The following is a 54,928-nucleotide window of genomic DNA, read 5'->3' as shown; positions in this document are numbered from 1 at the left end:
GCTCCTTGGCCAGCTCCATCAGGCGGCCGATGTTGAAGTCCAGCAGGCGCACGGCGTTGTACTGCTCGACGCTGCGCGAGCCGGCCTGTTGCACTTGCTCCAGCGGCAGGTCGAGCGCCTCGAAACCGTCGTTATCCTTGGGAATGGTGAAGGGACGGTGGTTGCCGGAGGTCTGCAGGTAGGCGAAGAACGGTTTGTCCTTGGGCAGGGCGCCGAGGATGCGAGTGCTTTCCTTGAAGAAATCCAGGTCGGAGATGCCCCACACGTCCACCTGCGGCGACTGCCAGTGACGCTCTTCATAGAGCTGCACGTCGTCGATACTTTGGCGGATCAGCGCGTTGATGTTGGCCCAGCCGGCGTTGCCGCCGATCATGTAGAACTTCTCATAGCCGTCGAGCGCGTTGATCAGCGTGCGTTGGCGGGCGATCAGCGGGTTGCGCGTGGCGGTCTCCTGGCGCGACACGTCGGGGATGCCGGTGATGCTCGCCCACACCGTCTTGGCGGTGCCGGTGACCGGTACGTAGAAGTGACGGAAGAACCAGCTCTCTTCGGCCAGACGATCCAGATTCGGCGTCGGGTTCAGCGGGTTGCCGTAGGCGCCCACGGCGCTGGTGCCGAGGGATTCGAGCATGACGAAAACCACGTTGGGCTGGCGCCCGGCCTGGATGCGATGCGCTTGCACCGGCTGATGACGGAAGAAGTTCAGCCCCTGCGCATCGCGTTCGCTGACACCCAGGTAATCGGCCACCACCTCGTAGTGCTCGCGCGTGGCGGCCTCGTCGAAGGCGGCGGGTTCGAGCTTGAGGGTGTCGAAGAGAAACAGCGCCGGGTTGAGACCGAGTGCACCGATCTGGCTGTTGCCGCTGTAGAAGGCATCGCTCCAGCGCAGCGGTACCGGGTTTTCCAGATTCAGCGCGCTGGCGCGGCCGAGCAGGCCGAAGAACACCAGCACGCTTATCGCCGCCGCGCCGCCAAGGGCTGGCAGCATACCGACCTTGCCGCTGACGGGGCGATCCAGAGTGGCGCGCTCCAGCCGCAGCAGCGCCCAGGCCCACAGCGCCACGCCCAGCAGCCAGGCTAGGGTTATCCACAGCACCGGGTAGGTCTGCCAGAGCATGCCGGCCGAGATCTGCGCATCGCCGGCAAAGCGCAGCACCGTGGCGTTGAGGCGCACGCCCAGGTAGGCGTAGTGGCCGAAGTCGACTATGTACAGCAGGCCCAGCGCCGCCACGGCCAGCAGTAGATAGCCGCGCAGCAACCAGCGTATGGCGCGAAAGCGCGCCAGACGCAGCTTCGGCAGCGCCAGCAGGATGCCGCCGGGCAGCATCAGCAGCAGGGCCAGGCGCAGGTCGAAGCGCAGGCCGATGCCGAGGGTGGGCAGTACGTCCGGCTCGCTGAGGCTGTCGACAGCGGAAAAGCCCAGCAGAAACAGCATGCGCAAGGCGGCGAAGAGCATGAACAGCAGCGCCGTCAGGCCTGCCAGGTAATGCAGGCGGCGAGATTTCAACCAACTCATGCGAGGTTCCTTGTTCGAGTCGAGAGTCGAATCAGCAGCCAGCGTCCGCCTGTCAGAAGCAGTGCACCGAGGCTGTAGAGGGCCAGGTAGGGGTCGATCAGGTAGTCCCAGTAGTTTTCCGATGCGCCCAGGCGCAGGGTGAAGGCCAGGGTCGCCAGTACCAGCGCGAGGGCGCCGAGCCAGCTACGCTGGACGATCAGCACCACGCACAGCAGGCCCAGCACCAGTAGCATCGGCCGCGGTTCGAAGCCGAGCTGGTAGGGGTCGGCATAACTCAGGCCCAGCGCCGCCGGGTAGAGCAGCGCGGCCAGGCCGGCGAACAGCGCCAGGCTGGCCAGGCGATCACCGGCGCTGGCAGGTGGCACGCCGAAGCGACTCAGGGTCGCCCAGCCGAGCAGCGCCAGGCTGGCTACCGACAGGTCGCCGATATAGGTGCGCAACTGCAGCGCCAGGCTAATGCCCTGCACCGGTACCAGGCTGAGCAGCAGGCAACCCGCCAGCAGGATGCCGCGTTGTGTCTTATTGCGCGTCAGTCGCGTGAGGATCAGGAAAACCACCAGGGCGAAGGCCAGGTGCGGCAGCCAGAAGTCAGTCATGCGGGCGGCGCTCCGACAGCCAGGCCTCGTTGAAGGCCAGGTGCTTGATGAACATGTCGTTCCACGAATAGACGAGGTGGTAGGTGCCCTCGCGGTCGCGGGTGAAGTAGGGGTACTCGTAGTCGAAGGTGCAGCCTTCGGCGCTGCACATGCGTGCGCTTACCTGTTCGAGAAAGCGCGCCTGCAGCTCGGGCTTGCCGCCGCTGGCGCGGTATTTCTCGCTGACCACGGCGGGGAATTCATCGCGCGGAATCGGTTCGCCCCAGGGGTTGGGCGTCTCGTCCAGCTCGCCCAGGGTGCGCCAGTTGCCCAGCTTGGCGTCGGTGGCGTAGAGGGTCAGGCGGAAACGGCCGTCCTCCAGATCGTTCATCGCCACCAGCAGGCTGCCGTCGGGGCGACCGACCGCCGCCAGGGACGAGTTGGGGTTGCTCGGTTCTACTGGTTCCGGTCTGCTCCAGCTACGCCCGGCGTCTTCGCTGTAGCTGGCCAGCACGCGGTGATGCTCCTCACCGGCATAGCGCAGCAGGGCCACAGCGCGGCGTTCGTCCAGCGCCACGACGGTCGGTTGCAGGGAGTAGCGGCCCTTGCCGATGCGGTACTTGCCCAGCACTTCGCCGCTCGCGCTCAGGTGCAGGTATTCGGGAAACTTGCCGAGAAACTCGTGGTACACCGGCAGGCCGATGCTGCCGTCGGCGTGGAACACCGGCGCGGTGCGCACCAGGGTGCTGATGTTGAGAAAGGGGCTGGTGACCAGCTGGCGGGGCGCCGACCAGGTTTCACCGAGGTCGTCGGAGACCATGGCGTTGACCGCGCTACCAGCCCAGCCGCCGAGCGACACCGAGACGTAGAACAGCCAGAGACGGTTGTCCGGCGCCAGGCTGATCACCGGGTTGCCCAGCTTGCGGATGTGCTTGCCGACCGCGCGCTGGGTCGATTCGCGCGTGGCCAGCACGCGCTCGCCGCTCCACCGACCGCTGGCGGCATCGAAGCGTGCGGCGCGGATCTGCACATCGGCAGCGCCTTCGCGGCTGCCGGCAAACCAGGCCGCCATCAGGTCGCCGCCGGGCAGGCCGGTGATGGAGGCGGAATGCACGAAGTCTTCCAGATCGGAGGAGGCGAAGTGCGCGGCCAGGGTCGATGTCGCGTCGGCTGCGGGTGGCGCCGGCTGGCTGGCGAAAGGGGCCAGTGCATGGGGCGCGGCGCCGAACCAGGCGCAGGCGAACACCGTGGCTGCGCCCAGCAGCAGGGCGCAGGTCTTGAAGGTCGAGGTCATGGTTGCGGGTTCAGGGATATCGTGGCGACGCCAGGTGCGAGCTGGCGACTTCTTCTACCGGGCGGGCGTCGACCGGGTCGTAGTAGATCTCCAGCTTGCGACCGGCAGCATCGAAGCCGTAGATCTCGTAGCAGTGGCCGGGAGTGATGCGGAACTTGGTGATCTGTACGCCCTGGCGCTTCATCTGCTCGCGGAACTGCGACTCCGGCATCCAGGCGCTGCGGTCGGGGCGGGCACAATCGGTGTCGGCCAGCAGCGGCGTGGCGCCGAGCAGCAGCAGACCGCCCAGGGCGGTGCGGGCTAAAAGGGGCATGGCAGGGCTCTCATCACGAGGCGCTGGCCGCCAGGGCCGGCGCCGGGGGCTGCGATCAGTCTTCGATCTCGGTCTTCACGGCCTTGCCGCTGACCGGGTCGTGGTAGATCTCGACCTTGCGGCCTTCTTTGTCGAAGCCGTAGATCTCGTAGCAGTTGCCTTCGGTGACCTTGAACTTGTTGATCTTGTAGCCATCGGCCACCAGCTTGGCCTGGAACTGGTCGGGGTCTTGCCAGGTGGAGCGTTCGGCCGTGGTGCATTCGGTCTTGGCGAAGGCCGGCGCGGCACAGGCCAGCAGGGCGGAAACGAGCAGTAGACGACGCATGGTAAGGCTCCTGATGGGGTTCGGAGCCGTTACCTTCGGCGCCCTGGCTTAACGAAAACTTAAGGCTCACACCTCGTTACATCTTCCCGGTGAGCATCCGGGTGGCAGCGCAATTTGGCCATTTCGATCCCCTTTTGGCCGTTGCCAGCGTTCTCGACGCTGGCCGCGCAGGCGAACAATGCAGGCACAACAACGAGCCTGGAGCGCTTTGCATGCTCACCTACTACAGCGACGACCACCACCTGCATCACGGCAAATGCGAGCTGATCGACGGGCAACTGATGCCCTGCTTCGAGAAGCCGCAGCGCGCCGACCATATCCTCGCCCGTGTGAACAATCGCCAGCTCGGCGAGGTTCGCGCACCCAAGGACTTTGGCCTGGCGCCCATCGAGCGCATCCACAGCAAGGCCTACCTGGAGTTCTTCAAGAGTGCCTGGGCGCGCTGGCAGGAGCAGGGCGGCAAGGGCGACCTGCTGCCGTTCACCTGGCCGGCGCGCACGCTGCGGCGGATGATCCCCAATGACCTGCATGGTCAGCTCGGCTACTACAGCTTCGACGGCGGTGCGCCGATTACCGCCGGCACCTGGCAGGCCGCCTACAGCGCGGCGCAGGTGGCGCTTAGCGCCCAGCAGGAAATCGCCAACGGTGCCAACAGCGCCTTCGCCCTGTGCCGTCCGCCAGGCCATCATGCCGCTGGCGACGTAATGGGCGGCTACTGCTACCTGAACAATGCCGCCATCGCCGCCCAGGCCTTCCTCGACCAGGGCCGCAAGAAAGTCGCCATCCTCGATGTCGACTACCACCACGGTAACGGCACCCAGGACATCTTCTACCAGCGCAGCGACGTGCTGTTCGCCTCGATCCACGGCGACCCGGCCGAGGAGTTCCCGTTCTTCCTCGGTTATGCCGACGAACTGGGCGAGGGCGCCGGCGAGGGCTACAACTTCAATTACCCGTTGCCCATGGGCAGCTCCTGGGAGGCCTGGAGCGCCGCACTGGAGCAGGCCTGCCAGCGCATCGCCGAGTACGGCGCGGAGGTGGTGGTGGTGTCGCTGGGTGTGGACACCTACATGGAAGACCCGATCTCGCAGTTCAAGCTCGACAGCCCGGACTATCTGGCCATGGGCCGGCGCATCGCCGCGCTGGGCCTGCCGACGCTGTTCATCATGGAAGGCGGCTACGCGGTGGAGGCCATCGGCGTCAACGCGGTCAACGTGCTTGAAGGCTTCGAGGGCGCCTGATCGGCGCCTCATCAGCAATTAGAAATCTGCCAAACAAGAGCAATATTTCAGGGGTGAGAAACGATGAAAGCCATCAAACAGATGCTCGGCGTCGCCCTGTGCGGCGCCACCCTGCTCAGCGGCGCGGTGCAGGCCAAGGAGCTGCGCGTATACAACTGGGCCGACTACATCCTTCCGGAGGTGCCCAAGGACTTCCAGAAGGAGTCCGGCATCCAGATCACCTGGGACACCTTCGAGACCAACGAGGCGCTGGAGGCCAAGCTGCTCACCGGCAACTCCGGCTATGACCTGGTGATCCCCTCCAACCAGTTCCTCGAAACCCAGATCAAGGCCGGCGTGTTCGCCCCGCTGGACAAGTCGAAGATCCCCAACTGGAAGAACCTCGATCCAGTGCTGCTTGGCCTGCTGGAGAAGAATGATCCCGGCAACCAATACGGCGTGCCCTACATGTACGGCACCGTGCTGATCGGCTACAACCCGGACAAGGTCAAGGCCGCGCTCGGTGAGGACGCGCCGGTCAACAGCTGGGACCTGGTGTTCAAGCCCGAGTACATGGAGAAGCTGAAATCCTGCGGCGTGGCTATGCTCGACTCGCCCACCGAGATCATCCCCATCGCCCTGCACTACATGGGCCTGGACCCCAACAGCACCAACCCGGCCGACTATGACAAGGTCACCGAACTGCTCCTCAAGGTGCGCCCGTACGTGGCCTACTTCCACTCCGCCAAGTACATGACCGACATCGCCAACGGTGATATCTGCGTGGCCATCGGCTATTCGGGCAGCTTCTACCAGTTCGCCAACCGCGCCAAGGAAGCCGGCAACGGCGTGACGATCAACTGGCGTCTGCCGAAAGAAGGCGCGCCGATCTGGTTCGACACCTGGGCCATCCCCAAGAGCGCCAAGAATTCGGACGAAGCCCACGCCTTCATCAACCACCTGCTCGAACCCAAGGTGATCGCCCCGATCAGCGATTTTCTCGGCTACCCCAACCCCAACGTACCGGGCATGGAACTGGTGGGCGCTGAAATCGCCGACGACCACGATCTGACGCCGACGCCGGAGCTGCAGAAGTCGCTTTACGTGGTGCAACCGCTGCCGCAGAAGATCGAGCGCGTGCGTACGCGGGCGTGGACCTCGATCAAGTCGGGCAAGTGAGCCTCAGCGGTTTGGCTCGAGCATAAAATCTCGCGGCTGAAGCCGCTCCTACGGGGTATGTGATGCTCTGTAGGAGCGGCTTCAGCCGCGATTGCTTTACCCGTAGGGTGCGCCATGCGCACAGCGCACCCTAGCTACCCACCGCCCCCGTCTCCAACTTGCGCCACAGCAGGCGCACGGCCGCCTTGCGCGACATGCCCCAGCGATACAGGCGAATCTCCAGCGGGATGTGCCAGTGTTCCTTGCCGCACACCACCAGTTCGCCACGGGCCAGCTCGGGGCTCATCGACAGGCGCGGTACCCAGGCCACGCCCAGGCCTTGCATGGCCATGGCCTTGAGGCTGTCAGCCATGGCGGTTTCATGCACGGTGGTCGAACGCAGGGCGCGCTGGCGCAGCAGCAGGTTCACCGAGCGGCCGAGGAAGGTGCCGGCGCTGTAGGCCAGCAACGGCACGCTCTGTCCGGTGTCCAGGTCGAACAGGGGCGCGCCTGTTTCATCCGCGGCGCATACCGGCAGCATTTCGCTGTAGCCCAGGTGCAAGGACGGGAACATGTCCGGTGCCAGTTGCACGGCGGCGTCCTGGTCGTGGTAAGCGAGGATCAGGTCGCAGGTGCCCTCACGCAGTGAGTGCACCGCTTCGCCGACGTTGGTCGCCACCAGGCGGGTGCTCAGCGGCAGGCCATCGCGGCGCAGGCGGGCGATCCATTCGGGAAAGAAGCCGAATACCAGCGAGTGCGCCGCTGCTATCTGTAGCGCTTCGCCCTGTTGCCCTTCGAGGTGATGCAGGTGACGCACCACCTCACCCAGCTGCTCGACCATGCTGCGTGCGGTGAGCAGGAACAGCTGGCCGGACTCGGTCAGCTCCACCGGCGTGCGGGAACGGTTGACCAGCGTCAGCCCCAATGCGGCCTCGAGGCTGCGGATGCGCCGGCTGAACGCCGGCTGGGTGACGAAGCGCTTTTGCGCCGACTGGGAGAAACTGCGGGTTGCGGCGAGGGTGACGAAGTCTTCCAGCCATTTAGTTTCCAGGTTCACAGGCGCGTCCTCCGCTCATGTCAGGGCAGTGCACACGGTTGGTGCGTTGTTGCGGTCACATCCACATTATGCCGATAATGCATAGGGCAGCAAGTAACGGCATTGGTAGCGAGACGGTCAAGGCCCCTATTCTATGGGCATCGCGGCACTCGCCGTATTTCCCAAGAGTCATCTCTATCATGTCCTCTGCTGCATCTGTTCGCGTCGAAAAAGACCTGCTCGGTACCCTCGAAGTCTCCGCTGATGCCTACTACGGCATTCAGACTCTGCGCGCCGTGCAGAACTTCCGCCTGTCTGGCGTGCCGCTGTCGCACTACCCGAAGCTGGTGATCGGCCTGGCCATGGTCAAGCAGGCTTCGGCTGACGCCAACCGCGAACTGGGCCACCTGTCCGCTGCCAAGCACACGGCGATCAGCACTGCCTGTGCACGCATCATCCAGGGCGAGTTCCACGAGCAGTTCGTGGTCGACATGATTCAGGGCGGCGCCGGCACCTCGACCAACATGAATGCTAACGAGGTGATCGCCAACATCGCCCTCGAGGCTATGGGTCACGAGAAGGGCCAGTACCAGCACCTGCACCCGAACAACGACGTGAACATGGCGCAGTCGACCAACGACGCCTACCCGACCGCCATCCGCCTCGGCCTGCTGCTCGGTCACGACAGCCTGCTGAGCGCTCTGGACAAGCTGATCCAGTCCTTCGCAGCCAAGGGGCTGGAATTCGGCCACGTGCTGAAGATGGGCCGCACCCAGCTGCAGGACGCCGTGCCGATGACCCTCGGTCAGGAGTTCCGTGCCTTCGCCACCACCCTGGGTGAAGACTTGCAACATCTGAAACTGCTGGCGCCGACCCTGCTCACCGAAGTCAACCTGGGCGGTACCGCGATCGGCACCGGCATCAACGCCGACCCGAAATACCAAGCCCTGGCGGTCAAGCGCCTGGCCATCATCAGCGGTCACCCGCTGACCCCGGCTGCCGACCTGATCGAAGCCACCAGCGACATGGGCGCCTTCGTGCTGTTCTCCGGCATGCTCAAGCGCACCGCGGTCAAGCTGTCGAAGATCTGCAACGACCTGCGCCTGCTCTCCAGCGGCCCGCGTACCGGCATCAACGAGATCAACCTGCCACCGCGTCAGCCGGGTAGCTCGATCATGCCGGGCAAGGTCAACCCGGTGATCCCCGAAGCGGTCAACCAGGTGGCCTTCGAAGTGATCGGCAACGACCTGGCGCTGACCATGGCAGCCGAGGGCGGCCAGCTGCAGCTGAACGTGATGGAGCCGCTGATCGCCTACAAAATCTTCGACTCGATCCGCCTGCTGACCCGCGCCATGGATATGCTGCGCGAGCTGTGCATCGACGGCATCACCGCCAACGAAGACCGCTGCCGTGAGCTGATGGAAAACTCCATCGGCCTGATCACCGCGCTCAACCCCTATATCGGTTACGAGAATGCCACCCGCATCGCCAAGGTCGCTCTGGAAAGCGGACGCGGCGTACTGGAGCTGGTGCGTGAGGAGCAACTACTGGACGAGTCCACCCTGGCCGACATCCTGCGCCCCGAGAACATGATCGCCCCGCGCCTCGTGCCCTTGCAGTCCTGATTGGATATTCAGCCACGCCGACGGTCAGCTGCTCGTCCGTCCGCGTAGCTGACAACCTGATTCATAGGAGGCCTTCACCAGCCTCAACCTTCAGGGATGGCCTCGGCCATCCCTTTTTTTGCCCGACATTCTGGGGGTAGATGCGATACACCAGTCGCGGCTACGACTGCATGGATGCAGGAGGTAGAGCGAAGCAGGATGCCAGAGCCGACCGCCCCTCCCACAGGCTCTATCTCGGCTTGCTACAGCTTCCAGGCCTGCCTTAGCCGCTGCACCGCCTCGACGATCTGCGCTTCTGGTACTGCGGCAAAACCGAGCACCAGCCCGGCGCGAGCATCCTCAGCCGTTTCGCTGCCGGGCAGCCAGTAATCGCTCAAGGGGTTCATCTCGATGCCGGCGGCGCGTGCGGCGGTGATCAGCTCGCGTTCCCGCGCAAGACTCTCCACCTTGATGCTCAAGTGCAGGCCGGCGTCCACAGCCGGTAGCGAAGAGCATCCCGGAATCATCGCCGGCCAGGCCGCGAGCAAGGCGTCGCGCCGGCTGCGTGCGGCCAGGCGCATGCGTCGTATGTGGCGCTGGAAGTGCCCGGCAGCGATGAATTCGGCCATCACCGCTTGGCTGCCGATCTCCGAGTGGCGCATCTCCAGCGCTTGGCGCCGGGCGAAGCTCTCGGCCAGCGCAGGCGGCAGCACCAGATAGCCCAGGCGCAGAGCCGGAAAGGCAAGCTTGCCGAACGTGCCGATGTAGATCACCCGCTGCTGCTCGTCCAACGCTGCCAAAGGCGCGAGTGGCGTACCGCTGTAGCGGTACTCGCCGTCGTAATCGTCCTCGATGATCCAGCCGTTCACGCGCTTTGCCCACTCCAGCAATGCCAGGCGCCGTGGCAGCGACAGGGTCACGCCGGTGGGATACTGGTGCGCGGGCGTGACATAGGCCAGCTGGCAATCGTTGAGACGCTGTAGCGCGGAGACATCAAGGCCTTCGCCGTCCACCTCGATGCCGCACAGTTGCGCGCCGGCCACTGCGAAGGCATGGCCCGCCGCGCGGTAGCCGGGGTTTTCCAGCGCCACCCGCGCGCCGGGCTGTACAAGCAACTGCGCGCAGAGGCTGATGGCCTGCTGCGAGCCGCAGGTGATCAGGACCTGCGGCGCCTCGCAAGTCAGGCCGCGGCTGTTGCGCAGATAGGCGGCGATCAGCTCGCGCAGCTGCAGGTCTCCGGCAGGGTCGCCATAGCCCAGCCGGGCCGGCGACGGTTTGCGCCAGAAGCGCGCCTGCAGGCGTGCCCAGGTCTCGAAGGGAAACAGGTCGAACGCCGGCACACCGATGCGAAAGGCGCGTGGCGCGCCCTTGGCAGGCGTGGCCAGATGGTGACGCTGCAACAGCTGCAGGGCCGGGCTGTCCGCCTCGGCAGTAATGGCGACGGTAGGTCGGTTATGCGGCAGCTCGGCAACGTAGGTGCCATCGCCGACCCGTCCGGCTACGTAGCCCTCGGCATACAGCTGGTCCAGCGCACGGGTCACGGTATTGCGCGAGATGCCCAGCAGCGCGGCCAGCTCACGGCTGGCCGGCAGGCGTGTGCCACTGGCCAGGCGGCCGTCGAGGATGCGCTCGCGCAAGGCTTGGTAAAGCTGGCGCGCCAGGCCCTGACCGGGCTCCAGGTGAATGCCGGAAAGATCGAATGGCAGGGCAGGCGAGCGCGTCATGATCGGCAAATTGGCTCTATGAAAGTCGTCAGAAATGGATCTTACATCAGGCCAATATCCTGCCTAGCATGGCCCCATCACGCTAGGAGAAACCCTCATGTACTGTCCCGCCGCCTTTCGTCAGGACGACCTGCCCACCCTGCATGCGCAGATGCGGTCCAGCGTACTGGCCATCGTGACCAGCAGCGGTGCGCAGGGCTTGCAGGCCAGTCATCTACCGCTGCTGCTGGCGCCTGAAGAAGGCGAGTTAGGCACCCTGTATGGCCACTTTGCCCGGGCCAATCCGCACTGGCGTGATCTGGCCGGCGGTACCGAGGCTCTGGTGCTGTTCAGCGGCGCGGACGCGTACGTGCATCCCGGCTGGTATCCGGCCAAGGCCGAGCACGGCAAGGTGGTGCCGACCTGGAATTACATTGCCGTGCATGCCTGGGGCCAAGCGGAAGTGTTCGACGACCCCGGGCGCCTGCTGCAACTGGTCAGCCGCCTCAGCGACCGCCATGAGCAGGGTCGCGCGCAGCCCTGGGCAGTCGAGGATGCGCCGCGCGACTACATCGACGCCATGCTGCGCGCCATCGTCGGCTTCGCCCTGCCGATTCGCCGGCTCGAAGGCAAATGGAAACTTAGCCAGAACCGTTCCGAGGCAGACCAGGCCGGTGTCCGCGCCGGCCTGGCGACCTCCGCCAGCCCGCGTGACCACGAACTGGCAGCGCAGATGAATCCCACCGACTGACTCCACAGGAAGGCCATCATGCTCGACATCCGTCCCATCACCGCTGCCGATCACACCGTCTGGCTGCCGCTTTGGCAGGGTTACCAGCGCTTCTACCAGGCCGAGATCCCGGCCGAGACCAGCGCCCTTACCTGGCAGCGCTTTCTCGACCCGGCCGAGCCGATGCACGCCGCGCTGGCCTGGCAGGACGGCGAGGCGGTCGGCCTAGTGCACTTCATCTATCACCGCAGTTGCTGGACGAATGGTGACTACTGCTACCTGCAGGATCTGTTCGTCGCCGAGCACATTCGCGGTGGCGGCATCGGCCGCGCGATGATCGAGCATGTCTACGCCGAGGCGCGCGCTGCCGGTGCCAGCCGCGTGCATTGGCTGACCCAGGAAACCAATTACCAGGGACGTATGCTCTACGACCGCATTGGCGACCGCTCCGGTTTCATCCAGTACAGGAAACTCTTCTGATGACGCGTGACCTCGCTCACTGGCAACCCCGTCCCGCACCGGACCAGCGCTCGTTGCAAGGCCGCTTCGTGCGTCTCGAAGCACTTGATGTCGCGCGTTATGGCGATGATCTGTGGCGCGCGTTGCAGGGTCCGGACCCGGCGCTCTGGGATTATCTGCCCTACGGCCCCTTCACCGAGCGTGGCGTCTTCGATGCCTGGTTGGCCGGCAATGCGCGGAGCCGCGATCCGCTGTTCTACGCGGTGGTCGACCTGGCCAGCGGCCTCGCCCTGGGGCTGTTCAGCTACCTGCGTATCACCGCGCAGGACGGCAGCATCGAAATCGGCCACGCCGCCTTCGGCGCGCCGATGCAGCGCACGGCGGGGGCGACCGAGGCGATCTATCTGCTGGCGCGGCATGCCTTCGACGACCTCGGCTACCGGCGCCTGGAATGGAAGTGCGACGCGGCCAATGCCCGCTCGCGGCGCGCTGCTGAGCGCTTTGGCTTCATCCAGGAAGGGCTGTTCCGTCAGCACATGGTGCGCAAGGGGCGTAACCGCGACACCGCCTGGTTCTCCATCATCGACGGTGAATGGCCGGCCCGCCGGGATGCCTTCGAGCGCTGGCTGATGGTGGATAACTTCGACGAGCGGGGCCAGCAGCGGCAGCGCCTGGAGACGCTGCGCGAGTAATGCCTCACTCCATCTCGAACAGTCCATTGCGTAGCTGTGCGCCGCCCAGGCGCTCGCGGATGTCGTCGTCGATGCGCGGGTCGTCGGGGGCGTAGAGCATCAGCTGGCGATAGGCGTTGACCCGGTTGATCTCGTTACCCAGGTATTGCCAGACCACACGGGTGCAGGCAGGCGTGCGGCGGTCGCCGCTGGAGACGCCGGTCTTGATGCCGTTGAGGCGGATGATGCGGCTCTTGAAGCTGGGGATGAGGATGGTCTGGCTTATCTCGTTGCCGGTGAGCGACTCGTAGTCCACCAGAAACAGGCGGTCCTGCAGGAAGAACGCCGTGCCCAGGTAGCGGCAGCGCACCCAGTCCTCGCCACGTGCGGGTTCCTGCCGCTCCTGACGTTCCTGGCGCTCGAACAGGTAGTTGCCGCGCTCCTCGCGCAGGTGCACCAGCGATAGCAGCACATGCCCCGGCACCGACATGCAGTTGGAGTATTCGAAGTAGTAGCCGCAGTAGCGCTCCATCGGGCTGGCCTGACGGCGCAGCGGCGTGAACAGCTCCAGCAATGGATCGTTGCCACTGTGCGGCTGCGCATCACCGCTGCGTGCGCCGATCAGCCGGGTGAACTGCTCGGCCGGCATGCTCAGCTCGAAGGGTTCGACGCCGAAGAAATCGCAGATGCGCTTGAGGTTGTGCGTGGTCGGCCGGCTCTGCCCGGCCAGGTAGCGGTTGAACTGCGCGCGGTTGATCGACAGCTTGCGACATACCTCGGCAATCGAGCGGTAATGGCTGCAAAGCAATTTCAGATTGCTGCCGAGGGAATCGGACATATGGCCGCTCCAGCTGATGCGAATGACGCGATTCTAGCATCAACTCGCATCAGGTTGCCGCGACCTGCGAAATTGTCCCGCGCGGCGCCTTCACCAAAGATTGCGCCACCCGCCCGGCGCGGCGCATTCCCATTCAGAACAACAAGAGAGAAAGCCTCCATGCTCGATCTTCTCAATGACCTCATCTGGAGCAAGCTGCTGATCGTGATGCTGATCGGTCTCGGCCTGTACTTCACCATCGCTTCGCGCTTCGTCCAGTTCCGCTACTTTGGCAGCATGTTCCGCATCTTCAGCGAGGCATTCCAGCGTCAGCCGGGCCAGCTCAGCTCGTTCCAGGCCTTGATGCTGTCGGTAGCTGGCCGTGTGGGCGCCGGCAACATCGCCGGTGTGTCGGTGGCGATCATGCTCGGTGGTCCGGGCGCCATCTTCTGGATGTGGGTCGTGGCCCTGGTCGGCATGGCCACCAGCTACTTCGAGTGCTCGCTGGCTCAGCTGTACAAACGTCGCGAGGCCGATGGCGGCTACCGCGGTGGCCCGGCTTTCTACATCCAGCACGGCCTTGGTCAGCGCTGGCTGGGTATCGTCGTGTCGATCCTGCTGCTGATGACCTTCGGCTTCGGCTTCAACGCCGTGCAGTCGTTCACCGTCGCCAACTCGCTGCACGACACCTTCGGCATCCCGACCCTGGCCAGTGGCATCGCCCTGACCGTGGTGATCGGCCTGATCATCTTCGGCGGCATCAAGCGCATCGCCAAGTTCGCCGACGTGCTGGTGCCGGTGATGGCGTTCTCTTACCTGGGCATGGCGCTGCTGGTGATCGGCATGAACATCAGCGAAGTTCCAGCTACCTTCGCCCTGATCTTCAAGAGCGCCTTCGGCCTCGAGCCGGCCTTCGCCGGCGGCATCGGCGCGGCCATCATCATGGGCGTCAAGCGCGGCCTGTTTTCCAACGAAGCCGGCCTGGGCAGTGCACCGAACGTGGCCGCTGTCGCCGAGGTCAAGCACCCGGCTGCGCAAGGCATCGTGCAGTCGCTCAGTGTGTTCATCGACACCCTGATCCTGTGCAGCTGCACCGCGCTGATCATCCTCCTGTCGGGCGTGTATCAGCCGGGTATGGAACAGGCTGGTGTGGTGCTGACCCAGAGCGCGGTTGCCGCCGTGGTCGGCGAGTGGGGCCGGGTGTTCGTCAGCCTGGCGCTGCTGCTGTTCGTCTTCACTACCCTGATCTACAACTACTACCTCGGCGAAAACGCCCTCGGCTTCTTCAGCCAGAAGCGTGGCCCGGTAATGATCTACCGCGTGCTGGTGGTCGGCCTGGTGCTGTGGGGTTCGGTGCAGGATCTGGGCACCGTGTTCGCCTTCGCCGATGTGACCATGGGTCTGCTAGCCATCGCCAACCTCATCGCTCTGGCGCTGCTGTTCAAAGTGGGCATGCGCCTGATGCGCGACTACGATAGCCAGATCAAGGCGGGTGTTGAGTCGCCGGTATTGGATGCCAAGCAGTTCGCTGATCTGGACCTCGACCCTGCCGTCTGGGGTAGTCAGCCAGGTGAAACCGCCGACCAGGCGGAAATCGGAGATCGCGTCTACCAGCGCTGATCTGACTCAGATGGAAGAAGGGGGCGAGGCCCCCTTTTTCTTGCCTGCCAGCTTTGGCAGCCATTGTTCGGGCAGTCGTAAGCGACGTCATGAATGTCGCGCAGGCCCGTGATTTGTGAGGAGAGCCCATGGCGACCCCAGAAAAACTCGTGGTGCTGTACACAGGCGGCACCATCGGCATGCAGATGAGCGCAGACGGCCTGGCGCCGGCCTCGGGTTTCGAGGCGCGCATGCGCACCCAACAAGCCAGCGAGAACGCCAGCGAACTGCCGCAATGGACCTTCCGCGAGCTGCTGCCGCTGATCGACAGTGCCAACATGAATACCGGCCACTGGCTGGCGCTACGCGACGAAATCATCACGGCAGTGCAGGCGGACGGCCACGACGCCGTGCTGGTGCTACACGGCACCGATACCTTGGCCTACAGCGCTGCGGCGTTGAGCTTCCTGCTGCTCGGGCTCGATGCGCCGGTGGTGCTTACCGGCGCCATGCAGCCGGCTGGTGTCGATGGTGGAGATGCCTGGCCCAACCTGTTCGGCGCCATGCGTGCGCTGTACCGTGGCGTGAAGCCGGGCGTGCACCTGTACTTCAACGGGCAGTTACTGCATGGCGCACGTTGCTCGAAGTTGCGCAGCGATGCGTTCGACGCCTTCCAGGTGCTGCCGCGTCAGCGTCAGGCCGAGCGGGCCACGGTCGATGACCGTATCGATTTCCGCCAGCCGCGTCAGGCGGTCAATCTTGCCGTGATGCCGCTGCATCCGGCGGTGCAGGCCGGGCAGCTGCAAGCTCTACTGGCCAGCGGCGTGCAGGGGCTGCTGCTGGAGTGCTACGGCAGCGGTACCGGCCCGGCTGGCGACGCGCCATTGATGAGCGTGCTGCGTGAGGCGCACCAGCGCGGTGTGGTGCTGGCGGCAATCAGCCAGTGCCCGCAAGGCCACGTGCAGTTCGGTGTGTATGCGGCCGGCAGCCGTCTGGCCGAGGTCGGCCTGGTGTCCTGTGGCGGCATGACGCGTGAGGCGGCACTGGGCAAGCTGTTTGCCCTGCTCGGCGCCGGTTTGCCGCAAACGCAGGTCGAGCACTGGCTGGCGCGCGATCTCTGTGGTGAGATGAGCGACTGATCCACCTGCCCAAACAGAGGAAGGACGATGAGTATCGACATTCGCCCTGTAATCGCTGCCGATCAAGAAGCCTGGTTGCCCCTGTGGCAGGGCTACCAGCGCTTCTACATGACCGAGATTCCAGCCGAGACCAGCGCCGTTACCTGGCAGCGTTTTCTCGACCCCGGCGAGCCTATGGGCGCTGCCCTGGCCTGGCGTGATGGGCAGGCTATTGGTTTGGTGCACTGGGTCATCCACCGCTCGACCTGGACCACCGGCGACTACTGCTACCTGCAGGATATTTTCATCGCCAAGGGCGAGCGCAGTGGCGGTGTTGGGCGCAAGTTGATCCAGCATGTGTTTGAGCAGGCGAGCGCCGCCAGCTGCTCGCGGGTGCACTGGCTGACCCATGAAACCAACAGCCAGGCCAAGCTGCTGTACGAGCGCATCGGTGAGCGCTCGGGGTTCGTGCAGTACCGCAAGCTGTTGTAGTCAGCCTCAGGGCCGCCGCGCAATGAAATCGATTTCCACCAGGGCGTGGCGTGCCAGCCCGGTGGTGCCGATACAGGTGCGAGCCGGGCGTTTGCCCTCGGGGAAGTAGCTGGCGTACACCGCGTTGAAGCGCGCGTAGTCGCCATAGAAATCGGTGAGAAACGCCCGCGCCGAGACCACGTTTTCCAGACCCAGGCCGAGCCCTTCGAGGACCACCAGCAGGTTGTCGAAGGTCTTGTGGGTTTGCGCCTCGATGCCTTCGGGCAGCGGCGCCGCTTCGTTGCCTGGGTCGATGGGCAGCTGGCCGGTGATGAACACCCAGCCATCGGCTTCGCAGGCGTGGGAGAACGGCGCGACTGGCTCGGGCGCGGCGGCGAACATGTGGTATTCAGGCAACGACATAAGTACTCCAGGGCTGATCGATGGGCACCGACACAGCACTGCGCCGGCCCCTGTGACCATACCTCAGAATACCGACCAGCCGATGCGTTCGCTGAGCAGCTCCAGCGCCTTGATCCCGGCCAGGGAGTTGCCCGCAGCATTGAGCTCCGGTGACCACACGCACACGCTGAACTGCCCCGGTACCACGGCGAGAATGCCGCCGCCGACGCCGCTCTTGCCCGGCAGCCCGACGCGGTAGGCGAAGTTGCCGGCCTCATCGTACAGCCCGCTGGTGGCCATGATGGCGTTGACCTGTTTGGTCTGGCGTGGCGATAGCACCTGTTCGCCGCTGTGCTGGCAGAAACCTTCATTGGCCAGGAAGCCGAAGGCACGCGCCAGGTCGACGCAGCTCATGCGCAGCGCGCAGCAGCTGAAGTAGCTGCGCAGCACCGCCTCGACTTCGTTGTGAAAATTGCCGAACGACTGCATCAGGTACGCAGCTGCCGCGTTGCGCGCGCGGTGCTGGTACTCCGATTCGGCGACGTGGTTGTCCACTGTGACCTCGGGGTTGCCCGACAGACGCCGGACGAAGTCGCGCATCGATAGTGCCGGTGCGGCATAGCGCGACTGGTTGATATCGCAGATCACCAGAGCGCCCGCGTTGATGAAGGGATTGCGCGGCTTGCCTCGCTCGAATTCGAGCTGCACGAGCGAGTTGAACGGCTGCCCGGACGGCTCATGGCCCAGGCGCTGCCAGATGCTCTCGCCGCTGTGGCCGATGGCCTGGACCAGGCTGAACACCTTGGAAATGCTTTGGATCGAGAAGGGCGTACGTGCATCGCCGGCGACATGTACCTGGCCGTCGTTGCCGTATACGGCGATGCCCAGTTGGTCAGGCACCACGTTGGCCAGCGCGGGAATGTAATCGGCCACCTTGCCCTGGCCGATCAGCGGGTGGACTTCATCGAGAATTTCGGTCAACAGCGCTTGCATGTTCAGGCTCGCGAGTAGGCCGGGGAGCGTCCCGGCAGGTCAGAGCTAGACGCCTGCGGGCGCTACGGAATCACAGGTAGGCGCTTGCCCTGAGCAGCGCGGCCACCTAGTCTCGGTCCTCCCCTGTCGTTGGCGTGGTTCGATGTCCACCGTTCTCAATGTACTGCTGCCGATCTTCGGTCTGATCCTGGTTGGCTTCATCTGCCGGCGAACCAATCGCTTGGGAGAGACCGCCGCATCGGAGATGAACCGCTTCGTGGTCTGGCTCGGCCTGCCTGCGTTGCTGTTCAGCCTTACGGCCAAGGCCGACTGGGCACACATCTGGCAGCCCGGTTTCCTGATCGCCTTTACCGGCGGCATGCTCGCGGTGTTTCTGGTCACGCTGGTGTATCGCTGGAAAACCACTGGCAGCCTGGTCGACGCCAGTATCGACGGGCTCAGCGCCGGTTACGCCAACACCGGCTATATCGGCATTCCGCTGTGCGTGCTGGTACTGGGCGAGGACGGCATGGCGCCGGCCTTGATCGCCTCGCTGATGGTGGTCTGTGTGCTGTTCGGCCTGGCAGTGGTGTGCATCGAGGTAGGTCTGCAGAGCAAGAAGGGGTTGGGCGGCGCCATCTTTCAGGTGGTCATGGCGCTCCTGAAAAACCCGCTGGTGGTCGCGCCATTGCTTGGTGCTGCCTGGGCGTTTGGTGGCGTGCAGATGCCCGCGGCGCTGGACGAATTTCTGCGCCTGCTCGGCGCCGCCACGGTGCCCTGTGCGCTGGTGTCGCTGGGGTTGTTCCTGGCGCAGCGGCAGAGCGGGCCGAGCGAAGGCGCCTGGCCGCTGGTGGCCTTGAAGCTGGTGCTGCAGCCGTTGGTGACCTGGTTCATTGCCTTCGTGTTGCTCGACCTGCCGCCGTTCTGGGCGCACGCCGCATTGCTGCTCAGCGCGCTGCCAACGGGCACCGGGCCGTTCATGCTCGCCGAGTACTACCAGCGCCAGGCGGCGCTGGTGTCGCGGGCGATCCTGTTCTCTACCCTCGGCTCGCTGCTGACCTTGACCCTGATCCTGCTGCTGATCACGCCTTGAGTTGCAGCTCCACGCCGAGCTGCTGCGACAGGCAGGGCCAGCGCCGCCAAGCCGAGGCGGTATCCGGCGCCGCCAGACGTTCGCGGTAGGCCTGCACCGAGGGTTGGTCGAAGCTGGCGTCATCGAGCATGCCGGCCAAGGCATGATGCACCGCTTCGTCGAGCTGGTTGGCGAAGGGCTCGCCAATCAACTGGTGGGCGATCAGGTTGGCGCGTGTGGTGTCCAGCGGGATCAGCGGCTGGCCGAGGTGCGCGATATAGCGGTCGTTGACCTCTTCCACCAGGCGATGGGCCAGATAGGCCTCGTCGAGCAGGCCTTCGAGTCCTTCGTGGCCCTCCATCAGCGCTGGTGGCTGCAGGAAGAAATGCTCGGCGATCTTCAGCACCGGTTTCACGGCGGCCTCGATTCCTGCTTCGCGCGCTACTTCGGCAGCAGCGTCGAGCACGTCCGGCACCTCCTCGATATAGGCGATGACGAAGGCGGTCAGTGCCCCAGGCGCATCCTCCTCCGGTAGGCGGATGGACGGGTGCAGGCGTTCCAGCTGAGCCTGCAGGTAGCGCGAGAGAGCCTGGCTGCCACTTTCCTGCTGACGAGCCTGGGTGATCAATTGACGAAGGGCGGCGGTGTTCATGACGGCTCCTACATTTCAGGACATGGACGTGAACCTTAGCCGGCTCCGGCAGTCGGCTAAGACGCGATTGTCATAACTTTTTCATACTTATGCGAGTTAGCTATAAATGCCTGTATCAGAACGGCTACACCCCGCGTCAGTCGGGGCGTTTAGCACAAGGCTTGCGCGCCTTCGGCGATTTTTGCGCGTACGTTGCGAGGTGAAACTCCCCGTCTATACTCGAGTTCGAAAGGCAGTACCTGATGGAACCGGACGAGCTCAGGCACGGAGAGGTTTCGGCAGTAGTCGCCAGCAGTTGAGCGCGGTACGCGGACAGTGATTCCGCCTTGTCGCTCTATGGCAGTCGATCCCTTAGCCGCAGGCTCAGCCGGCGGGATAACAAGAACAATCAAGGGGAACCCGCAATGATGCGACATCCACGAGTCTGGATGGGCCTCCTGCTGTGGCTGGCATTAGGCTCGGCGCACGCGCAGTGGACGGTCAATATGGCGCCCGGTGTAACCGACGTCAGCCGCTCCGTTTTCGATCTGCACATGACCATTTTCTGGATCTGCGTTGTGATCGGCGTGATCGTGTTCGGCGCCATGTTCTGGTCGATGATCATGCACCGCCGCTCCACTGGCCAGAAACCCGCGCATTTTCACGAAAGCACAACCGTCGAGATTCTCTGGACCGTGGTGCCATTGGCCATTCTGGTGGTGATGGCGATCCCGGCGACCAAGACGCTGATCGAGATCTACGACACCTCCGAGTCCGAGCTGGATATTCAGGTCACTGGCTACCAGTGGAAGTGGCACTACAAGTACCTGGGTCAGGATGTCGAGTTCTTCAGTAACCTGACCACGCCGCGCTCGCAGATCAATAACCGCGAAGCCAAGGGCGAACACTACCTGCTGGAAGTCGACGAGCCGCTGGTGGTGCCGGTGGGCACCAAGGTGCGCTTCCTGATCACCGCCGCCGACGTCATTCACTCCTGGTGGGTACCGGCACTGGCAGTGAAGAAAGACGCCATCCCAGGATTCATCAACGAATCCTGGACGCGCATCGAGGAGCCCGGCATCTACCGTGGTCAGTGCACCGAGCTGTGCGGCAAGGACCACGGGTTCATGCCGGTGGTGGTCGAGGCCAAGTCCAAGGAAGACTTCGATGCCTGGCTGGCCGAGCGCAAGCAGGCTGCCGCCGCTGAGCGTGAGCTGACCAGCAAGGAATGGACCATGGAAGAGCTGATGGCGCGTGGTGAGAAGGCCTACAACACCTCTTGCGCAGCCTGCCACCAGCCTACCGGTGAAGGTCTGCCACCGATGTTCCCGGCGCTCAAGGGCTCGGCCATCGCCACCGGGCCGGCCGAGGGGCATATCCACATCGTCTACCAAGGCAAGCCTGGCACCTCCATGGCCGCCTTCGGCAAGCAGCTGTCGCCGGTCGACCTGGCCGCCATCATCACCTACGAGCGCAACGCCTGGGGCAACAATGTCGGTGACATGGTCACGCCCAAGGACATTCTCGATTTCTCCAAGGCGCAGGAGTAAGGACATGAGTGCAGTGATCGACCACGGTCATACTGACCACCACCATGGCCCGGCCAAGGGCCTGATGCGCTGGGTGCTGACCACCAACCACAAGGACATCGGCACGATGTACCTGTGGTTCAGCTTCTGCATGTTTCTGCTGGGCGGCTCGATGGCCATGGTCATCCGTGCCGAGCTGTTCCAGCCGGGCCTGCAGATCGTGCAGCCGGAATTCTTCAACCAGATGACCACCATGCACGGCCTGATCATGGTCTTCGGTGCGGTGATGCCGGCCTTCGTCGGCCTCGCCAACTGGATGATCCCGCTGATGATCGGCGCGCCGGACATGGCCTTGCCACGGATGAACAACTTCAGTTTCTGGCTGCTGCCGGCGGCCTTCGGCCTGTTGGTCTCGACATTGTTCATGGAAGGCGGCGGGCCGAACTTCGGCTGGACCTTCTACGCGCCGCTGTCGACCACCTACGGGCCGGAGAGCACCACCTTCTTCATCTTCGCCGTGCACCTGATGGGCATCAGTTCGATCATGGGGGCGATCAACGTGGTCGCCACCATCCTCAACCTGCGCGCCCCCGGCATGACCCTGATGAAGATGCCGCTGTTCGTCTGGACCTGGCTGATCACCGCGTTTCTGCTGATTGCGGTGATGCCGGTACTGGCTGGCTGCGTGACCATGATGCTGATGGACATCCACTTCGGCACCAGCTTCTTCAATGCTGCTGGCGGTGGGGATCCGGTGCTGTTCCAGCACGTGTTCTGGTTCTTTGGTCACCCCGAGGTGTACATCATGATCCTGCCCGCCTTCGGCGCGGTCAGCTCGATCATCCCGGCCTTCGCGCGCAAGCCGCTGTTCGGCTACACCTCGATGGTCTACGCCACGGCGGCGATCGCCTTCCTGTCGTTCATCGTCTGGGCGCACCACATGTTCACCGTCGGCATTCCACTGACCGGCGAGCTGTTCTTCATGTACGCGACGATGCTGATTGCCGTGCCTACCGGGGTGAAGGTGTTCAACTGGGCCAGCACCATGTGGCAGGGCTCGATGACCTTCGAGGCGCCGATGTTGTTCTCGGTGGCCTTCGTCATCCTGTTCACCATCGGTGGTTTCTCCGGCTTGATGCTGGCCATCGCGCCGGCGGACTTCCAGTACCACGACACCTACTTCGTGGTGGCGCATTTCCACTACGTGCTGGTGCCTGGCGCGATCTTCGGCATCTTCGCCTCGGCCTACTACTGGCTGCCGAAGTGGACCGGCCACATGTATGACGAAACCCTGGCCAAGCTGCATTTCTGGATGAGCTTCATCGGCATGAACCTGGCGTTCTTCCCGATGCACTTCGTTGGCCTGGCTGGCATGCCGCGGCGTATCCCCGACTACAACATGATGTTCGCCAACTTCAACATGATCTCCAGTATCGGCGCGTTCATGTTCGGGGCCACTCAGCTGTTGTTCCTGTTCATCGTCATCAAGTGCATTCGCGGCGGCAAGCCGGCCCCGGCGAAACCCTGGGACGGTGCCGAAGGGCTGGAGTGGACGGTGCCTTCACCGGCGCCCTACCACACCTTCAGCACGCCGCCGGAAGTGAAATAGGAGGTCTGCCGTGAGCGAGGTCATCGCGACTCGTCGCCTGGTTACCCGTCTGCTGATCGTAGTGGTGGTGATGTTCTGCTTCGGCATCTTCGTCCTGCCGCCGTTCTACGACGCCATGTGCCGGGTCTTCGGCATCAACGGCAAGACGGCAGGGGCCTACCAGGGCGAGCAAATGGTGGATGAGCAGCGCCAGGTGCGCGTGCAGTTTCTCGCCACCAACGCCGCCGGCATGGTCTGGGAGTTCGGGCCCCAGGCCGACGAGATCCTGGTTCACCCGGGTGAGGCGCGCGACATGCTGTTCGTCGCCTATAACCCCAGCGACAAGCCGATGAGCGCGCAGGCGATACCCAGCGTATCGCCTTCTAAGGCGGCGGCCTTCTTTCACAAGACCGAGTGTTTCTGCTTTACCCAGCAGGTGTTGCAACCGGGCGAGCGCATCGAAATGCCGGTGCGCTTCATCGTCGACCGCGACCTGCCGCAGGACGTGAAGCACCTGACCTTGGGCTACACCCTGTTCGATATCACCGCGCGCAAACCGCCAGTGGCACAGGCTCCATAAGGAGAACAACAATGTCGAGTCACGAAAGTCACGAGAATTATTACGTACCGGCGCAGAGCAAGTGGCCCATCGTCGCCACCATCGGCCTGCTGGTCAGCTTCTACGGTGTTGGCACCTGGTTCAACGATCTGTCGGCGGGGCGTGAAGGCTCCAACGGGCCGATGATCTTCTTCTTCGGCGGGCTGATCCTGGCCTGGATGCTGTTCGGCTGGTTTGGCAACGTCATCAAGGAAAGCCGCAGTGGTCTGTACAGCGCGCAGATGGACCGTTCCTTTCGCTGGGGCATGAGTTGGTTCATCTTCTCCGAGGTGATGTTCTTTGTCGCCTTCTTCGGCGCCCTGTTCTACATCCGCATGTGGGCCGGCCCCTGGCTCGGCGGCGAAGGTGACAAGGGCGTGGCCAACATGCTCTGGGAAGGCTTCGAATACAGCTGGCCGATGTTGCAGAACCCCGATTCCAAGCTGTTCCCGCCACCGAGCGGGGTGATCGACCCCTGGCATCTGCCGCTGGTCAACACCATCTTGCTGGTGTCCTCCAGCGTCACCATCACCTTCGCCCATCATGCCCTGAAGAAGAACCACCGCGGCCCGCTCAAGGCCTGGCTGGCGGCGACCATCGTGCTGGCCCTGGCATTCCTGTTCTTTCAGGTCGAGGAGTACATCGAGGCCTACACCGAGCTTGGGCTGACGCTTGGCTCAGGCATCTACGGCGCCACCTTCTTCATGCTCACCGGCTTTCACGGTGCGCATGTGACGCTCGGTACCATCATCCTGATCGTGATGCTGGTGCGCATCATGCGTGGGCACTTCGACGCCGATCAGCACTTCGGCTTTGAGGCCGCCTCCTGGTATTGGCACTTCGTCGATGTGGTCTGGCTCGGCCTGTTCATCTTCGTCTACGTACTGTAGCGGGGGCTACCAGGTAACGTGAGAGACCAGTTGCCCTGAGTAGAAGCCCCAGGCGATCAGGGCAACGGTAATAGCGGTCAGGCCGACACGGACAGTCAGCGCGCCGACCACGCGGGAACCATGGCCTTCGTCCTTGACCAGGAAGAACAGGCCGCTGAACAGACTGGCGATGGTTGCCAGCAGCATGAGGACGATCGCGGCCTTGAGCATGTGAGACTCCGGGGGATTGACGTGATGCATTGCAGTATAGCCAGCAACCCAGACCGTATCGGCAGGGCACAATGAGCGCCTTCCGTCCCGGTTGGTTGCCCAGCGTGCTGGTTGCCCTGCTGCTGCCGGGCTTGCTCTGGCTGGGTTTCTGGCAACTGCAGCGTGGCGAAGAGAAACGCCAGCTGTTGGCCAGCTTCGAGGCACGGCGTCAGGCCGAGCCGATCAGTCTCGAGCAGCTTGAGCCCATGCGTGATCCTGCCTACCGCCGCGTTCAACTGCGTGGGCACTTCGATACCGAGCACAGCCTGCTGCTCGATAGCCGTATCCGTGATGGCCATGCCGGTGTCGAGTTGTTGCAGCCTTTTTACGATCACTCCAGCGGTCTCTGGGTGTTGCTCAATCGCGGCTGGCTGCCCTGGCCGGATCGGCGTACAGCGCCGCCTTTCGATAGCCCTGACGGTGTACTGCAACTCACTGCCTGGGTCTATGTCGCGCCCTCTGGTGGTTTCAATCTGCGCTCCGGTGCGGCGACCGAAGGCTGGCCGCGACTGATCACGCAGGTCGAGGCCGACAGTCTCTGGCGCCAGCTGGGTCGTGGCGGTCTGCCTTTCGAGGTGCGTCTGGAGCCCGGGCCGGCCAGTTATCGCGTCGACTGGCCAATCGTGGCCATGAGCCCCAGCAAACATCTTGGCTATGCGGTGCAGTGGTTCTCTCTGGCTGCCGCGCTGTTTGGTCTGTTCATTTATCTCGGAATTCACAATGCACGGGAGCATCGTCATGAACCCAGCCATCGCCATGCCTGAGGCGCCGCGCAAGGGGCGTGGTCGCCTGCAGTTGTTGTTGATCCTGGCCATCGCCATCGGCCCGATGTTCCTGGCCAGCGCCATGTACCAGTGGCGCTTCTGGGTGCCAGAGACGCGCAGCTACCACGGTGTGCTGATCGGCGATGGGCGCACCCTTGCCGATCTAGGCGTACAGGGCGAGGTGGAGCCGCTGTGGCAGATTCTGGTGACAGCACCGGGCGCCTGTGAGGCCGACTGTCAGCAGCTGGTTTACCTGGCTCGGCAGATCCAGATTGGCCTCAATCGCGAGACTGCCCGCGCGAGTCACGGCCTGGCGCTGGCCGAACCACTGCCGGCCGAGTACGACGCCACGCTCAAGCGCGAATACCCGCAACTTGGACGCTATCAACTGGATCTGCAGGCCTACGACAAGGCCGCCGAGGCGGTTCAGGGTGCACAGCTGTGGCTGGTCGACCCACACGGCAATCTGGTGCTGCGCTATCCGGCCGGCAGCAAGGGCAAGGCCATTCTCGATGATCTGCGCTACCTGCTGAAAATTTCCCTGATCGGTTGACGCCACGCTCTGTCCATATCGACAGAGCGTAAGGCCCAGTGCCCAAGGAGTAGACATGCACAAGCCCGGTTACCGTCTAGCGTTGTTCGCGACCCTCCTGACCGTGGTGGTGGTGCTGCTAGGTGCCTACACCCGACTGACCCATGCCGGTCTGGGTTGCCCGGATTGGCCAGGTTGCTACGGGTTTCTCGGCGTGCCGATGAGCGAGCACAAGCAGGCCATCGCCGAAGCGCGTTTTCCCGAGGCACCGGTAGAGGTTGCCAAGGGCTGGTACGAGATGATCCATCGCTACTTTGCCGGCGCACTGGGGTTGGTGATTCTCGCCATTGCTGCCCTGTCCGTGCGCCGCCGTGCGGAGCCAACTCAGCCGCTCAAGTTGCCGCTGGCGATTCTGGCGCTGGTGATTCTGCAGGGCGCCTTCGGCATGTGGACGGTTACCCTGCAGCTATGGCCGCAGGTAGTCACCGCTCACCTGCTCGGCGGTTTCGCCACGCTCAGTCTGTTGACCTTGCTCACCTTGCGCCTGTCTGGACGATTTGCCCCGCTGCAGTTGCCGGGGCGCCTGCGGACATTGGCGGCGGCATGCCTGCTGCTGGTGATCGGGCAGATCACCCTCGGGGGCTGGGTCAGTTCCAACTACGCCGCTGTCGCCTGCGTCGACCTGCCCACCTGTCACGGCGAGTGGTGGCCGGCTATGGATTTCGGCAAGGGCTTTCACCTGACTCAGCACATCGGCCCCAACTACTTGGGCGGGCAGCTCGACAGTGACGCGCGCACCGCTATTCACATGAGCCACCGCATCGGAGCGCTGCTGGTAACGCTGGCGCTGTTGGCTCTGGCCTGGCAGTTGCGCATTGCCAAGCTGCCGCGCCTGGCCGGTCTGCTGCTGCTGGCGCTGGCTGTGCAGGTTGGCCTGGGTATCAGCAACGTGATCTTCCATCTACCGCTGCTGGTGGCGGTGGCGCACAACGCTGGTGGCGCTGCTCTGCTGCTGGTGATGGTGCTGATCAACTATCGCCTGAGGGCTGTTTCTGCGGCGGCTCGTGAAGCATCTGATCTGGCGGGCAGGCGCACGACTCTGGTTTCCAACGGTCTGGTTCAAGGCCGGTAAATAACGAATCAAGGAGCAATGCCATGGCGACAATGCTGCGAGCTCACTCCGAACACGCCACCTGGCGCGATTATCTGGAGCTGACCAAACCGCGGGTGGTGATGCTGATGCTGATCACCTCGCTGGTCGGCATGTTCCTCGCTACCCGTGCCGGTGTGCCCTGGACCGTGCTGCTGTTCGGCAACCTCGGCATCGGCCTGTGTGCCGGCGCGGCAGCTGCAGTCAACCATGTGGTAGATCGGCGCATCGACTCGATCATGGCGCGCACACACAAGCGTCCGGTCACCGCCGGGCGTGTCTCGCCGGTGGCGGCGCTGACCTTCGCCCTGCTGCTGGCCATCGCCGGCATGAGCCTGCTGATGGTCTTCACCAATGAGTTGGCTGCCTGGCTGACCCTGGCCTCGTTGCTCGGTTATGCGGTGATCTACACCGGTTTTCTCAAGCGCGCCACGCCGCAGAACATCGTGATCGGCGGCCTGGCGGGTGCTGCCCCACCGTTGCTGGGTTGGGTCGCCGTTACCGGCCACCTCAGTGCCGAGCCGCTGCTGCTGGTGCTGATCATTTTCGCCTGGACGCCGCCGCACTTCTGGGCCCTGGCTATCCACCGCAAGGCCGAATACGCCAAGGCCGACATTCCCATGCTGCCGGTGACCCACGGTGAGCACTACACCAAGGTGCATATCCTGCTCTACACCCTGGTGATGTTCGCGGTGACCCTGCTGCCCTACGCCATTCACATGAGCGGGCCGTTGTACCTGGTTTGCGCCGTGCTACTGGGCGGCCGCTTCCTGCACTGGGCCTGGGTGCTGTACCGTGACAGCAAACCGCACGCCGCGATCAACACCTTCAAGTACAGTATCTGGTACCTGTTCCTGCTGTTCATCGCGCTGCTCGCGGATCACTACCTGCTGCTGAATATCTAAGGCTTTTCATGACGCGTACCCATACCACCGTTTTCGTTCTTGTCGCAATCGTGGCCCTGGTGCTGGGGCTTACCGTCAACAAGGTGCTCAGCAGCAAAAGCCAGGGCGACCCGGCGGCGCTGCTCGACGCAGGTATCGTCCTGCTGCCGCAGAACCGGAGCCTGCCGTCGCTGAGCCTGATCGATCAGGAGGGCAAGGAAGTCGCGGTTGATCAGCTCAAGGGTGACTGGAAGCTGCTTTTTTTCGGCTACACCTTCTGCCCGGACATCTGCCCGGCCACCCTCGCTCAGCTGCGCCAATTACAGACCCAGCTGCCCGAAGAAACCCGCGCACGGCTGAGTGTGGTGATGGTCAGCGTCGACCCACATCGTGATACGCCGGAGCAGTTGAGCAAGTACCTGGGCTTCTTCAATGCGGGCTTCAAGGGCCTGACCGGCGAAGAGGAAACCCTGCAGAAATTCGCCAACTCGGTAAGCATCCCCTACATCCCGGCTGACACCAGCAAGGAAAACTACACCGTCGATCACAGCGGCAATCTGGTGATCATCGGCCCGGATGGCACCCAGCGCGGCTTCATCCGTGCGCCGATCAACAACGCCAAGCTGGCCGAGCAGTTGCCGGGCCTGGTTTCGGGTAGCTGATCGGCTTGGGTGTGCCTACGAACCACCACCATCAAGGCTGTATGGCACAGAGTTTCCCGGATTTCATCCGGGCTACGGCCCTGAGTTTGGGCTTGTAGGGTGCGCCGCGAGCACCGGCGGGCGCTCAACGGTATTGGTGCGCACGGCGCACCCTACGGGGCGTGTCCTAAAGTGCGAACGGCAGGGGCAGGTTGACCTGCTGACGTTGTGCCAAGCGCCGTTGGAATTCGGCAGGATCATGAATCAGCACTTCCTGCCCGGCGAACGACTCGGCGGCGATCAGACGTGACAGCCAGAAACGCACGCAGGCCACGCGCAGCATGGCTGGCCACAGCTCTGCTTCGGCAGCGCTGAACGGGCGTAGAGCCGCATAGGCGCCGAGTAGCGCACGGGCGCGAGCGCCATCTAGGCTGCCGTCTTCGTTCGAGCACCAATCGTTGAGAGTGATGGCCAGGTCGTAGAGCATCGGCCCCGAGCAGGCGTTGTAGAAGTCGATCACCCCTGCGAGGTGGTTGCCGTCGAACAGCACGTTGTCGCGGAACAGGTCGGCATGCAGGTTCGCCCGCGGCAAAGCGAGGATGCGCGGCTTCAGTTCGGCGATCTCGGCCAGTGCATCACGTAGTAGCGGCAACGCCTGTTCATCAAGCTTCAGCGCCTGGCTCGGACCTTCGGCGAGCATCCAATCCAGCCCGCGGTCGCTGCGACGTTCCACCGGCTGTTCGCGAGTGGCCAGGTGAATGCGCGCCAGCAGGCTACCCACTTCCTGGCAGTGATGGGCGTTGGCATCGCGCACATGCTTGCCTGACAGCCGGGGCTGCAATAGCGCCGGTTTCTCGGCCAGGGTGCGCAATGCCTCGTCGTCCTGCGTGCGTAGGGCGTAGGGCACCGGCAGGCCGGCGTCGTGCAGCACGTCGAGCAATTCGATGAAGAACGGTAGGTCGGCCACCGGGCCGCGTTCGACCAGGGTCAGGACATATTCGCCCTGCTCCAGGCTGACGAAGAAGTTGCTGTTTTCGCTGCCCGCAGCAATGCCCTGGAAGTCACGCAACCGGCCAAGCCCATAGGGAGCCAGGAAGACTTCGAGCTCATGACGCTCCAGGGGGGTGAATACCGACATATCAGACCTTAATTGCCTTACCAGCTAAAGATTTCCCAGGACGGGATCAGCATGTCCGGATCGTCCGAACGTACGAAGTTGCCGTCGCTGCCATCGGCGCGAACGAGAAAGTAGGGTTTACCGTTCTTCGGGATGACCTTGATGGCGTAGAGGAAGCCATTGACCCGGTATTCCTGAATGGTTCGGTCGCCGTCCTGGCGGATGGTCACATCCGGGTCGCCGGATACCGGATCTTCGGCGTGAGCAGCAAGGGGGACACAGGCCAACAGGCCGACCAGCATCAGGCGATTCAATGTACCCATGGTAATCTTGCTCCTTCGTTGTTCACCGATGCAGCCATTCTACCGCTGCACCCGCCGAAAAGGTTGATCCCGCGCATGAGCCAAGCTCCCCTCGTTCTGGTCGACGGTTCCTCTTATCTGTACCGCGCCTTCCACGCCCTGCCGCCGCTGACCACTTCCAAGGGCATGCCCACCGGAGCGGTGAAGGGCGTGCTGAACATGCTCAAGAGCCTGCGCAAGCAGTACCCGAACAGCCCCTTTGCCGTGGTCTTCGACGCCAAGGGCGGCACCTTCCGCGACGAGCTGTTCGCCGAGTACAAGGCCAATCGGCCATCCATGCCGGACGAATTGCGCGTGCAGGTCGAGCCGCTGCACGCCAGCGTGCGCGCCCTGGGGTTGCCGCTGCTGTGCGTCGAAGGGGTTGAAGCCGATGACGTGATCGGCACCCTGGCGCGGCAAGCGGCCGGGGAAAAGCGCGACGTGGTCATCTCCACTGGTGACAAGGACATGGCGCAGCTGGTCTGCCCGCACGTTACGCTGGTCAACACCATGACGGGAAGCGTCTACGATGCCGATGGCGTAAAGGAGAAATTCGGTGTCGGCCCTGAGCTGATCATCGACTACCTGGCGCTGATGGGCGACAAGGTCGACAACATTCCGGGTGTGCCTGGTGTCGGTGAGAAAACCGCTTTGGGCTTGCTGGTTGGTATCGGCGGCGGCCTCGACGTGCTCTACGCCAACCTCGACAAGGTGCCCGAGCTGCCGATCCGTGGCGCCAAGGGCCTGCCAGCCAAGCTCGAAGAGCACCGCGAGATGGCTTACCTGTCCTATCAGCTGGCGACCATCAAGACCGACGTGCCGCTGAATATCGAGATCGAGTCGCTGCATCCCGGCGAACCGGATCAGGCCGCGCTGGTGGAGCTTTACGGCGAGCTGGAGTTCAAGAACTGGCTGGACGACCTGCTGCGTCAGAACAAGGCGCTGGCGGCCAAGGCTGCTGCGCCGGCTGGCGATCTGTTCGCCGAGCCGACTGGTGAAACCGTTGAGGAAACCGCCGAGCTAGCGCCAGCCAGCAGCGGTGATTACCAGCTGGTACTGGAGCAGGCGCAGTTCGATGCCTGGCTGAAGAAACTGGAGCAGGCAGAACTGATCGCCTTCGACAGCGAGACCACCAGCATTGATGCCCAGCAGGCGCAGTTGGTTGGTCTGTCCTTCGCGGTCAAGGCCGGTGAGGCGGCCTATATCCCGCTGGCGCATTCCTACATGGGCGTGCCGCAGCAGCTCGATCGCGACGCAGTGCTCAAGGCGCTCAAGCCGATCCTCGAAGACCCGGCCAAGGCCAAGGTGGGCCAGCACGCCAAGTACGACATCAACGTCCTGGCCAATGCCAGCACGCCGATCACGGTGCAGGGCGTGGCCTTCGACACCATGCTCGAATCCTACGTACTGGACTCCACCGCCACCCGTCACGACATGGACAGCCTGGCGCTGAAGTACCTGAACCACAGCACCATCCGCTTCGAGGACATCGCCGGCAAGGGCGCCAAGCAGCTGACCTTCGATCAGATCGCCCTGGAGCAGGCCGGCCCGTACGCCGCCGAGGATGCCGACGTGACCTTGCGTCTGCATCAGGAACTGTGGGGACGCCTCGAAGCTGTGCCGTCCCTGGCCAAAGTGCTGCGCGACATCGAAATCCCGCTGGTACCGGTGCTGGCGCGCATCGAGCGCAACGGCGCGCTGGTCGATGCCAAGCTGCTCGGCGAGCAGAGTGTCGAGCTGGGCGAGAAACTGGTGGAGCTGGAGCGCAAGGCGTTCGAGATCGCCGGTGAGGAATTCAACCTCGCCTCGCCCAAGCAACTCGGCGTGATCCTCTACGAAAAACTCGGCTACCCGGTGATCAGCAAGACTGCCAAGGGCCAACCCTCCACCGCCGAAGCGGTGCTGGCAGAACTGGCCGAGCAGGACTTCGAATTGCCCAAGGTGCTGATGCAGTACCGCAGCCTGAGCAAGCTCAAGAGCACCTACACCGACAAGCTGCCGGAGCAGATCAACCCGCGCACCGGGCGTATCCATACCAGCTATCACCAGGCGGTCGCCGCTACTGGCCGCCTGTCCTCCAGCGACCCGAACCTGCAGAACATCCCGATCCGCACCGCCGAAGGCCGGCGCATCCGCCAGGCTTTCGTGGCGCCCAAGGGCTACAAGATGATGGCCGCGGACTACTCGCAGATCGAGTTGCGCATCATGGCCCACCTGGCCAAGGACAAAGGTCTGCTCGATGCCTTCCACCATGATCTGGACGTGCACAGGGCCACTGCTGCCGAGGTTTTTGGTGTGGCACTGGAAGAGGTGAGCAGCGATCAGCGGCGCAAGGCCAAGGCCATCAACTTCGGTCTGATCTACGGCATGAGCGCCTTCGGCCTGGCCAAGCAGATCGACGTCGAACGTAAGGAGGCGCAGGCCTATATCGATCGTTACTTCGCCCGCTATCCCGGCGTGCTGACCTACATGGAAAGCACCCGCGCGCAGGCCGCCGAGCAGGGTTATGTGGAGACAGTTTACGGCCGTCGCCTGTACCTGCCGGAGATCCACGCGCAGAACCAGGCCATGCGCAAGGGCGCCGAGCGCGCGGCGATCAATGCGCCGATGCAGGGCACGGCTGCGGACATCATCAAGCGCGCCATGATCGCCGTGGACAGCTGGTTGCAGGACAGCGGCATCGATGCACGCATCATCATGCAGGTGCACGACGAACTGGTGCTGGAGGTGCGTGAGGAACTGATCGACGAGGTCAGCGCCAAACTCAAGAGCCTGATGAGTGGCGCCGCCGACCTGGATGTACCGCTACTGGTGGAAGTCGGCGTCGGCGCCAATTGGGACGAGGCGCATTGAGGCTCGTCGCCGCGGCATAGAGCCGCGGCCGCTCTAGCTTTTGGGTTTCAGGGAATCAAAAGGCGCTTTCTTATTGCAAATGGTTTTTAAGACGGCGATGAACTTTCTGCAAACCCACCCGGTCAGAGTTCATGAATGGCCGTTAAGCCCTTCAATGCTCCTTTGTTGTGTTAAGTGTTGGCAGACATCTGAACCCCGCCCTAGCGGTTCAGACCTTGAACCCCGAACTTCTCCCTCCCCATACGAAGCTCGGGGTTTTTTTTGCCTATAGAAAAGTGCCGCTAGCCGCATTCTGATGAACCTCTCCCTCCGGGAGAGGTTGGGGCCCGCTCCTGCTGTTCCTTAGTGGGCACCGAATACTCCCTACGATCCAGGTGCGCACAGCGCACCCTACGACTTATTCCTCGGCGCTTTCCTCATCCTCTTCCGGCAACAGATCCAGCCAACCTGCCAGCACCATCTGCGCCTCTTCCACGCCCATGCGCTTAGGCGCCGAGAACAGCTGGATGCTGATGGCCTCGCCCCACTGCTTGTGAATTTCCTGGCGCACCTTGAGCAAGGTGGTCTTCGCTGCGCCGAAAGCCAGTTTGTCGGCCTTGGTTAGCAGGATATGCAGCGGCATGCCACTGGCTACCGACCAGTCCAGCATCATGCAGTCGAACTCGGTCAGCGGATGGCGGATATCCATCATCAACACCAGGCCGCTCAAACTCTCGCGGCTGCCCAGATACGCTTCCAGATGTTTCTGCCAGTGCTGTTTGAGCGGGATCGGTACCTTGGCATAACCGTAGCCGGGCAGGTCGACCAGGCGACGCTCGTCGTCCAGGCGGAAGAAGTTGAGCAACTGCGTGCGTCCCGGTGTTTTCGAGGTGCGTGCCAGGCTGGCGTGGGTAAGGGTGTTGAGCGCGCTCGACTTGCCAGCGTTGGAGCGGCCGGCGAAGGCCACCTCCAGGCCGCTGTCCTCGGGGCACTGGTCGACCTTGGCGGCGCTGATGAGGAAGCTGGCCTGCTGGCACAGACCGATGATGGGATTTTTCGGGAGCATGGGGGTATCCGGTGGGTGCCTCGATTCCTGTTCAGTGGTTCGAGGGCTTGCGACATTTCCGCGCACCTGCTGCGCTCCAGAGGGGGCGGCAGGGGGCGTCGTTTCCGTTTCAGTGTTGCCAGTATATAATGCCGCAGATTTTGTGTGCGCTTTGTCCCACCCGCAGGAATCCAATTGCCGGGAGCGATTCAATCTCTGCTCGATAGAAAGCAGGACGTTCCCAACCCTGATGAGGTTGATCTGATGAAGAAAATGCTGCTTGCTGCTGCCGTTATGATGTTGTCGTTCAACGGCTATGCTGCTCAGGATCCGCAAGCTGTGTATGACCGTTCCTGTGGTGTATGCCACAACGGCCAGATTCCCACGGCGCCCAAGAAGGGCGACAAGGCCGCATGGGAGCCGCGTCTGGCCAAGGGCATGGATACACTGGTGCAGAGCGTTACCAATGGTTTGAATGCCATGCCGCCGCGCGGCCTGTGCATGGACTGCTCGGCCGAGGATTACCAGGCGGTCATCAAACTGATGACCGAGTGAGTAAGCCCGCTCGATAACCCTTTCTCTCTTAGCCGTAATTGGATTAGCTGATGAACAAAGTACTCGTGAGTCTGCTGTTGACCCTGGGCCTCACTGGCGTGGCACAGGCTGCTGGCGATGCCGAAGCCGGTCAGGGCAAAGTCGCTGTCTGTGGTGCCTGTCATGGCGCCGATGGCAACAGCCCTGCACCAAACTTCCCCAAGCTGGCCGGTCAGGGCGAGCGTTACTTGCTCAAGCAGCTGCACGACATCAAGTCCGGTGCCCGTCCGGTGGTCGAAATGACCGGCATGCTGGACAACCTCAGCGAACAGGATATGGCTGACATCGCCGCTTACTTCTCCAGTCAGAAGATGAGCGTTGGTGCCGCCGATCCCAAGTTGGTCGAGCGTGGTGAAGCACTGTTCCGTGGCGGCAAGCTGGAAGAGGGCATGCCATCCTGCATCGGTTGCCATTCGCCCAACGGCGCTGGCCTGGCCGCTGCCGGCTTCCCACACCTGGGCGGCCAGCACGCTCAGTACGTGGCCAAGCAGCTGACTGACTTCCGCGAAGGCAACCGCACCAACGACGGCGACGCGATGATCATGCGCGCCATCGCTGCCAAACTGAGCAACAAGGATATTGAAGCCGTATCCAGCTTCATCCAGGGCCTGCACTGACGGACCATCGTTGCTTTTGGCAAGACAAAGGGTGGCTACGGCCACCCTTTTTCATTTGCGCCGCGGCTACAATGGCCGGAACCTGCCTCGTGTCGTCCGGTCTTACTAGCGATTCGCCACGAGGCGATGCCTACTACCAAGGAGTACCCCATGCGTAACCTGATTCTCGGCGCCGCTCTGGCCCTCAGCAGTCTGTTCGGTATCACTGCTCATGCCGAGCCGGTGGCTGGCCAGCAGTACGTCGAGCTGAAGAGCCCGGTGCCGGTGTCCAAGCCTGGCAAGGTCGAAGTGGTGGAGCTGTTCTGGTACGGCTGCCCGCACTGCTATCAGTTCGAAGCGACTCTCAACCCCTGGGTCGAGAAGCTGCCGGAAGACGTCAACTTCGTCCGCGTGCCGGCGCTGTTCGGTGGTATCTGGAACGTGCATGGTCAGGCGTTCATCACCCTGGAAAGCATGAAGGTCGAGCACAAGGTGCATGACGCCGTGTTCAACGCCATCCACCAGGAGAAGAAGAAGCTGGCTTCGGCCGAAGAGTTTGCCGATTTCGTCGCCACCCAGGGCGTTGATCGTGATGCCTTCCTCAAGACCTTCAACTCCTTCGCCGTCAAAGGCCAGATGGAAAAGGCCAAGAAACTGGCCATGGCCTACCAGATCACTGGCGTACCGGTGATGGTTGTCGGTGGCAAGTATCGCTTCGACCTGGGCTCGGCCGGTGGCCCACAGCAGACCCTGCAGGTCGCTGACCACCTGATCGCCAAGGAGCGCGAGGCGCTTTAAGCGGCCGCAGGCGCGAAGCATGCTGCGCCGCTGGCGAAAGACACGTGCGGTTGGTCTGTGCGATCCACAGATCAACCCGCACTGCTCGCCCGAGAGCGACTGGCCAGCCGACGGCCTGTTGCGTCTGCTCAGTTTCAACGTCCAGGTCGGCATCAATACCCAGCGTTATCATCACTACCTGACCCGTAGCTGGCAGCATCTGTTGCCCCATGCCGGGCGTGCCGGCAACCTGCAGCGCATCGGTGATCTGCTCGCCGACTTCGATCTGGTGGCTTTGCAGGAAGTCGATGGCGGCAGCCTGCGTTCGGGCTACATCAATCAGGTCGAGTACCTTGCCCAGCAGGGGGCCTTTCCCTTCTGGTACCAACAGCTCAATCGCAATCTCGGGCGCTTCGCCCAGCACAGCAACGGTGTGCTCAGCCGTTTGCGTCCCTCTCTGCTGGAAGACCATCCGCTCCCAGGTCCGCCTGGGCGTGGTGCGATCTTCCTGCGTTTGGGCGAAGGTGAGCATGCACTGGGTGTAGTGATGATGCATCTGGCGCTGGGAGCTCGCACCCGAACGCGGCAACTGGCCTACATTCGTGAGCGTGTCAGCGAGTTTCGCCACCTGGTGCTGATGGGCGACATGAACACCCATGCTGTCGACCTGCTGGAGAGCTCCCCGTTGCGCGACCTCGGCCTGATCGCGCCGCAGGTCGAAGCGACCTTCCCCAGCTGGCGACCGCAGCGCTGCCTCGATCATATTCTGATCAGTTCCGAGCTCGAGCTGGGGCGCGTCGATGTACTCAGTCAGCCGATTTCCGATCACCTTCCCGTGGCTGTGGAAATCCGCCTGCCGGAAGCACAGAATGCTGCGCAAATGCCTATGCTGAAGACGCCATCTCCCGAGTAAGCCGTATGAGCGATGACGCGCAACGCTGGAAAGAAAAGTACCTGAGCAGCCTGGAACAGCAGGAGAAGCTCGACCGCCGTTGGGAGTTGCGCCTGGATCTGCTGCGCCGGGGGCTGGTGCGCAGCAGCCTGGCCGCCGAGGGCGCGGACAAGGCGGTCGATCAATGCATGCAGGAAATGCGCGAAATTCTTCGCCGCGACGATATGGACGCTGCATTGGGCGGCCTTATCCCGCGTCTGGAAAAGGCTGTGCTGGATTCCGAGCAGCGCCGTCAGCAGCGTGCCGCAGAGGCTGCGACTGCGTTGGCTGGCTTGATCGAGCAACTACAGCGTCTGCAACCGCCCCGCGAGGTGCGCAAGGCACTCAAATCACTGGGCAAGCAGTTGCAGGATGCCACCGCACACCAGTACCTGCTGCCGGCGCTGCTCAGCCAGCTGAGTAATCTGCAGGGCCAGGCGCTGACCGTTCTGCAGGCTCCGGCGCAGGAACAACCAGGCCTGCTTCAGCGCCTGTTCGGCTCGCGCAGCGAGACCAGCGAAAGCAATGAGGATGCGCCGGACCGTGTTGCTGAGGTCGCTAGCGTTATCGAGGAGCCCGCACCAGAGTCAGCGCCAACGCCAACGCCAACGCCAACGCCAACGCCAACGCCAACGCCAGCATCCGCGCCTGCCACCGTCGCGGTAGCGAACGAGTCGCCTCCCCGTGTTGCCAGAGTGATTAGCGCGCCGGCCCAGCATCAGCTCCACGAGGCTTCGCCCGTGCTCGATAGCCTGCCTCTGCCGCCGGGGCTGGTGCGGCAGGAGGGTGCCGACGACAGCCCGTTTTCATTGCCCAGCAGCGAACCTGGATACAGCGCAGTGGCGCCGCATATCGCCAGCAGTCTGCGTGGCCTGCTCGACGAGCTCGAGCTGCCGGCGCGCCATCTGCCGCAAGGTGACGCGCTGCGCCTGCGACTGGAGGGCAATCTCAACTGGTACGAGCTGGTGCCGGTACTGGATGACCTGGCTGTGCTGGTGCTGGCCGTCACCGATAGCGGCCAGCGTGAGTTCGCGGGCTATCTCAAGCAACTCAATGAGCGCCTGGCGGCCTTCATCGAAACCCTCAGCCAGGCACACGAGGGCTACAGCGCGTCGGCAGAAAGTGCGCGCAACTTCAATCAGCAGTTGCGTGACCAGGTCAGCGACCTGCAGCAAAGCGTGCAGGATGCGGGTGATCTGGAGTCGCTCAAGCAGGCCCTGGAACAGCGCCTGGAGGGGTTGCTGCAGAGCGTCAGCAATCATCAGCGTCAGCGCGATAGCAGTGAGGACGACGTGGCCGAGCGGCTACAGGGCCTGGTCAAGCGTGTCGCCGAGATGGAGCAGGAGGCGCAGCAGTTTCGCGAGCATATCGAGGAACAGCGGCAGAAGTCTTTGCTGGATCCCCTGACCGGGTTGGCCAACCGTGCCGCCTGGAGTGAGCGTCTGGATCTGGAAGTCGCTCGTCGCCAACGCTACGGCGGCCAGTTGTTGTTGGCGGTGCTGGATATCGATCACTTCAAGCGGATCAACGATGGCTATGGTCACCTGGCCGGTGATCGGGTGTTGAAGATCATTGCCGGTGAGCTCAACAAGCGTTTGCGCAAGACCGACTTCATCGCCCGTTTTGGTGGTGAAGAGTTCGTTTTGCTGATTCCTGCAACGCCGCTGGAAGGCGGTGTGCAGCTTCTCGAGACCCTGCGCGCGGCAATCGAGGCCTGCCCGTTCCACTTCAAGGGTGAGCCGGTGACCATCACCTTCTCCGCGGGTATCGCCGAGTTTCGCAATGGCGAGGCCACCGAGGTCACCTTCGAGCGTGCCGATCAGGCGCTTTACCGTGCCAAAGGCACGGGGCGTAACCGGGTCGAACAGGCAGTCTGATCTGTTCGGCCGGAGCCGCGGTAGAGGCCGCGGCTCGCAAAGCGCCGGTCAACCTTCCCTATTACGTCGCTTCTGCCGACTGCTTGCTGGCCGTCGGGGTGTTGCGAGTTCGCGGGGCGTGGTCGCTGTCGTCTTGCAAAGGCACTTCGTTGCCCTGCGCGTCATACAGCTTGCCGTCGACGAAGTGGTCGCCTTCATGCAGCGCGGCAATATCGCGGTAGCGCAGGCTGCGCTCGGTGCCGGCGACGAACACCGACTGCTGATCCGAGTTCCCCGTGGTGAAGTGGTTGAACAGCAGGTTGAGCAGGATTGCCATGATCGCCGACGAGCTGATGCCCGAATGGAAGATGGTTTCGAACCAGGCCGGGAAGTGGTGGTAGAAGCTCGGCATGGCGATGGGGATCATGCCGAAGCCAATCGAGGTGGCGACGATGATCAGGTTCATGTTGTTGCGGTAGTCGACCTTGGCCAGGGTGCGGATGCCGCTGGCAGCCACGGTGCCGAACAGCACGACGCCCGCGCCGCCCAGTACCGCGGTCGGTACGGCGGCGATCAGGCGGCCCATTACCGGTAGCAGGCCGAGGGTGACCAGAATCAGGCCGGCGCTGGCGACCACGTAACGACTCTTCACCCCCGTCACGGCCACCAGGCCGACGTTCTGGGCGAAGGCGCTTTGCGTGAAGGAGCCGAACAGCGGGGCGAACATGCTGGAGATCATGTCAGCACGCAAGCCGTTACCCAGGCGCTTGGAGTCCACCTTGGTGCCGATGATCTCGCCAACGGCGAGGATATCCGCCGAGGTTTCCACCAGGGTCACGATCACCACGATGACCATCGACAGGATGGCGGCCACCTTGAACACCGGCATGCCGAAGTGCAGGGGTTCGGGCATGGCCAGCAGCGGACCGTTCGGGACCTGGGAGAAGTCCGCCATGCCAAAGGCCACGGCAACCAGGGTGCCGATGACCATCGCCAGCAGGATCGACAGGCGCGAGATGCTGGCGCTGCCGACCTTGCTCAGCAGCAGCACGGTGGCCAGGGTGAAGGCAGCCAGGCCGATGTTGGCCATGCTGCCGAAGTCCGCGGCGCTGCTGTTGCCGCCCATGGCCCAGCGCGCGGCCACTGGCATCAGCGTCAGGCCGATGGTGGTGATGACGATACCGGTCACCAGTGGCGGAAAGAACTTGGTGATGCGTGAGAACACGGGCGTGATCAGCAGCCCTATCAGGGACGCGGCTATCACCGAGCCGAGCACCACCGGGATGCCCCCGGCGCCGTCGCTGCCGATGATCGCGATCATGGTCGCCACCCCGGCGAACGAGACGCCCTGCACCAGTGGTAACTGACAGCCGAAGAAAGGCAGGCCGAGGGTTTGCAGCAAAGTAGCCAGGCCGCCGGCGAACAGTGAGGCGGCGATCAACAGGCCGATATCGGCGGGTGACAGTCCGGCAGCCTGGCCAACGATCAGGGGAACCGCAACGATCCCGCCGTACATGGTCAGGACATGCTGCAAGCCGTAAGCAAAGTTTGCGCTGATACCGAGATTCTCGTCCTCAGGACGCTGGGTCACGGGCGCGCTGTTGGGGGTGGAAGTCATTGGGAAAGCTACTCGCTGTTGTTCTTGTCGGGTCAATGTAGACATTTTGTTGTGATCTTGGCTACCACTTTGTATACATTTTTACCGGTGGTAGTTGTCGAGAACTTGGGCGATGGTTTTGGTCACAAAATTTCCTGGCTCGACGAAAGCGCTAGAATATGACTGCTGCGCCGACTCGCGAGGCGACCCCGCAAGGCCCTAGACTATGCGCACTAGCCACCGGAGACGCCCATGGACATCTTCAGCATCGCCGTGCTGATCTTTTTGGTCACCGACCCTTTCGGCAATATCGCCATCTATATCGCCGCACTGAAGAACGTCGAGCCGCGCAGGCGGTTGTGGATTGCCGCGCGCGAGCTGCTGTTCGCCCTCGGCCTGCTGCTGCTGTTCCTCACCTTTGGTGACAAATTCCTCACCAGCCTCGGGCTGTCACGGGAGGCAACCGCGATTGCCGGCGGTATCATCCTGTTCGTCATCGCCATGCGCCTGATCTTTCCAAGCCCGCAGGGCCTGCTCGGCGACGTGCCAGACGGTGAGCCGATGCTGGTGCCGCTGGCCACGCCGGCGGTGGCCGGGCCTTCGGCACTCGCGGTGCTGATGACCCTGCGCAACACTCACACCGGGCCGCTCTGGGAGCTCTACCTCGCGTTGATCCTGGCCTGGGCGGCGACGGCATTCATTCTGTTGCAGGCGTCGTTCCTGCAGCGGTTCCTCGGTAATCGCGGGTTGATGGCGGTGGAACGATTGATGGGCATGCTACTAATCATGCTCAGCGTCGACATGCTGCTGGATAACCTGCAAAGCGTATTCGGTCACGCATGAAGTCTCTCTGCCTTACCCTCGTTCTCGTTTTGCTGGCCGGTTGCACCGGTGGTCTGCGTATCGACGACAGCCATACCGCGACCGGCCAGAACAGCCGCGTGCAATACATCGTGCTGCATTACACCTCCGCTGACCTGCAACGCTCGCTCGACCTGCTGACGCAGACCGAGGTGAGCAGCCATTACCTGATCGGTGATGCACCGCCGACGGTCTACCGCCTGGTGGATGAAAATCGGCGTGCCTGGCATGTCGGCGTCAGTGAGTGGAAGGGGCGCACCTGGCTCAACAGCACCACCATTGGTATCGAACTGGTCAACCAGGGCTACTACCAGACGCCGGCCGGTCGTTACTGGCAACCTTTCGCGCCGCAGCAGATCGATACCCTGATCGTGTTGCTCAAGGACATCGTCAAGCGTCACCAGTTACCGTTGGGCTCGATCATTGCGCACAGTGATGTGGCGCCGCAGCGCAAGGTCGATCCGGGCCCGTTGTTCCCCTGGAAGCGTCTGGCCGACGAGGGCCTGGTGCCCTGGCCGAACGAAGGAGCTGTGGCGCGCCAGCAGGCGTTGTTCAGCACCAGCCTGCCCAGCGTGCAGTGGTTTCAGGAGCAATTGGCGCAGAACGGTTACACGGTGCCGCAGCACGGTGAGCTGGACGAGGCGACGCGCAACGTCATCGCCGCTTTCCAGATGAAGTATCGCCCGGCCAACTATGACGGCCAGCCGGACGCCGAAACCGCCGCGCGCCTGCTGGTGCTCAACCTGCAGGCGGCCGGCTGATCACCGTGGGCCCGGCTGGAAGTCACGCGCGTCGCGCGCCCAGACATCCAGCACGGGTTTGAGGTCGTCAAGGGTCAGCTGGGTACTGCTGTTCTCCAGCGTCAGGCCATGGCCCTTGCGTACCACGCGTAGCATGGGGGCGCTGGTGCGTCCATCGAGCGCCTCCATTTCGATGAAGATCGCACTGTCGCGGTCGCGGGTGCCGGCAGCTGTGGTCGCGGCAGCGAGTACGAGCGCCACGGGAATCACCTCATAGGCCTTGAGCCCCTCGGTCGACACCGTCACGCCAGTGATCGCACTGCGCAGTACCAGGCTGTCCCTGGTCGGTTCGCTGACGACCGTCATGCTGCCCTGCAGCTCACGGATCAGCGCCTGATGCAGGTAGTCGCGGACGTTTTCCAGTGTCTGCGCACTGACCTGATCGCTCGGTGCAGGCTGCGGGTAGAAGCTTGGCTTCTCTACGTAAACCGTCCTGTAGCGCGCGTTGTTGAATTGCGGCGAGATCCAGCGCAGCACTGGCGCGCCAGTGGCCGAGGTAGCGGGCTGAAGCTGGGAATAATCAACGAGGTAGCCCGAGAACTGCGCGGGTGTGGTGGTCTGACTGGCGCAGCCGCCCAGTAGCAAACCCGTGAGCAGAGCCAGGCAAAGCAAGGGGAGGTAACGCATCGGCAGGCGCTCCTGTTCAGTGGCCTGCCATCAGCCTAGATGCCGCTTCGTCAGCCTGCCAGTTCGCTCAGGCGCTGCTCCAATAGCTGTAAATCGTAGGGTTTGACGATGCTGTCGGTGGCCGCCGCGCTGTCGCGGGCGCGCACTTCTTCGAGCAATTCGCGTTCGTTGTAGCCGCTGGCGAACAATACTGGCAGAGTCGGCCGCAGCTGACGCGCTGCGGCTACCAGCTCACGGCCGTCCATCCCGGGTAGGCCGATGTCGCTCATCAGCAGGTCGAAATGCTGCGCGCTGTGCAGCAGCTCCAGCGCGCTGGGTCCGTCGCGCAGGGCGTGGACGCAATAACCGAACTCCCCCAGCACTTCCGCGGTGAGTTGGCGCACGACGTCGTCGTCCTCAACCAACAGGATGGTTTTGGTGGCAGCACAATCGGTTTCGGTCATCTGAGTCTCTGTTTTCGCGCGCAGAATGCGCAAATGTTTGGCAAACTTCGGGGAATGCGCGCGGTCAGTGTGCCATACGCCTTCCCCGGATAGATAAGAAGAAGCGAGACAACCATCGAATGGACGTCCCAATGTCGAATGAGTCCGCAATGGACGAGCAGGGTTTTCGCCGAATTCTCAATCGCAACGTCGGGTTGCCGCTGGGCCTTGGGCTGGTTGGCGCTTTGTGCTTTGCGGTATTGATCGGCTACCTGCTCAGTGTGATCCGCTGGGTCGAACACACCGACCAGGTACTCAACCGAGCCAGTGAAATCTACAAGCTGACGCTCGACATGGAGACCGGTATGCGCGGCTACCTGCTCAGTGGGGAGGAGGATTACCTGGCGCCCTACGAGCAGGCACGCGGCAAGTTCCGTCCACAGACCGAGCAGCTCATTGACATGGTCGCGGACAACCCGCCTCAGGTGCAGCGTCTCGAACGTTTGCTGGCCATGCAGGATCAATGGGATCTGTATGCTCAGGAAGTCATCGCCAGTCGCCGTTCCGGCGGCAACTTCATGGCTGAAGTCGGGCGTGGCCGCGGCAAGAACCTCACTGATGGCATGCGACGTGAGCTCGACACCTTCATCAACAGCGAGCGCGAACTGCGTCAGCAGCGTAATGCCGATGTCAGCAACACCACGCTGTGGGGGGCGGGTATCTACCTGGTGGTCAGCATCCTGTTCAGCGCTCTGCTGGCGCTGTTCGGGCGTCGTGAGCTGATGAACCTGTCGCAGACCTATTCCCAGGCCATGGCCAAGCAGGCGGACTACGCCGACGAGCAGCGCCGTCGTGTCTGGCTGGGTGGTGGTCAGAATCTGCTGGCGGAGCGGCTTGTGGGCCAGCCGCGTGTGCAGGAGCTGGCGGATCGCTCTCTTGAATTTCTAGCTGAGTACCTGGGTTGCGTGGTTGCAGCCCTTTATCTGCGCGATGCTCAAACCGGCGACCTGAAGCGGGTGGCCGGTTATGGCTTCAGCGAAGACGCTGGCCTCAAGGCGCATTTCTACAGCGGAGAAGGCCTGGTTGGGCAGGCCGCCCGCGGGCGTCGTGTGGTGTGCCTGGATGACCTGCCGGCCGATTACATAAAGGTAGCGTCGAGCCTTGGCGAGGGCCTGCCGGTCAGCGTCGCCCTGGTTCCGCTGCAATCGGAGGATCGCGTCAACGGCGTGATCGAACTGGCTTTCATGCGTGCGCTGGAGCCACGCGAGCGCGAGTTTCTCGAAGCCATCGCCGGCAATGTGGGTAATACGTTGGAAGCGGCCCGTTATCGCCAGCGTCTGCAGGATATCCTGGGCGAAACCCAGCAACTCAACGAGGAGCTGCAGACCCAGCAGGAAGAATTGCGTGCCGCCAACGAGGAACTGGAGCAGCAGGCTCGTGTGCTCAAGGAGTCTCAGGCCCACCTGGAAACCCAGCAGGCCGAACTCGAACAGACCAACGAGAAGCTCTCCGAGCAGGCGCAGACACTGGCCGACCAGCGCGACGAACTCGATCAGCGCAACACCACCCTTGGCCGTATCCAGGCGCAATTGGAAGAGCGCGCCGAAGAGCTGCAGCGCGCCAGCCGCTACAAGTCCGAATTCCTCGCCAACATGAGCCACGAGCTGCGCACGCCGCTCAATAGTTCGCTGATCCTGGCCAAGCTGCTGGCGGAGAACGGCAATGGCAACCTCAACGATGAGCAGGTGAAGTTCGCCGAGTCGATCTACTCGGCCGGCAACGACCTGCTCAATCTGATCAACGATATTCTCGACATTGCCAAGGTCGAGGCCGGCAAGCTCGAGGTGCGTCCTGAGCATACGCCGCTGACGAGCATGCTCGAGGGCCTGAATGATGTGTTCGTACCGCTAGCAGGCGAGCGCGGCCTGAGTTTCGTGATCGAGCAGCAGGGCGAGCTGCCGCAGGTGCTGTTCACTGACCGCCAGCGCGCCGAGCAGATCCTGCGCAACCTGCTGTCCAACGCCTTCAAGTTCACCGACCGCGGTGGTGTGACTCTGAGCGTGTCGCGTCAGGACGATCATTATCTGGCGTTCGCCGTGCGTGATACCGGTATCGGTATCGCTACCGATCAGCAGCAGGCGATCTTCGAGGCCTTCCGCCAGGCCGACGGCACCACCAACCGTCGTTATGGCGGCACCGGCCTGGGGCTGTCCATCTCGCGCGACCTGGCCGGCTTGCTGGGCGGCTCCATCACCGTCAGCAGCGTGCCCGGCGAGGGCAGTACCTTCACCTTGCTGTTGCCCGAGCGCATGGTCGACGCTGGGGGCGCGAGCAAGCCGCCGAGCGAACCGGTGGTTGCCGTGGTGCCGGCCGTTGCCGTCGCGCCTGCTGCTGCAGCTGTACCAGCACCGATGCCAAGACAGCCGGCACCATTTGCCGATGATCGTGAGCACCTGGATGAGCATGGTGGCCGTCGCGTGCTGGTAGTGGAGGACGAAGTGCGCTTCGCCCGTATCCTCTTTGATCTGGCTCACGAGCTGGGCTACGCCTGTCTGGTCGCCACCTGCGCCGATGAAGGCCTGGAGCTGGCGCAGCAGTATCGTCCGGACGCCATCCTGCTCGACATGCGCCTGCCCGATGGCTCCGGTCTTGGTGTGCTACAGAGCCTGAAGGACGATGCGCAGACCCGACACATCCCCGTTCATGTGGTCTCGGTGGAAGATCAGAGCGAGGCCGCGTTGCACCTGGGCGCGGTCGGTTATGCGCTCAAACCCACCAGCCGCGAGCAGCTCAAGGAAGTTTTCGGCAAGCTCGAGGCCAAGCTCAATCAGCAGGTCAAACGCGTGCTGCTGGTCGAGGATGACCCACTGCAACGTGACAGCGTTTCCCGCTTGATCGGCGACGAAGACATCGAAATCACCGCCGTTGCCCTGGCCGGCGAAGCGCTGGAGAAACTGCGCGACACAGTGTTCGATTGCATGATCATCGACCTCAAACTACCCGACATGCTCGGTAATGAGCTGCTGCGGCGCATGGCCGAGGAGGACATCTGCTCCTTCCCGCCAGTGATCGTCTACACCGGTCGCAACCTGACGCGCGACGAGGAAACCGAGCTGCTCAAGTACTCGCGCTCGATCATCATCAAGGGCGCACGCTCGCCGGAGCGTCTGCTGGATGAGGTCACTCTGTTCCTGCACAAGGTCGAGGCCGAGCTGTCCAGCGAGCACCAGCGCATGCTCAAGACCGCGCGCAGTCGCGACAAGTTGTTCGAGGGCCGGCGCCTGTTGCTGGTGGACGACGACGTGCGCAACATCTTCGCCCTCTCCAGCGCGCTGGAGCAGAAAGGCGCCATGGTAGAAGTTGCGCGTAACGGCTTCGAAGCACTGGCCAAGTTGAAGGAACACGAGGACATCGACCTGGTGCTGATGGACGTGATGATGCCGGAGATGGATGGCTACGAAGCCACCCGGCAGATTCGCCTCGAGCCGCGCTGGAAGAACCTGCCTATCATTGCGGTAACAGCCAAGGCGATGAAGGATGATCAGGAGCGTTGCCGCGAAGTCGGCGCCAACGATTACCTGGCCAAACCCATCGACCTGGATCGTCTGTTCTCCCTGATCCGCGTGTGGATGCCCAAGCTGGAGCGTCTTTGATGCCTGACGAAATCGAGCTGCGCCTGCTGATCGAGGCGATCTACCTGCGCTACAGCTACGACTTTCGCGATTACTCGAAAGCCTCGCTCAAGCGCCGTGTACGCCAGGCGCAGACCCAGTTGGATTGCCCGACCATTTCGGCGTTGCAGGAGCGCATCCTGCACGAGCCGCAAGCATTCATGAAGTTGCTGCAGTACCTCACCATCCCGGTCAGCGAGATGTTCCGTGACCCCGAATACTTTCTCGCCCTGCGTGAGCAAGTGGTGCCGTTACTGCAGACCTATCCTTCGCTGAAAATCTGGGTGGCTGGCTGTAGCACCGGCGAGGAGGTGTATTCCCTGGCCATCCTGCTGCACGAGGAAGGCCTGCTGGAACGCACCATGATCTACGCCACCGACATCAACCCGCACTCGCTGGAGAAGGCCGAGCAGGGCATCTTCGCCCTCGACAATCTGCGCACCTATACCCAGAACTACCAGCTGTCCGGTGGCAAGCGGGCGTTCTCCGACTACTACTCGGCGGCCTATGACCGTGTGTTGTTCGACAAGTCGCTGCGGGCCAATGTGACCTTCGCCGATCACAGCCTGGCCACCGACAGCGTGTTTGCCGAAACTCATCTGGTGTCTTGTCGCAACGTGCTGATCTACTTCAACCGAGATCTGCAGGACCGTGCGCTCGGCCTATTTCACGAGTCTCTCTGCCACCGAGGCTTTCTCGGCCTGGGCAGCAAGGAGAGCCTGGATTTCTCCGCCTATGCCCGACAGTTCGAAGCCGTGTCGCGGGCCGAGCGGATTTTCCGCAAGCGATGAGCAGCCAACGGATCGACCTGCGTGGCTTGGCTCGTGTTCCGCTGCAGGCATTGCTGATCGGCGCTTCTGCCGGCGGTGTCGAGGCGCTGTTGAGCCTGCTTGAAGACCTGCCGCTGGACTACCGGCTGCCAGTGGTGTGCCTGCTGCATCAACCGGATCGCAGCGACAGCCTGCTGGCCGACCTGCTGCAGCGACGCCTGAAACTGCCTGCCAAGGAGGCCGAGGACAAGGAGTACCTGAGTGGTGGCGTGGTCTACGTCGCGCCCGCCGGCTACCACCTGTCCATCGAAACCGATCGCAGCTTCTCTCTCAGCCGTGAGGAGCCGCGGCATTTCTCCCGGCCATCGATCGATATTCTTTTCGAGTCCGCCGCCGATGCCTACGGCGAGCAGCTGGCCGCCGCGCTGCTCACCGGTGCCAACGAAGATGGTGCCGCTGGTTTGCTGGCGATCAAACAGGCCGGTGGCCTGACCCTGGTGCAGGACCCTGCCGATGCGCAGGTGCCCACCATGCCGAACGCCGCGTTGGCCCTGCTGAAACCGGATTTTCTCCTGCCTATCAATGCCATGCGCCTGCTGCTGGCCGAACTGGATACCCTGCCATGCTGAGGAAGATTGAAGCCAAGGTCTTGATCGTCGACGATCTGCCGGAAAACCTGCTGGCCCTGAGCTCGCTGATTCAGACCGAGGATCGCACCATCTTCCAGGCCAGCAGCGCCGACGAGGCGTTGTCGCTGTTGCTCGAGCACGAATTCGCGCTGGCCATTCTCGACGTCAAGATGCCGGGCATGAACGGCTTCGAGCTGGCCGAACTGATGCGTGGCACGGAGAAGACCAAACATATTCCGATCATCTTCGTCAGTGCAGTCGGTCGCGATATGGACTACGCCTTCCGTGGCTACGAGAGCGGCGCGGTGGACTTCCTGCACAAGCCGCTGTCGCCCTTCGAGGTGCGCAGCAAGGTGGCGATGTTCGTCGAGCTGTACCGCCACCGCAAGGCGTTGAGCTTGCAGTTGGAGATGGTCGAGGCGGCGCGTCGTGAGCAGGAGGCACTTCTCGTCGAGCTGCGCGAGACACAGGGCGAGTTGCAGAAAGCGGTGCAGATGCGCGACACCTTCATGTCCATCGTCTCTCACGAGCTGCGCACGCCGCTCAACGGCCTGATTCTTGATGTGCAGCTGCGCAAGCTGCGTCTGGAACAGGGCCGTGGCGATGCCTTCACCCCGGACAAACTGCAGGAAATGGTCGCTCGCGACGAGCGCCAGATTCGCAGCCTGAGTCGACTGATCGACGACATGCTGGATGTGTCGCGCATTCGCACCGGCAAGCTGTCGGTGCGTCCGGAGCCCGGCGACCTCGGCGTGCTGGCTGGCAACGTGGTGGAGAGCCTGGCCGCGCAGTTCACCAGTACGGGCAGCCATATAGAGCTGCACGTCGATGGACCGGCACCGGTGATGATGGACGAGTTCCGCATCGAGCAGGTGTTGGCCAATCTGCTGACCAACGCTCTGCGCTACGGTGCTGGTAAACCCGTGTCGGTGCGTGTGCGGGTGGTGGGCGACATGGCTCGCGCCGAAGTGCGTGACCAGGGGCTAGGTATCTCCGAGGCCGATCAGCGGCGGGTATTCGAGCAGTTCGAGCGTGTCTCCGGCAACAGCGTCGCGCAGGGGCTCGGTCTTGGTTTGTTTATCAGCGAGCAGATCGTCCATGCCCATGAGGGTCGCATCGAGCTCTGCAGTCGCCTCGGCGAAGGCTCCTGTTTCAGCATCCTGCTGCCGTTACGTCGGTGATCGTGCAAATTGCATGTGTCGTAATTCATGCATCTTGCAAAGTGCATGGCAAGAGCCATCTAATTCAATTATAAGTGATTGATTTATAAGTATATTTTTAAGTATTTGATGTTGGCATGAGCGCTGCAAAGTCAGTTATGTAAGCCCCCCGACTGACCTGCTGATGGAGAAGCGTCATGAACATCGTCCGAGTGAGCCTGTTTTGCGTCGCTGCATTGCTGGTCAACGGGGCTTACGCCAAGGATTTCAGTGGTTCGGCTGGAGCCATTGCAAAAACGGCCGAGTTCACCCTCTCCAACTCGCCGGTTTGGGAATCTCGTGTCGCTGCGCAGCAGGACGGCTTAGCCGAACTGCCCGCCCAGCCCACCCGCGCTGTCGGGGCCATCGGTGACGATGCGCAGTGGCTGCGTATTTCTGACGATGGCGAGACCGGTACCGCCAACCGTGAACCCCGTCCTGCTAACAGCACCCCTCGCTGGGTGTTCTGACCGACAAGGAGTCTCGCCATGTCCAGAAGTGCCTTCCTGTTGTTGATCATGACCCTGTCGAGCCTGGCCGCGCTGTGGCTGAGCCCAGCTCTGCACGAGGGTGTCGCCCTGCTGCTCAAGGGTAGTAGCGTCGTCTTCGGTGCGGGCTTTCTGGTCGCGCTGATGGCCGGACGCCGCATCAAGTTCGACCCGGTGCTGCGCTGAAGCTGAACCGCACTGAGAAAACCAAAAACGCCGCGAAGACCGCGGCGTTTTTTATTGCGAGCGAATTACCCGGCGTCTGCTCGCCAGCCTCAGATCGGTAGGCTGAAATAGAAGTTGGCGCCTTCGCCAGGGCGAGAGTGAACCCGCAGTTGGCCACCATGCAACTGCACGATCTCCCTTGCCAGCGCCAGGCCGAGGCCGACACCACCCTTACGCCTGCCGACCTGAACGAAGGGTTCGAAGATCCGCGTCTGGTGTTCGAAGGGGATGCCTTCACCTTCGTCCTGCACGCTGACGATCACCTGCTCGCCATGGCGGCGTGCCTGTAGTCGTATCGTGTCGCCAGGGTTGCTGTAGCGCAGAGCGTTGTCGGTCAGGTTGTCGAGCAGTCGCTGCAGTTGCGCTGGGTCAAGTTCAAGCTGCGGCAGCGGATCGTGGGCTTCGCAGACCACCGTCACCTCGCGTTCTGCAGCCCTCTCGGTAAAGCGCTGAGAGAGCTGCTGGATCATTTCGCCGAGGTCGCAGGGGCGGCGCTGCAAGGTCTGTACGCCGTTCTGGTAGCGCGAGAAGTTGAGCAGATCGTCGATCAATTGCACCAGGCGGTGCATCTCTTCGTCGACGGTGCGCATCAGCTCCTGCTCGCGTCCACCTGCGGGCAGTGAAAGTCGTTCGCGCAGCAGGCTGAAAGCCATGTGCATACCGGTAATCGGCGTGCGCAGCTCGTGGGATGCGCGCAGGATGAACTCGCTGCGCACCCGGTCGAAGGCGCGTTGCTTGGTGACGTCTCGCAGCACCATCACTGCGCCCTGGCTGCCACCTTCGCGCACCTGCACCGGTGTCAGGGCCCAGGCCAGCACACGGGTTTCGCCGTCCCGTTCGATCTGCAGGTCGGCCGGTGGCTCCTGCAGCGGTTCGCCTGCCAGTACCTGACGCAGCGCTTCGTCCACAGCATGATCGGGCAATAACGGGCCAATCGGCTGGCCCTGGATGTCGGCTTGCTGAGACAGCTGGCGCAGCGCCACCGGGTTGGCGTGTTCGATGTTGCCCTCGGCGTCGAGGATGATCAGACCGTCATCGATGCTGTCGAGCACCGCCTTGAGACGGCCTTCGCTGCTGAGCAGCTGGTTGAGATTGCTCGAATGGTATTCACGGAGGGCTTCGGTCATCAGGCCGAAGCGGCGGCTCAGCACTGCCAGCTCGAGCACCGGCGAGACGGGTAGCACCACATCGTAGCGACCCTGGCCAATCTGGTCGGCGGCTCGTGCCAGCATGTCGATGGGGCCGCCGAAGCGGCGCGCGATACCGTTGGCGGTGAGTACACCTATGGCCAGCACTGCCAGGCCGATCAGCACCAGCAAGCCGGCGATCAACTGGGAGCGTTCGCTGGCCTTGCTCTCGGCGGCGACAACCCATTGCACGACCTGATCCTGCTGGTCCAGCAGGTGATCGCGCAGGCGCTGGAAGGCATCGGTGAAGGGCTTGTAGGGACCCAGGTTGTGGGGCACTTCACCAGGTGGGGTGCCATTGCTGGCGGCCTTTTCCATCTCATCGTAGAGCGCCGCAGCCTGTTCCATGCCGCGTATGTAGTCGGCGCCGAGGTTGGCGTTGATCCCCTCCTCAAAGGTGGCGCGGAACGACCGGCGAATGGCTTCGAGGCGCTGCGGGGCAGGCTGCTTATCGATCAGTACGATCAGTTCATCACCCAGGTGCTGACGCAGTTTCTGGCCGATCTGTACGGCATCGAAGCCGCGTTGGATCAGGTCGCTCTGGCTGCGTGCCATCTGCGTCACGCTGAACAGCCCGACTAACAGACCCAGCAGCGCTACAGTGATCAGTGCGGAAATGCTAAGGAACAGACGCGTGCGAAGCTTCATCGACAGCTTCATGGAAATCCCGTGTTCAGAGGTTGTACTGCTTGCGTTTGCGATAAAGGGTCGAGGTATCGATACCCAGCGTCTTGGCGGCCATGTCGAGGGTGCTGCTGCTGGCCAGTACGGCGGCAATGTGTGCCTTCTCCAGCTCTTCGAGGCTCATCGCGGCGCCGACGCGCACGGTGTTGCTCGGTGCTTCGCCGCTGCCGCCCAGGCCGAGGTGTGCAACCTCCACCGCCTCGTTCTGGCAGATGATGCTGGCGCGCTCGATGACGTTACGTAACTCGCGGATATTGCCTGGCCAGCGATAGCTCTGCAGGGCAGCGGCAGCCTCCGGGCTGAAACCGCACGCCGGGCGCCCATAGTCGCTGACGAAGCGGGCGAGAAAGCGTTCGGCCAGATCCATCACATCCTCATGGCGTTCGCGCAGCGGCGGTAGCTTGAGGGTAATGACGTTGAGGCGGTAGAGCAGGTCCTCACGGAAGCGGCCCTCGCGCACCATTTCGTCGAGGTCCAGGTTGGTGGCGGCGACGATGCGCACATCGGCGCGGCGGGTCACTGGGTCACCGACGCGCTCGTATTCCTTGTCCTGGATGAAGCGCAGCAGCTTGGGTTGCAGTGCCAGTGGGAAGTCGCCGATCTCGTCGAGGAACAGGGTGCCGCCGTCGGCCTGGCTGACGCGGCCCTGGGTACTTTCACTGGCGCCGGTGAAGGAGCCGCGGGCGTGACCGAACAGCTCGCTCTCCATCAGCTCGGCCGTCAACGACGGGCAGTTGATGGTGACGCAGGTGCGTTTGGCGCGGCGGCTCCAGCCGTGGATGGCGCGGGACAGCTCACCCTTGCCGGTGCCGGACTCGCCGAGAATGAGGATGTTGGCGTCGGTGGTCGCGACCTGACGCGCGGTCTCAAGAACCGCCATCATCGCTGGGCTGTGCGAGTCGAGGCCATCCTTGGCCTTGCGCACTTCGCCCTCCAGGGCCTCCAGGCGTGCAGCCAGCGTGCGCACTTCCAGTTGCTTGGCGGCGGCCAGGCGCAGTTGATCGGGGGTGCAGGGTTTGACCAGGTAATCAGCGGCGCCGGCCTGAATGGCATCGACCGCCGTGTCCACTGCCGAATGGGCGGTGACGATGACCACGCGCATCCAGGGGGCCTGGATGCGCATCTGCGCCAGCAGGTCCAGGCCGCTGTCTTCGCCCAGGCGCAGGTCGAGAAAACACAGGTCGAACACCTGGCGCTGCAGCAATGCCTCGGCCTGCGTCGCACTGCTGGCACCAGCGACGTCATAGCCCTCGTCTTCAAGGCAGTAGCGGAAGGTACGCAGGATTGCCGCTTCATCGTCCACCAGCAGAATGCGCCCGCTGGTTTGCTCTGCTACTGCCATGTATGTGCTCCGTCTGACTGGTCAATGCAGCTTAGTCAGGTAAAAACCGTGCAAGTTGCACGGCCCAACTAGGCTAATGCTGCACCCTGCATGCAGGCAGGGTGCCTTTATGTGCATTAAATATATGTTTTTAAAAGATATTTTGTTTTTTATTGGCTGGCACGGGGCTTGCGATATTCCTTATATCGTCTCACGAACAGGAGTGAACTCATGCCCCCGTTCAAACCATGGTTGCTGGCCGCCAGCACCGCGTTGATGCTCGGTCTGACGCCCGTGGCCAGCCATGCTGCCGAAGGGCAGCTGTCAGCGCATTTGGATGCTGCACGCCAGGAGGGCTCTATCTGGACAGCCTTCGCGCTCAATCGGCATCTCAATCCATTCAAGCTTGATATTGCGGTGGAGGATGGCAAGGTCACCCTTGGCGGCAAGGTCGAAAGCGAGGTCCAGAAGGAACTGGCCGAGCAAGTGGCGCTGAGCATAGAGGGCATCGACGCGGTGGACAATCGCATCGAAGTCAGTGACGACGCCACCGAAGGTAATCCCCCCGGCCTGGTTCAGCGTCTGGAAGACGCCAGCCTCGCTGCCACGGTGAAGTCAAAGTTGCTGTGGAACAGCAACACTCGCGGCCTGGATATTCAGGTCAAGAGCGAAACCGGCAACATCACCCTCAGTGGTCATGCGCAAACCCCGGCGGCCAAGGAGCTGGCAGGCCAGCTGGCAGCCAACACCGATGGCGTACGCGAGGTGTTCAACCACCTCAGTATCAGTACCGCGGACAGCAGCAGTAGCGAAGTGCAAACGACCCTCGATGAGGCGCGCGAGAACATCAGCGACGGCTGGATCACCAGCAAGGTCAAGGCCAGCTTCCTCTACAGCCGCAACCTGGATGCGCTGAACATCTCGGTGAATACCGACGATGGCCTGGTCAGCCTGCGCGGCAGCGTGCTGAGCAGCGCCGAGAAGCGTCTGGCGGTCGAGATCGCCCGCAACATTCGTGGTGTGAAGGGGGTCGATGCCGACGCCCTGCGCATCAGCAGCTGAATTCCAAGTAAACCCGGCCATTGGAATGGCCATCAACCCGCAAGTCCCATTGCCAAGGAGAGAATCCATGAGCAGCAAGACCGCACAACTCAATGAACTGATCGAAATCACCCGAGACGGCAAGCGCTTCTATGAGCATGCCCACGAAGAGGTCAAGGACATCCGCCTGCAGGCGCTGTTCCGCGACATGGTGCGTGCCAAGACCGAAGTGATCGACGCCCTGAGCGTCAAGGTCGCGGCCAACCAGAGCGAGCCGGCGTCTGGCGGCACCATGCTGGGCAAGCTGCGCCAGTTCTACGCCGACACCCGCGCGACCCTGGCCAAGGATGAAGATGCCACCTACGTTGCGCAGCTGGAGGAAGCAGAGGACCGCATTCTGCATGCCTTCGAAGATGCGCTGGAAAGCGCGGACAATGATGTTCGTGTGCTGCTGGCTGTGGAGATGCCCAAGGTGCGGGCTTGCCACGACCGTATGCGGGCGCTGAAGCAGAATATGCAGTAATCACTGCGGCGCTGTTACGAGCCCCTGCACGCACTGCGTGTGGGGGCTTTTTATTGGGGCTGGGCAGGCCGGGGCAGCAGGTTTGTGTGTGCTTTCGGTTCTAGCACGATCCGTTAGCGCGTCGTCTGATCTGATGGTTTTCGCCCCTTACGGGCGAGCAACCGTGTTCAGCGTCAAGCCACTTGAGGCCTGAAATGAGCCTGATCACGGAGCATCGCATTGAGGATGGTAAGCAATTTCCGCATGCAGGCGACGACCGCTACTTTGCCTGGTTTCCCCTGTT

General features: G+C 63.0%; 55 protein-coding genes and 1 pseudogene (1 of these 56 cut by a window edge). 35 read left to right on the top strand and 21 right to left on the bottom strand.

The window, feature by feature from the left end; translation table 11 throughout:
* The 5 genes in view from RTH74_RS14610 to RTH74_RS14590 are tightly spaced (at most 55 nt apart) and all read right to left on the bottom strand, a layout consistent with a single transcriptional unit that may run on beyond the window.
* Window positions 1–1,516: the 5' portion of a sulfatase-like hydrolase/transferase gene (locus RTH74_RS14610; RefSeq protein ID WP_316915121.1), read on the bottom strand. 521 nt of this gene lie to the left of the window's left edge; only the first 1,516 of its 2,037 coding nucleotides appear in the window; it begins with the start codon at window positions 1,514–1,516; its stop codon lies off the left edge, out of view.
* A complete protein-coding gene (locus RTH74_RS14605) occupies window positions 1,513–2,112 on the bottom strand; it encodes a hypothetical protein (RefSeq protein WP_316915120.1) in 600 nt (199 codons plus the stop codon). The genes RTH74_RS14610 and RTH74_RS14605 overlap by 4 nt, the downstream gene beginning before the upstream one ends.
* Complete coding sequence (locus tag RTH74_RS14600; RefSeq protein ID WP_316915119.1) at window positions 2,105–3,385, bottom strand: sialidase family protein; 1,281 nt, start codon at window positions 3,383–3,385, stop codon at window positions 2,105–2,107. The genes RTH74_RS14605 and RTH74_RS14600 overlap by 8 nt, the downstream gene beginning before the upstream one ends.
* A gap of 10 nt (window positions 3,386–3,395) precedes the next feature.
* Window positions 3,396–3,698: a PepSY domain-containing protein gene (locus RTH74_RS14595; RefSeq protein WP_316915118.1), complete on the bottom strand. Its 303-nt coding sequence runs from the start codon at window positions 3,696–3,698 to the stop codon at window positions 3,396–3,398.
* Window positions 3,699–3,753: 55 nt separating this feature from the next.
* Window positions 3,754–4,023 carry a PepSY domain-containing protein gene (locus RTH74_RS14590; RefSeq protein WP_106734742.1) on the bottom strand — a complete coding sequence of 90 codons (270 nt, stop codon included), beginning with the start codon at window positions 4,021–4,023 and terminating at the stop codon, window positions 3,754–3,756.
* Window positions 4,024–4,235: 212 nt separating this feature from the next.
* Between RTH74_RS14590 and RTH74_RS14585 the strand changes: the two genes are divergently transcribed.
* Entirely contained in the window at window positions 4,236–5,264 is a 1,029-nt protein-coding gene (locus RTH74_RS14585) for a histone deacetylase family protein (RefSeq protein WP_316915117.1), read from the top strand.
* A gap of 63 nt (window positions 5,265–5,327) precedes the next feature.
* Window positions 5,328–6,422, top strand: coding sequence for a polyamine ABC transporter substrate-binding protein (locus tag RTH74_RS14580; RefSeq protein WP_316915116.1), 1,095 nt, complete (start codon window positions 5,328–5,330; stop codon window positions 6,420–6,422).
* Window positions 6,423–6,552: 130 nt separating this feature from the next.
* Here the strand turns inward: RTH74_RS14580 and RTH74_RS14575 are convergent, their stop codons facing one another.
* A complete protein-coding gene (locus tag RTH74_RS14575; protein WP_316915115.1) occupies window positions 6,553–7,458 on the bottom strand; it encodes a LysR substrate-binding domain-containing protein in 906 nt (301 codons plus the stop codon).
* Window positions 7,459–7,637: 179 nt separating this feature from the next.
* Between RTH74_RS14575 and aspA the strand changes: the two genes are divergently transcribed.
* The gene (gene aspA, locus RTH74_RS14570; RefSeq protein ID WP_106734739.1) at window positions 7,638–9,062 is read left to right on the top strand and encodes an aspartate ammonia-lyase; all 1,425 of its coding nucleotides are present in this window, start codon (window positions 7,638–7,640) and stop codon (window positions 9,060–9,062) included.
* A 242-nt stretch (window positions 9,063–9,304) separates the two neighbouring features.
* Here aspA and RTH74_RS14565 read toward each other — a convergent pair whose 3' ends face one another.
* Window positions 9,305–10,765: a PLP-dependent aminotransferase family protein gene (locus RTH74_RS14565; protein ID WP_316915114.1), complete on the bottom strand. Its 1,461-nt coding sequence runs from the start codon at window positions 10,763–10,765 to the stop codon at window positions 9,305–9,307.
* Window positions 10,766–10,862: 97 nt separating this feature from the next.
* Between RTH74_RS14565 and RTH74_RS14560 the strand changes: the two genes are divergently transcribed.
* From RTH74_RS14560 to RTH74_RS14550, 3 genes are read left to right on the top strand one after another with little or no spacing between them, the layout of a single operon-like run.
* On the top strand, window positions 10,863–11,495 hold the full coding sequence (locus tag RTH74_RS14560) for an FMN-binding negative transcriptional regulator (protein WP_316915113.1): 633 nt from the start codon (window positions 10,863–10,865) through the stop codon (window positions 11,493–11,495).
* 18 nt (window positions 11,496–11,513) lie between these two features.
* Entirely contained in the window at window positions 11,514–11,954 is a 441-nt protein-coding gene (locus tag RTH74_RS14555) for a GNAT family N-acetyltransferase (RefSeq protein ID WP_099524944.1), read from the top strand.
* Complete coding sequence (locus RTH74_RS14550; RefSeq protein WP_316915112.1) at window positions 11,954–12,625, top strand: GNAT family protein; 672 nt, start codon at window positions 11,954–11,956, stop codon at window positions 12,623–12,625. The genes RTH74_RS14555 and RTH74_RS14550 overlap by 1 nt, the downstream gene beginning before the upstream one ends.
* Window positions 12,626–12,629: 4 nt before the next feature.
* Here RTH74_RS14550 and RTH74_RS14545 read toward each other — a convergent pair whose 3' ends face one another.
* A complete protein-coding gene (locus RTH74_RS14545) occupies window positions 12,630–13,442 on the bottom strand; it encodes a helix-turn-helix transcriptional regulator (protein ID WP_316915111.1) in 813 nt (270 codons plus the stop codon).
* 159 nt (window positions 13,443–13,601) lie between these two features.
* On the opposite strand from RTH74_RS14545, the gene RTH74_RS14540 reads away from it, so the two are divergent.
* The 3 genes from RTH74_RS14540 to RTH74_RS14530 all read left to right on the top strand — a co-directional run bounded on the left by RTH74_RS14540 (window position 13,602) and on the right by RTH74_RS14530 (window position 16,630).
* Window positions 13,602–15,041, top strand: coding sequence for an alanine/glycine:cation symporter family protein (locus RTH74_RS14540; RefSeq protein ID WP_099524941.1), 1,440 nt, complete (start codon window positions 13,602–13,604; stop codon window positions 15,039–15,041).
* 128 nt (window positions 15,042–15,169) lie between these two features.
* On the top strand, window positions 15,170–16,159 hold the full coding sequence (locus RTH74_RS14535) for an asparaginase (RefSeq protein ID WP_316915110.1): 990 nt from the start codon (window positions 15,170–15,172) through the stop codon (window positions 16,157–16,159).
* A 27-nt stretch (window positions 16,160–16,186) separates the two neighbouring features.
* Window positions 16,187–16,630, top strand: coding sequence for a GNAT family N-acetyltransferase (locus RTH74_RS14530; protein WP_316915109.1), 444 nt, complete (start codon window positions 16,187–16,189; stop codon window positions 16,628–16,630).
* 6 nt (window positions 16,631–16,636) lie between these two features.
* Here RTH74_RS14530 and RTH74_RS14525 read toward each other — a convergent pair whose 3' ends face one another.
* Together RTH74_RS14525 and glsB are read right to left on the bottom strand one after the other, a co-directional pair.
* Window positions 16,637–17,032 carry a RidA family protein gene (locus tag RTH74_RS14525; RefSeq protein ID WP_099524938.1) on the bottom strand — a complete coding sequence of 132 codons (396 nt, stop codon included), beginning with the start codon at window positions 17,030–17,032 and terminating at the stop codon, window positions 16,637–16,639.
* Between the two features lie 63 nt (window positions 17,033–17,095).
* On the bottom strand, window positions 17,096–18,004 hold the full coding sequence (gene glsB, locus RTH74_RS14520) for a glutaminase B (protein ID WP_316915108.1): 909 nt from the start codon (window positions 18,002–18,004) through the stop codon (window positions 17,096–17,098).
* A gap of 142 nt (window positions 18,005–18,146) precedes the next feature.
* Between glsB and RTH74_RS14515 the strand changes: the two genes are divergently transcribed.
* Entirely contained in the window at window positions 18,147–19,076 is a 930-nt protein-coding gene (locus tag RTH74_RS14515; RefSeq protein ID WP_099524936.1) for an AEC family transporter, read from the top strand.
* On the opposite strand, the gene RTH74_RS14510 is transcribed toward RTH74_RS14515, so the two are convergent.
* On the bottom strand, window positions 19,066–19,707 hold the full coding sequence (locus tag RTH74_RS14510) for a hypothetical protein (protein WP_316915107.1): 642 nt from the start codon (window positions 19,705–19,707) through the stop codon (window positions 19,066–19,068). The two genes, RTH74_RS14515 and RTH74_RS14510, sit on opposite strands and share 11 nt — an antisense overlap.
* A 404-nt stretch (window positions 19,708–20,111) precedes the next feature.
* Between RTH74_RS14510 and coxB the strand changes: the two genes are divergently transcribed.
* Genes coxB through RTH74_RS14490 form a run of 4 tightly spaced genes read left to right on the top strand, consistent with a single transcriptional unit; the run spans window position 20,112 to window position 24,291 of the window.
* The gene (coxB, locus tag RTH74_RS14505) at window positions 20,112–21,236 is read left to right on the top strand and encodes a cytochrome c oxidase subunit II (protein ID WP_026088514.1); all 1,125 of its coding nucleotides are present in this window, start codon (window positions 20,112–20,114) and stop codon (window positions 21,234–21,236) included.
* A 4-nt stretch (window positions 21,237–21,240) separates the two neighbouring features.
* A complete protein-coding gene (gene ctaD, locus RTH74_RS14500; protein ID WP_017676406.1) occupies window positions 21,241–22,824 on the top strand; it encodes a cytochrome c oxidase subunit I in 1,584 nt (527 codons plus the stop codon).
* A 10-nt stretch (window positions 22,825–22,834) separates the two neighbouring features.
* Complete coding sequence (locus tag RTH74_RS14495) at window positions 22,835–23,383, top strand: cytochrome c oxidase assembly protein (protein WP_099524935.1); 549 nt, start codon at window positions 22,835–22,837, stop codon at window positions 23,381–23,383.
* Between the two features lie 11 nt (window positions 23,384–23,394).
* Window positions 23,395–24,291, top strand: coding sequence for a cytochrome c oxidase subunit 3 (locus tag RTH74_RS14490; RefSeq protein ID WP_316915106.1), 897 nt, complete (start codon window positions 23,395–23,397; stop codon window positions 24,289–24,291).
* Between the two features lie 6 nt (window positions 24,292–24,297).
* Here RTH74_RS14490 and RTH74_RS14485 read toward each other — a convergent pair whose 3' ends face one another.
* Window positions 24,298–24,501, bottom strand: coding sequence for a twin transmembrane helix small protein (locus tag RTH74_RS14485; RefSeq protein WP_017676409.1), 204 nt, complete (start codon window positions 24,499–24,501; stop codon window positions 24,298–24,300).
* 71 nt (window positions 24,502–24,572) lie between these two features.
* Between RTH74_RS14485 and RTH74_RS14480 the strand changes: the two genes are divergently transcribed.
* From RTH74_RS14480 to RTH74_RS14460, 5 genes are read left to right on the top strand one after another with little or no spacing between them, the layout of a single operon-like run.
* Complete coding sequence (locus RTH74_RS14480; protein WP_316915105.1) at window positions 24,573–25,304, top strand: SURF1 family protein; 732 nt, start codon at window positions 24,573–24,575, stop codon at window positions 25,302–25,304.
* Complete coding sequence (locus RTH74_RS14475) at window positions 25,279–25,857, top strand: hypothetical protein (protein WP_316915104.1); 579 nt, start codon at window positions 25,279–25,281, stop codon at window positions 25,855–25,857. The genes RTH74_RS14480 and RTH74_RS14475 overlap by 26 nt, the downstream gene beginning before the upstream one ends.
* A 55-nt stretch (window positions 25,858–25,912) precedes the next feature.
* Window positions 25,913–26,968 (top strand): COX15/CtaA family protein, encoded by a 1,056-nt coding sequence (locus RTH74_RS14470; RefSeq protein WP_316915103.1) that lies wholly within the window; start codon window positions 25,913–25,915, stop codon window positions 26,966–26,968.
* Window positions 26,969–26,991: 23 nt separating this feature from the next.
* Window positions 26,992–27,891 (top strand): heme o synthase, encoded by a 900-nt coding sequence (gene cyoE / locus RTH74_RS14465; protein ID WP_017676413.1) that lies wholly within the window; start codon window positions 26,992–26,994, stop codon window positions 27,889–27,891.
* Between the two features lie 8 nt (window positions 27,892–27,899).
* Window positions 27,900–28,532: an SCO family protein gene (locus RTH74_RS14460; RefSeq protein ID WP_055986028.1), complete on the top strand. Its 633-nt coding sequence runs from the start codon at window positions 27,900–27,902 to the stop codon at window positions 28,530–28,532.
* Window positions 28,533–28,698: 166 nt separating this feature from the next.
* Here RTH74_RS14460 and RTH74_RS14455 read toward each other — a convergent pair whose 3' ends face one another.
* Window positions 28,699–29,649, bottom strand: a complete 951-nt coding sequence (locus RTH74_RS14455) for a homoserine kinase (RefSeq protein WP_017676415.1) — start codon at window positions 29,647–29,649, stop codon at window positions 28,699–28,701.
* Between the two features lie 17 nt (window positions 29,650–29,666).
* On the bottom strand, window positions 29,667–29,951 hold the full coding sequence (locus RTH74_RS14450; protein WP_017676416.1) for a DUF2782 domain-containing protein: 285 nt from the start codon (window positions 29,949–29,951) through the stop codon (window positions 29,667–29,669).
* A gap of 75 nt (window positions 29,952–30,026) precedes the next feature.
* Here RTH74_RS14450 and polA point away from each other — a divergent pair, with 75 nt between their 5' ends.
* Window positions 30,027–32,822 (top strand): DNA polymerase I, encoded by a 2,796-nt coding sequence (gene polA, locus RTH74_RS14445; protein ID WP_316915102.1) that lies wholly within the window; start codon window positions 30,027–30,029, stop codon window positions 32,820–32,822.
* A gap of 397 nt (window positions 32,823–33,219) precedes the next feature.
* Here polA and yihA read toward each other — a convergent pair whose 3' ends face one another.
* The gene (yihA, locus tag RTH74_RS14440; RefSeq protein WP_017676418.1) at window positions 33,220–33,867 is read right to left on the bottom strand and encodes a ribosome biogenesis GTP-binding protein YihA/YsxC; all 648 of its coding nucleotides are present in this window, start codon (window positions 33,865–33,867) and stop codon (window positions 33,220–33,222) included.
* Between the two features lie 243 nt (window positions 33,868–34,110).
* Between yihA and RTH74_RS14435 the strand changes: the two genes are divergently transcribed.
* From RTH74_RS14435 to RTH74_RS14415, 5 genes are all read left to right on the top strand, one after another.
* A complete protein-coding gene (locus tag RTH74_RS14435) occupies window positions 34,111–34,401 on the top strand; it encodes a c-type cytochrome (RefSeq protein ID WP_017676419.1) in 291 nt (96 codons plus the stop codon).
* A 50-nt stretch (window positions 34,402–34,451) separates the two neighbouring features.
* Complete coding sequence (locus RTH74_RS14430; protein ID WP_017676420.1) at window positions 34,452–35,057, top strand: c-type cytochrome; 606 nt, start codon at window positions 34,452–34,454, stop codon at window positions 35,055–35,057.
* Between the two features lie 150 nt (window positions 35,058–35,207).
* Window positions 35,208–35,834, top strand: coding sequence for a thiol:disulfide interchange protein DsbA/DsbL (locus tag RTH74_RS14425; RefSeq protein WP_017676421.1), 627 nt, complete (start codon window positions 35,208–35,210; stop codon window positions 35,832–35,834).
* Window positions 35,835–35,853: 19 nt separating this feature from the next.
* Window positions 35,854–36,726, top strand: a complete 873-nt coding sequence (locus RTH74_RS14420) for an endonuclease/exonuclease/phosphatase family protein (RefSeq protein ID WP_017676422.1) — start codon at window positions 35,854–35,856, stop codon at window positions 36,724–36,726.
* 5 nt (window positions 36,727–36,731) lie between these two features.
* Window positions 36,732–38,621 carry a diguanylate cyclase gene (locus RTH74_RS14415; RefSeq protein WP_316915101.1) on the top strand — a complete coding sequence of 630 codons (1,890 nt, stop codon included), beginning with the start codon at window positions 36,732–36,734 and terminating at the stop codon, window positions 38,619–38,621.
* A gap of 61 nt (window positions 38,622–38,682) precedes the next feature.
* On the opposite strand, the gene RTH74_RS14410 is transcribed toward RTH74_RS14415, so the two are convergent.
* Window positions 38,683–40,218: a nucleobase:cation symporter-2 family protein gene (locus RTH74_RS14410; protein ID WP_316915100.1), complete on the bottom strand. Its 1,536-nt coding sequence runs from the start codon at window positions 40,216–40,218 to the stop codon at window positions 38,683–38,685.
* Window positions 40,219–40,449: 231 nt separating this feature from the next.
* On the opposite strand from RTH74_RS14410, the gene RTH74_RS14405 reads away from it, so the two are divergent.
* Both RTH74_RS14405 and RTH74_RS14400 read left to right on the top strand, forming a co-directional pair.
* Window positions 40,450–41,040, top strand: a complete 591-nt coding sequence (locus RTH74_RS14405) for a MarC family protein (RefSeq protein ID WP_037001645.1) — start codon at window positions 40,450–40,452, stop codon at window positions 41,038–41,040.
* The gene (locus tag RTH74_RS14400; protein WP_316915099.1) at window positions 41,037–41,819 is read left to right on the top strand and encodes an N-acetylmuramoyl-L-alanine amidase; all 783 of its coding nucleotides are present in this window, start codon (window positions 41,037–41,039) and stop codon (window positions 41,817–41,819) included. Before RTH74_RS14405 ends, RTH74_RS14400 begins: the two co-directional genes overlap by 4 nt.
* On the opposite strand, the gene RTH74_RS14395 is transcribed toward RTH74_RS14400, so the two are convergent.
* Complete coding sequence (locus tag RTH74_RS14395; RefSeq protein WP_316915098.1) at window positions 41,820–42,485, bottom strand: DUF3313 domain-containing protein; 666 nt, start codon at window positions 42,483–42,485, stop codon at window positions 41,820–41,822.
* Between the two features lie 50 nt (window positions 42,486–42,535).
* Window positions 42,536–42,928 carry a response regulator gene (locus RTH74_RS14390; RefSeq protein WP_099524922.1) on the bottom strand — a complete coding sequence of 131 codons (393 nt, stop codon included), beginning with the start codon at window positions 42,926–42,928 and terminating at the stop codon, window positions 42,536–42,538.
* A 131-nt stretch (window positions 42,929–43,059) separates the two neighbouring features.
* Here RTH74_RS14390 and RTH74_RS14385 point away from each other — a divergent pair, with 131 nt between their 5' ends.
* The 6 genes from RTH74_RS14385 (at window position 43,060) to RTH74_RS14360 (ending at window position 49,850) form a co-directional block, all read left to right on the top strand.
* Window positions 43,060–46,560, top strand: coding sequence for a response regulator (locus RTH74_RS14385; protein ID WP_316915097.1), 3,501 nt, complete (start codon window positions 43,060–43,062; stop codon window positions 46,558–46,560).
* Entirely contained in the window at window positions 46,560–47,369 is an 810-nt protein-coding gene (locus RTH74_RS14380) for a CheR family methyltransferase (protein ID WP_099524920.1), read from the top strand. Before RTH74_RS14385 ends, RTH74_RS14380 begins: the two co-directional genes overlap by 1 nt.
* The gene (locus RTH74_RS14375) at window positions 47,366–47,977 is read left to right on the top strand and encodes a chemotaxis protein CheB (protein WP_099524919.1); all 612 of its coding nucleotides are present in this window, start codon (window positions 47,366–47,368) and stop codon (window positions 47,975–47,977) included. The genes RTH74_RS14380 and RTH74_RS14375 overlap by 4 nt, the downstream gene beginning before the upstream one ends.
* Window positions 47,971–49,158, top strand: a complete 1,188-nt coding sequence (locus tag RTH74_RS14370; protein WP_279922126.1) for a hybrid sensor histidine kinase/response regulator — start codon at window positions 47,971–47,973, stop codon at window positions 49,156–49,158. Before RTH74_RS14375 ends, RTH74_RS14370 begins: the two co-directional genes overlap by 7 nt.
* A 176-nt stretch (window positions 49,159–49,334) precedes the next feature.
* Window positions 49,335–49,646, top strand: coding sequence for a hypothetical protein (locus tag RTH74_RS14365; protein ID WP_316915096.1), 312 nt, complete (start codon window positions 49,335–49,337; stop codon window positions 49,644–49,646).
* An 18-nt stretch (window positions 49,647–49,664) separates the two neighbouring features.
* On the top strand, window positions 49,665–49,850 hold the full coding sequence (locus tag RTH74_RS14360; RefSeq protein ID WP_099524916.1) for a PA3371 family protein: 186 nt from the start codon (window positions 49,665–49,667) through the stop codon (window positions 49,848–49,850).
* An 89-nt stretch (window positions 49,851–49,939) separates the two neighbouring features.
* On the opposite strand, the gene RTH74_RS14355 is transcribed toward RTH74_RS14360, so the two are convergent.
* Entirely contained in the window at window positions 49,940–51,736 is a 1,797-nt protein-coding gene (locus RTH74_RS14355; protein WP_316915095.1) for an ATP-binding protein, read from the bottom strand.
* Between the two features lie 13 nt (window positions 51,737–51,749).
* Window positions 51,750–53,102 (bottom strand): sigma-54-dependent response regulator transcription factor AlgB, encoded by a 1,353-nt coding sequence (gene algB / locus RTH74_RS14350; RefSeq protein ID WP_316915094.1) that lies wholly within the window; start codon window positions 53,100–53,102, stop codon window positions 51,750–51,752.
* A gap of 210 nt (window positions 53,103–53,312) precedes the next feature.
* Between algB and RTH74_RS14345 the strand changes: the two genes are divergently transcribed.
* Complete coding sequence (locus tag RTH74_RS14345; RefSeq protein ID WP_316915093.1) at window positions 53,313–54,143, top strand: BON domain-containing protein; 831 nt, start codon at window positions 53,313–53,315, stop codon at window positions 54,141–54,143.
* Window positions 54,144–54,210: 67 nt separating this feature from the next.
* Window positions 54,211–54,645 (top strand): ferritin-like domain-containing protein, encoded by a 435-nt coding sequence (locus RTH74_RS14340; protein WP_017676439.1) that lies wholly within the window; start codon window positions 54,211–54,213, stop codon window positions 54,643–54,645.
* Between the two features lie 173 nt (window positions 54,646–54,818).
* Here RTH74_RS14340 and RTH74_RS14335 read toward each other — a convergent pair.
* A pseudogene (locus RTH74_RS14335) lies at window positions 54,819–54,928 on the bottom strand (IS110 family transposase); the annotation flags it as partial.

It is taken from the genome of Pseudomonas sp. zfem001, assembly GCF_032621725.1.
In the GTDB taxonomy this organism is placed as follows: Bacteria; Pseudomonadota; Gammaproteobacteria; order Pseudomonadales; family Pseudomonadaceae; genus Aquipseudomonas; species Aquipseudomonas sediminis.
The sequence above is the reverse complement of the archived record's forward strand: the minus strand, read 5'-3'. Positions and strand labels throughout refer to the sequence as shown.

Bases quoted from the DNA above. Each gene is read 5' to 3' on its own strand.
- RTH74_RS14580 (WP_316915116.1), top strand. From the start codon at position 5,328: ATGAAAGCCATCAAACAGATGCTCGGCGTCGCCCTGTGCGGCGCCACC.
- RTH74_RS14475 (WP_316915104.1), top strand. From the start codon at position 25,279: ATGAACCCAGCCATCGCCATGCCTGAGGCGCCGCGCAAGGGGCGTGGT.
- RTH74_RS14600 (WP_316915119.1), bottom strand. From the start codon at position 3,385: ATGACCTCGACCTTCAAGACCTGCGCCCTGCTGCTGGGCGCAGCCACG.
- RTH74_RS14595 (WP_316915118.1), bottom strand. From the start codon at position 3,698: ATGCCCCTTTTAGCCCGCACCGCCCTGGGCGGTCTGCTGCTGCTCGGC.
- RTH74_RS14540 (WP_099524941.1), top strand. From the start codon at position 13,602: ATGCTCGATCTTCTCAATGACCTCATCTGGAGCAAGCTGCTGATCGTG.
- RTH74_RS14375 (WP_099524919.1), top strand. From the start codon at position 47,366: ATGAGCAGCCAACGGATCGACCTGCGTGGCTTGGCTCGTGTTCCGCTG.
- RTH74_RS14585 (WP_316915117.1), top strand. From the start codon at position 4,236: ATGCTCACCTACTACAGCGACGACCACCACCTGCATCACGGCAAATGC.
- RTH74_RS14525 (WP_099524938.1), bottom strand. From the start codon at position 17,032: ATGTCGTTGCCTGAATACCACATGTTCGCCGCCGCGCCCGAGCCAGTC.
- RTH74_RS14340 (WP_017676439.1), top strand. From the start codon at position 54,211: ATGAGCAGCAAGACCGCACAACTCAATGAACTGATCGAAATCACCCGA.
- RTH74_RS14485 (WP_017676409.1), bottom strand. From the start codon at position 24,501: ATGCTCAAGGCCGCGATCGTCCTCATGCTGCTGGCAACCATCGCCAGT.
- RTH74_RS14515 (WP_099524936.1), top strand. From the start codon at position 18,147: ATGTCCACCGTTCTCAATGTACTGCTGCCGATCTTCGGTCTGATCCTG.
- RTH74_RS14420 (WP_017676422.1), top strand. From the start codon at position 35,854: ATGCTGCGCCGCTGGCGAAAGACACGTGCGGTTGGTCTGTGCGATCCA.
- RTH74_RS14425 (WP_017676421.1), top strand. From the start codon at position 35,208: ATGCGTAACCTGATTCTCGGCGCCGCTCTGGCCCTCAGCAGTCTGTTC.
- RTH74_RS14555 (WP_099524944.1), top strand. From the start codon at position 11,514: ATGCTCGACATCCGTCCCATCACCGCTGCCGATCACACCGTCTGGCTG.
- RTH74_RS14345 (WP_316915093.1), top strand. From the start codon at position 53,313: ATGCCCCCGTTCAAACCATGGTTGCTGGCCGCCAGCACCGCGTTGATG.
- glsB (WP_316915108.1), bottom strand. From the start codon at position 18,004: ATGCAAGCGCTGTTGACCGAAATTCTCGATGAAGTCCACCCGCTGATC.
- cyoE (WP_017676413.1), top strand. From the start codon at position 26,992: ATGGCGACAATGCTGCGAGCTCACTCCGAACACGCCACCTGGCGCGAT.
- RTH74_RS14510 (WP_316915107.1), bottom strand. From the start codon at position 19,707: ATGAACACCGCCGCCCTTCGTCAATTGATCACCCAGGCTCGTCAGCAG.
- RTH74_RS14380 (WP_099524920.1), top strand. From the start codon at position 46,560: ATGCCTGACGAAATCGAGCTGCGCCTGCTGATCGAGGCGATCTACCTG.
- RTH74_RS14430 (WP_017676420.1), top strand. From the start codon at position 34,452: ATGAACAAAGTACTCGTGAGTCTGCTGTTGACCCTGGGCCTCACTGGC.
- RTH74_RS14560 (WP_316915113.1), top strand. From the start codon at position 10,863: ATGTACTGTCCCGCCGCCTTTCGTCAGGACGACCTGCCCACCCTGCAT.
- RTH74_RS14405 (WP_037001645.1), top strand. From the start codon at position 40,450: ATGGACATCTTCAGCATCGCCGTGCTGATCTTTTTGGTCACCGACCCT.
- coxB (WP_026088514.1), top strand. From the start codon at position 20,112: ATGATGCGACATCCACGAGTCTGGATGGGCCTCCTGCTGTGGCTGGCA.
- RTH74_RS14365 (WP_316915096.1), top strand. From the start codon at position 49,335: ATGAACATCGTCCGAGTGAGCCTGTTTTGCGTCGCTGCATTGCTGGTC.
- ctaD (WP_017676406.1), top strand. From the start codon at position 21,241: ATGAGTGCAGTGATCGACCACGGTCATACTGACCACCACCATGGCCCG.
- RTH74_RS14530 (WP_316915109.1), top strand. From the start codon at position 16,187: ATGAGTATCGACATTCGCCCTGTAATCGCTGCCGATCAAGAAGCCTGG.
- RTH74_RS14535 (WP_316915110.1), top strand. From the start codon at position 15,170: ATGGCGACCCCAGAAAAACTCGTGGTGCTGTACACAGGCGGCACCATC.
- RTH74_RS14435 (WP_017676419.1), top strand. From the start codon at position 34,111: ATGAAGAAAATGCTGCTTGCTGCTGCCGTTATGATGTTGTCGTTCAAC.
- RTH74_RS14480 (WP_316915105.1), top strand. From the start codon at position 24,573: ATGAGCGCCTTCCGTCCCGGTTGGTTGCCCAGCGTGCTGGTTGCCCTG.
- RTH74_RS14590 (WP_106734742.1), bottom strand. From the start codon at position 4,023: ATGCGTCGTCTACTGCTCGTTTCCGCCCTGCTGGCCTGTGCCGCGCCG.
- RTH74_RS14355 (WP_316915095.1), bottom strand. From the start codon at position 51,736: ATGAAGCTGTCGATGAAGCTTCGCACGCGTCTGTTCCTTAGCATTTCC.
- RTH74_RS14410 (WP_316915100.1), bottom strand. From the start codon at position 40,218: ATGACTTCCACCCCCAACAGCGCGCCCGTGACCCAGCGTCCTGAGGAC.
- RTH74_RS14415 (WP_316915101.1), top strand. From the start codon at position 36,732: ATGAGCGATGACGCGCAACGCTGGAAAGAAAAGTACCTGAGCAGCCTG.
- RTH74_RS14395 (WP_316915098.1), bottom strand. From the start codon at position 42,485: ATGCGTTACCTCCCCTTGCTTTGCCTGGCTCTGCTCACGGGTTTGCTA.
- RTH74_RS14385 (WP_316915097.1), top strand. From the start codon at position 43,060: ATGTCGAATGAGTCCGCAATGGACGAGCAGGGTTTTCGCCGAATTCTC.
- RTH74_RS14470 (WP_316915103.1), top strand. From the start codon at position 25,913: ATGCACAAGCCCGGTTACCGTCTAGCGTTGTTCGCGACCCTCCTGACC.
- RTH74_RS14400 (WP_316915099.1), top strand. From the start codon at position 41,037: ATGAAGTCTCTCTGCCTTACCCTCGTTCTCGTTTTGCTGGCCGGTTGC.
- RTH74_RS14565 (WP_316915114.1), bottom strand. From the start codon at position 10,765: ATGACGCGCTCGCCTGCCCTGCCATTCGATCTTTCCGGCATTCACCTG.
- yihA (WP_017676418.1), bottom strand. From the start codon at position 33,867: ATGCTCCCGAAAAATCCCATCATCGGTCTGTGCCAGCAGGCCAGCTTC.
- RTH74_RS14490 (WP_316915106.1), top strand. From the start codon at position 23,395: ATGTCGAGTCACGAAAGTCACGAGAATTATTACGTACCGGCGCAGAGC.
- algB (WP_316915094.1), bottom strand. From the start codon at position 53,102: ATGGCAGTAGCAGAGCAAACCAGCGGGCGCATTCTGCTGGTGGACGAT.
- RTH74_RS14370 (WP_279922126.1), top strand. From the start codon at position 47,971: ATGCTGAGGAAGATTGAAGCCAAGGTCTTGATCGTCGACGATCTGCCG.
- RTH74_RS14550 (WP_316915112.1), top strand. From the start codon at position 11,954: ATGACGCGTGACCTCGCTCACTGGCAACCCCGTCCCGCACCGGACCAG.
- RTH74_RS14455 (WP_017676415.1), bottom strand. From the start codon at position 29,649: ATGTCGGTATTCACCCCCCTGGAGCGTCATGAGCTCGAAGTCTTCCTG.
- RTH74_RS14605 (WP_316915120.1), bottom strand. From the start codon at position 2,112: ATGACTGACTTCTGGCTGCCGCACCTGGCCTTCGCCCTGGTGGTTTTC.
- RTH74_RS14390 (WP_099524922.1), bottom strand. From the start codon at position 42,928: ATGACCGAAACCGATTGTGCTGCCACCAAAACCATCCTGTTGGTTGAG.
- aspA (WP_106734739.1), top strand. From the start codon at position 7,638: ATGTCCTCTGCTGCATCTGTTCGCGTCGAAAAAGACCTGCTCGGTACC.
- RTH74_RS14450 (WP_017676416.1), bottom strand. From the start codon at position 29,951: ATGGGTACATTGAATCGCCTGATGCTGGTCGGCCTGTTGGCCTGTGTC.
- RTH74_RS14545 (WP_316915111.1), bottom strand. From the start codon at position 13,442: ATGTCCGATTCCCTCGGCAGCAATCTGAAATTGCTTTGCAGCCATTAC.
- RTH74_RS14360 (WP_099524916.1), top strand. From the start codon at position 49,665: ATGTCCAGAAGTGCCTTCCTGTTGTTGATCATGACCCTGTCGAGCCTG.
- RTH74_RS14460 (WP_055986028.1), top strand. From the start codon at position 27,900: ATGACGCGTACCCATACCACCGTTTTCGTTCTTGTCGCAATCGTGGCC.
- polA (WP_316915102.1), top strand. From the start codon at position 30,027: ATGAGCCAAGCTCCCCTCGTTCTGGTCGACGGTTCCTCTTATCTGTAC.